Annotated in this window: 57 protein-coding genes and 1 pseudogene (1 of these 58 running past the window's edge); 17 read left to right on the top strand and 41 right to left on the bottom strand. The window is 70.2% G+C overall.

The features are described from left to right. Window positions 1-577, top strand: partial view of an MFS transporter gene (locus tag ACZ6SA_RS46230; protein ID WP_465835602.1) — the 3' portion only. The gene continues 932 nt to the left of window position 1, outside the view; the window shows 577 of its 1509 coding nt (coding positions 933-1509); its start codon lies off the left edge, out of view; it ends in the stop codon at window positions 575-577. A 22-nt stretch (window positions 578-599) separates the two neighbouring features. Here the strand turns inward: ACZ6SA_RS46230 and ACZ6SA_RS46225 are convergent, their stop codons facing one another. The 8 genes from ACZ6SA_RS46225 to ACZ6SA_RS46190 form a co-directional block, all read right to left on the bottom strand. Next, window positions 600-1523: a serine hydrolase gene (locus ACZ6SA_RS46225; RefSeq protein ID WP_347649905.1), complete on the bottom strand. Its 924-nt coding sequence runs from the start codon at window positions 1521-1523 to the stop codon at window positions 600-602. Between the two features lie 114 nt (window positions 1524-1637). Next, window positions 1638-2510, bottom strand: a complete 873-nt coding sequence (locus tag ACZ6SA_RS46220) for an alpha/beta hydrolase (protein ID WP_465835600.1) — start codon at window positions 2508-2510, stop codon at window positions 1638-1640. Between the two features lie 14 nt (window positions 2511-2524). Continuing rightward, window positions 2525-3919, bottom strand: coding sequence for an NAD(P)/FAD-dependent oxidoreductase (locus tag ACZ6SA_RS46215; protein WP_347649907.1), 1395 nt, complete (start codon window positions 3917-3919; stop codon window positions 2525-2527). 39 nt (window positions 3920-3958) lie between these two features. Continuing rightward, window positions 3959-4753, bottom strand: a complete 795-nt coding sequence (locus tag ACZ6SA_RS46210) for an ABC transporter permease (protein WP_465835598.1) — start codon at window positions 4751-4753, stop codon at window positions 3959-3961. Next, entirely contained in the window at window positions 4750-5601 is an 852-nt protein-coding gene (locus tag ACZ6SA_RS46205) for an ABC transporter permease (RefSeq protein ID WP_347649970.1), read from the bottom strand. Before ACZ6SA_RS46205 ends, ACZ6SA_RS46210 begins: the two co-directional genes overlap by 4 nt. Before the next feature lie 52 nt (window positions 5602-5653). Beyond that, the gene (locus ACZ6SA_RS46200) at window positions 5654-6859 is read right to left on the bottom strand and encodes a polyamine ABC transporter substrate-binding protein (protein WP_465835596.1); all 1206 of its coding nucleotides are present in this window, start codon (window positions 6857-6859) and stop codon (window positions 5654-5656) included. Between the two features lie 9 nt (window positions 6860-6868). Continuing rightward, window positions 6869-7936, bottom strand: coding sequence for an ABC transporter ATP-binding protein (locus ACZ6SA_RS46195; RefSeq protein ID WP_465835594.1), 1068 nt, complete (start codon window positions 7934-7936; stop codon window positions 6869-6871). A 21-nt stretch (window positions 7937-7957) separates the two neighbouring features. Next, the gene (locus tag ACZ6SA_RS46190; RefSeq protein ID WP_443155478.1) at window positions 7958-9391 is read right to left on the bottom strand and encodes a gamma-aminobutyraldehyde dehydrogenase; all 1434 of its coding nucleotides are present in this window, start codon (window positions 9389-9391) and stop codon (window positions 7958-7960) included. Between the two features lie 270 nt (window positions 9392-9661). On the opposite strand from ACZ6SA_RS46190, the gene ACZ6SA_RS46185 reads away from it, so the two are divergent. Beyond that, window positions 9662-10153 (top strand): Lrp/AsnC family transcriptional regulator, encoded by a 492-nt coding sequence (locus ACZ6SA_RS46185; protein ID WP_347649912.1) that lies wholly within the window; start codon window positions 9662-9664, stop codon window positions 10151-10153. Window positions 10154-10181: 28 nt separating this feature from the next. Here ACZ6SA_RS46185 and ACZ6SA_RS46180 read toward each other — a convergent pair whose 3' ends face one another. The 9 genes from ACZ6SA_RS46180 to ACZ6SA_RS46140 are packed head-to-tail and all read right to left on the bottom strand — an operon-like array spanning window position 10182 to window position 21216. Beyond that, a complete protein-coding gene (locus ACZ6SA_RS46180) occupies window positions 10182-11066 on the bottom strand; it encodes a hypothetical protein (RefSeq protein ID WP_465835592.1) in 885 nt (294 codons plus the stop codon). A gap of 25 nt (window positions 11067-11091) precedes the next feature. After that, window positions 11092-13833: a glycoside hydrolase family 38 N-terminal domain-containing protein gene (locus ACZ6SA_RS46175; protein ID WP_465835590.1), complete on the bottom strand. Its 2742-nt coding sequence runs from the start codon at window positions 13831-13833 to the stop codon at window positions 11092-11094. Then, complete coding sequence (locus tag ACZ6SA_RS46170) at window positions 13830-14927, bottom strand: Gfo/Idh/MocA family protein (protein WP_347649915.1); 1098 nt, start codon at window positions 14925-14927, stop codon at window positions 13830-13832. Before ACZ6SA_RS46170 ends, ACZ6SA_RS46175 begins: the two co-directional genes overlap by 4 nt. Before the next feature lie 5 nt (window positions 14928-14932). Further along, window positions 14933-15832 carry a TIM barrel protein gene (locus ACZ6SA_RS46165; RefSeq protein ID WP_347649916.1) on the bottom strand — a complete coding sequence of 300 codons (900 nt, stop codon included), beginning with the start codon at window positions 15830-15832 and terminating at the stop codon, window positions 14933-14935. Window positions 15833-15857: 25 nt separating this feature from the next. Next, window positions 15858-17042: a CehA/McbA family metallohydrolase gene (locus ACZ6SA_RS46160; protein ID WP_465835587.1), complete on the bottom strand. Its 1185-nt coding sequence runs from the start codon at window positions 17040-17042 to the stop codon at window positions 15858-15860. Then, on the bottom strand, window positions 17039-18103 hold the full coding sequence (locus ACZ6SA_RS46155; protein ID WP_347649918.1) for an ABC transporter ATP-binding protein: 1065 nt from the start codon (window positions 18101-18103) through the stop codon (window positions 17039-17041). Before ACZ6SA_RS46155 ends, ACZ6SA_RS46160 begins: the two co-directional genes overlap by 4 nt. Beyond that, window positions 18103-18921 (bottom strand): carbohydrate ABC transporter permease, encoded by an 819-nt coding sequence (locus ACZ6SA_RS46150; RefSeq protein ID WP_347649919.1) that lies wholly within the window; start codon window positions 18919-18921, stop codon window positions 18103-18105. The genes ACZ6SA_RS46155 and ACZ6SA_RS46150 overlap by 1 nt, the downstream gene beginning before the upstream one ends. Further along, on the bottom strand, window positions 18918-19850 hold the full coding sequence (locus tag ACZ6SA_RS46145) for a carbohydrate ABC transporter permease (RefSeq protein WP_347649920.1): 933 nt from the start codon (window positions 19848-19850) through the stop codon (window positions 18918-18920). The genes ACZ6SA_RS46150 and ACZ6SA_RS46145 overlap by 4 nt, the downstream gene beginning before the upstream one ends. After that, window positions 19825-21216 (bottom strand): extracellular solute-binding protein, encoded by a 1392-nt coding sequence (locus ACZ6SA_RS46140; RefSeq protein ID WP_347649921.1) that lies wholly within the window; start codon window positions 21214-21216, stop codon window positions 19825-19827. The genes ACZ6SA_RS46145 and ACZ6SA_RS46140 overlap by 26 nt, the downstream gene beginning before the upstream one ends. Window positions 21217-21459: 243 nt before the next feature. Here ACZ6SA_RS46140 and iolC point away from each other — a divergent pair, with 243 nt between their 5' ends. The 5 genes from iolC (at window position 21460) to ACZ6SA_RS46115 (ending at window position 27204) form a co-directional block, all read left to right on the top strand. Then, on the top strand, window positions 21460-22455 hold the full coding sequence (gene iolC, locus ACZ6SA_RS46135; protein ID WP_465835583.1) for a 5-dehydro-2-deoxygluconokinase: 996 nt from the start codon (window positions 21460-21462) through the stop codon (window positions 22453-22455). Then, window positions 22452-23357 (top strand): Cgl0159 family (beta/alpha)8-fold protein, encoded by a 906-nt coding sequence (locus ACZ6SA_RS46130; RefSeq protein ID WP_465835581.1) that lies wholly within the window; start codon window positions 22452-22454, stop codon window positions 23355-23357. The genes iolC and ACZ6SA_RS46130 overlap by 4 nt, the downstream gene beginning before the upstream one ends. Further along, on the top strand, window positions 23354-24235 hold the full coding sequence (iolB, locus tag ACZ6SA_RS46125; RefSeq protein WP_347649922.1) for a 5-deoxy-glucuronate isomerase: 882 nt from the start codon (window positions 23354-23356) through the stop codon (window positions 24233-24235). The genes ACZ6SA_RS46130 and iolB overlap by 4 nt, the downstream gene beginning before the upstream one ends. A gap of 39 nt (window positions 24236-24274) precedes the next feature. Further along, window positions 24275-26125 carry a 3D-(3,5/4)-trihydroxycyclohexane-1,2-dione acylhydrolase (decyclizing) gene (gene iolD, locus ACZ6SA_RS46120; RefSeq protein WP_347649923.1) on the top strand — a complete coding sequence of 617 codons (1851 nt, stop codon included), beginning with the start codon at window positions 24275-24277 and terminating at the stop codon, window positions 26123-26125. 62 nt (window positions 26126-26187) lie between these two features. Then, entirely contained in the window at window positions 26188-27204 is a 1017-nt protein-coding gene (locus ACZ6SA_RS46115) for an AI-2E family transporter (protein WP_347649924.1), read from the top strand. On the opposite strand, the gene ACZ6SA_RS46110 is transcribed toward ACZ6SA_RS46115, so the two are convergent. Together ACZ6SA_RS46110 and ACZ6SA_RS46105 are read right to left on the bottom strand one after the other, a co-directional pair. After that, window positions 27170-27652: a GNAT family N-acetyltransferase gene (locus ACZ6SA_RS46110; RefSeq protein WP_465835578.1), complete on the bottom strand. Its 483-nt coding sequence runs from the start codon at window positions 27650-27652 to the stop codon at window positions 27170-27172. The two genes, ACZ6SA_RS46115 and ACZ6SA_RS46110, sit on opposite strands and share 35 nt — an antisense overlap. A 41-nt stretch (window positions 27653-27693) precedes the next feature. Then, window positions 27694-28242 (bottom strand): DivIVA domain-containing protein, encoded by a 549-nt coding sequence (locus ACZ6SA_RS46105; protein ID WP_347649926.1) that lies wholly within the window; start codon window positions 28240-28242, stop codon window positions 27694-27696. 112 nt (window positions 28243-28354) lie between these two features. On the opposite strand from ACZ6SA_RS46105, the gene ACZ6SA_RS46100 reads away from it, so the two are divergent. Together ACZ6SA_RS46100 and ACZ6SA_RS46095 are read left to right on the top strand one after the other, a co-directional pair. Continuing rightward, a complete protein-coding gene (locus tag ACZ6SA_RS46100; RefSeq protein WP_465835575.1) occupies window positions 28355-29176 on the top strand; it encodes an ABC transporter ATP-binding protein in 822 nt (273 codons plus the stop codon). Then, window positions 29173-29844: a hypothetical protein gene (locus ACZ6SA_RS46095; protein WP_465835573.1), complete on the top strand. Its 672-nt coding sequence runs from the start codon at window positions 29173-29175 to the stop codon at window positions 29842-29844. Before ACZ6SA_RS46100 ends, ACZ6SA_RS46095 begins: the two co-directional genes overlap by 4 nt. A 45-nt stretch (window positions 29845-29889) precedes the next feature. On the opposite strand, the gene rlmN is transcribed toward ACZ6SA_RS46095, so the two are convergent. After that, entirely contained in the window at window positions 29890-30990 is a 1101-nt protein-coding gene (gene rlmN / locus ACZ6SA_RS46090) for a dual-specificity RNA methyltransferase RlmN (RefSeq protein WP_347621931.1), read from the bottom strand. Between the two features lie 119 nt (window positions 30991-31109). Here rlmN and ACZ6SA_RS46085 point away from each other — a divergent pair, with 119 nt between their 5' ends. Beyond that, on the top strand, window positions 31110-32129 hold the full coding sequence (locus tag ACZ6SA_RS46085) for a suppressor of fused domain protein (protein ID WP_347649929.1): 1020 nt from the start codon (window positions 31110-31112) through the stop codon (window positions 32127-32129). Here ACZ6SA_RS46085 and ACZ6SA_RS46080 read toward each other — a convergent pair. The 7 genes from ACZ6SA_RS46080 to ACZ6SA_RS46050 form a co-directional block, all read right to left on the bottom strand. Then, window positions 32126-32965, bottom strand: a complete 840-nt coding sequence (locus ACZ6SA_RS46080; RefSeq protein ID WP_347649930.1) for a phosphatidate cytidylyltransferase — start codon at window positions 32963-32965, stop codon at window positions 32126-32128. The genes ACZ6SA_RS46085 and ACZ6SA_RS46080 overlap by 4 nt on opposite strands. Window positions 32966-33082: 117 nt before the next feature. Then, the gene (gene frr / locus ACZ6SA_RS46075) at window positions 33083-33640 is read right to left on the bottom strand and encodes a ribosome recycling factor (RefSeq protein ID WP_347649931.1); all 558 of its coding nucleotides are present in this window, start codon (window positions 33638-33640) and stop codon (window positions 33083-33085) included. 43 nt (window positions 33641-33683) lie between these two features. Further along, window positions 33684-34382 (bottom strand): UMP kinase, encoded by a 699-nt coding sequence (gene pyrH, locus ACZ6SA_RS46070; protein ID WP_347649932.1) that lies wholly within the window; start codon window positions 34380-34382, stop codon window positions 33684-33686. A 145-nt stretch (window positions 34383-34527) separates the two neighbouring features. Further along, complete coding sequence (tsf, locus tag ACZ6SA_RS46065) at window positions 34528-35361, bottom strand: translation elongation factor Ts (RefSeq protein WP_347649933.1); 834 nt, start codon at window positions 35359-35361, stop codon at window positions 34528-34530. A gap of 255 nt (window positions 35362-35616) precedes the next feature. Then, entirely contained in the window at window positions 35617-36543 is a 927-nt protein-coding gene (gene rpsB, locus ACZ6SA_RS46060; RefSeq protein ID WP_465835569.1) for a 30S ribosomal protein S2, read from the bottom strand. Window positions 36544-36774: 231 nt separating this feature from the next. Beyond that, a complete protein-coding gene (locus ACZ6SA_RS46055) occupies window positions 36775-37428 on the bottom strand; it encodes a response regulator transcription factor (RefSeq protein WP_347649935.1) in 654 nt (217 codons plus the stop codon). Next, window positions 37392-38540 carry a sensor histidine kinase gene (locus ACZ6SA_RS46050; RefSeq protein WP_347649973.1) on the bottom strand — a complete coding sequence of 383 codons (1149 nt, stop codon included), beginning with the start codon at window positions 38538-38540 and terminating at the stop codon, window positions 37392-37394. The genes ACZ6SA_RS46055 and ACZ6SA_RS46050 overlap by 37 nt, the downstream gene beginning before the upstream one ends. A gap of 128 nt (window positions 38541-38668) precedes the next feature. Here ACZ6SA_RS46050 and ACZ6SA_RS46045 point away from each other — a divergent pair, with 128 nt between their 5' ends. Next, window positions 38669-38809, top strand: coding sequence for a hypothetical protein (locus ACZ6SA_RS46045; protein WP_347649936.1), 141 nt, complete (start codon window positions 38669-38671; stop codon window positions 38807-38809). 60 nt (window positions 38810-38869) lie between these two features. Here the strand turns inward: ACZ6SA_RS46045 and ACZ6SA_RS46040 are convergent, their stop codons facing one another. Then, complete coding sequence (locus ACZ6SA_RS46040) at window positions 38870-39484, bottom strand: ArsR/SmtB family transcription factor (protein WP_443155496.1); 615 nt, start codon at window positions 39482-39484, stop codon at window positions 38870-38872. A gap of 73 nt (window positions 39485-39557) precedes the next feature. On the opposite strand from ACZ6SA_RS46040, the gene ACZ6SA_RS46035 reads away from it, so the two are divergent. Continuing rightward, window positions 39558-40973: an MFS transporter gene (locus ACZ6SA_RS46035; RefSeq protein WP_347649938.1), complete on the top strand. Its 1416-nt coding sequence runs from the start codon at window positions 39558-39560 to the stop codon at window positions 40971-40973. A gap of 82 nt (window positions 40974-41055) precedes the next feature. Here the strand turns inward: ACZ6SA_RS46035 and ACZ6SA_RS46030 are convergent, their stop codons facing one another. Continuing rightward, window positions 41056-41295, bottom strand: coding sequence for a hypothetical protein (locus ACZ6SA_RS46030; RefSeq protein ID WP_465835627.1), 240 nt, complete (start codon window positions 41293-41295; stop codon window positions 41056-41058). Here ACZ6SA_RS46030 and ACZ6SA_RS46025 point away from each other — a divergent pair. After that, window positions 41240-41686: pseudogene (locus ACZ6SA_RS46025) on the top strand (murein hydrolase activator EnvC family protein); the annotation flags it as partial. The gene ACZ6SA_RS46030 and the pseudogene ACZ6SA_RS46025 overlap by 56 nt on opposite strands. 154 nt (window positions 41687-41840) lie before the next feature. Here ACZ6SA_RS46025 and ACZ6SA_RS46020 read toward each other — a convergent pair. Further along, window positions 41841-42017 carry a hypothetical protein gene (locus ACZ6SA_RS46020; protein WP_347649939.1) on the bottom strand — a complete coding sequence of 59 codons (177 nt, stop codon included), beginning with the start codon at window positions 42015-42017 and terminating at the stop codon, window positions 41841-41843. A gap of 329 nt (window positions 42018-42346) precedes the next feature. On the opposite strand from ACZ6SA_RS46020, the gene ACZ6SA_RS46015 reads away from it, so the two are divergent. The 4 genes from ACZ6SA_RS46015 to ACZ6SA_RS46000 all read left to right on the top strand — a co-directional run bounded on the left by ACZ6SA_RS46015 (window position 42347) and on the right by ACZ6SA_RS46000 (window position 47502). Continuing rightward, window positions 42347-42706 carry a YraN family protein gene (locus ACZ6SA_RS46015; RefSeq protein ID WP_465835624.1) on the top strand — a complete coding sequence of 120 codons (360 nt, stop codon included), beginning with the start codon at window positions 42347-42349 and terminating at the stop codon, window positions 42704-42706. Beyond that, entirely contained in the window at window positions 42706-44241 is a 1536-nt protein-coding gene (locus tag ACZ6SA_RS46010) for a YifB family Mg chelatase-like AAA ATPase (protein WP_465835566.1), read from the top strand. The genes ACZ6SA_RS46015 and ACZ6SA_RS46010 overlap by 1 nt, the downstream gene beginning before the upstream one ends. Before the next feature lie 586 nt (window positions 44242-44827). Next, entirely contained in the window at window positions 44828-46063 is a 1236-nt protein-coding gene (gene dprA / locus ACZ6SA_RS46005) for a DNA-processing protein DprA (protein WP_465835564.1), read from the top strand. 530 nt (window positions 46064-46593) lie between these two features. Next, window positions 46594-47502 carry a tyrosine recombinase XerC gene (locus ACZ6SA_RS46000; RefSeq protein WP_465835622.1) on the top strand — a complete coding sequence of 303 codons (909 nt, stop codon included), beginning with the start codon at window positions 46594-46596 and terminating at the stop codon, window positions 47500-47502. A gap of 230 nt (window positions 47503-47732) precedes the next feature. Here ACZ6SA_RS46000 and ACZ6SA_RS45995 read toward each other — a convergent pair whose 3' ends face one another. The 11 genes from ACZ6SA_RS45995 to ACZ6SA_RS45945 form a co-directional block, all read right to left on the bottom strand. Continuing rightward, the gene (locus tag ACZ6SA_RS45995; RefSeq protein ID WP_026215037.1) at window positions 47733-48056 is read right to left on the bottom strand and encodes a DUF2469 domain-containing protein; all 324 of its coding nucleotides are present in this window, start codon (window positions 48054-48056) and stop codon (window positions 47733-47735) included. Between the two features lie 39 nt (window positions 48057-48095). Beyond that, the gene (locus tag ACZ6SA_RS45990; protein ID WP_347649943.1) at window positions 48096-48764 is read right to left on the bottom strand and encodes a ribonuclease HII; all 669 of its coding nucleotides are present in this window, start codon (window positions 48762-48764) and stop codon (window positions 48096-48098) included. 51 nt (window positions 48765-48815) lie between these two features. Beyond that, entirely contained in the window at window positions 48816-49409 is a 594-nt protein-coding gene (gene lepB, locus ACZ6SA_RS45985) for a signal peptidase I (protein ID WP_465835561.1), read from the bottom strand. After that, window positions 49409-50266, bottom strand: a complete 858-nt coding sequence (lepB, locus tag ACZ6SA_RS45980; RefSeq protein WP_465835559.1) for a signal peptidase I — start codon at window positions 50264-50266, stop codon at window positions 49409-49411. Before lepB (ACZ6SA_RS45980) ends, lepB (ACZ6SA_RS45985) begins: the two co-directional genes overlap by 1 nt. A 141-nt stretch (window positions 50267-50407) precedes the next feature. Continuing rightward, window positions 50408-50770 carry a 50S ribosomal protein L19 gene (rplS, locus tag ACZ6SA_RS45975; protein WP_132601383.1) on the bottom strand — a complete coding sequence of 121 codons (363 nt, stop codon included), beginning with the start codon at window positions 50768-50770 and terminating at the stop codon, window positions 50408-50410. A gap of 137 nt (window positions 50771-50907) precedes the next feature. After that, complete coding sequence (gene trmD, locus ACZ6SA_RS45970) at window positions 50908-51687, bottom strand: tRNA (guanosine(37)-N1)-methyltransferase TrmD (protein ID WP_347649946.1); 780 nt, start codon at window positions 51685-51687, stop codon at window positions 50908-50910. Then, on the bottom strand, window positions 51687-52187 hold the full coding sequence (gene rimM, locus ACZ6SA_RS45965; protein ID WP_347649947.1) for a ribosome maturation factor RimM: 501 nt from the start codon (window positions 52185-52187) through the stop codon (window positions 51687-51689). The genes trmD and rimM overlap by 1 nt, the downstream gene beginning before the upstream one ends. 67 nt (window positions 52188-52254) lie before the next feature. Further along, on the bottom strand, window positions 52255-52500 hold the full coding sequence (locus ACZ6SA_RS45960) for an RNA-binding protein (RefSeq protein WP_132335352.1): 246 nt from the start codon (window positions 52498-52500) through the stop codon (window positions 52255-52257). Between the two features lies 1 nt (window position 52501). Then, a complete protein-coding gene (rpsP, locus tag ACZ6SA_RS45955) occupies window positions 52502-52945 on the bottom strand; it encodes a 30S ribosomal protein S16 (protein ID WP_132601374.1) in 444 nt (147 codons plus the stop codon). Window positions 52946-53529: 584 nt separating this feature from the next. Continuing rightward, window positions 53530-55080 carry a signal recognition particle protein gene (gene ffh, locus ACZ6SA_RS45950; RefSeq protein ID WP_347649948.1) on the bottom strand — a complete coding sequence of 517 codons (1551 nt, stop codon included), beginning with the start codon at window positions 55078-55080 and terminating at the stop codon, window positions 53530-53532. 57 nt (window positions 55081-55137) lie between these two features. Then, the coding region (locus ACZ6SA_RS45945; RefSeq protein ID WP_465835555.1) for an ATP/GTP-binding protein at window positions 55138-55427 on the bottom strand (290 nt) is incomplete at its 5' end.

Genomic DNA, 55427 nt, shown 5'->3' with positions numbered 1-55427 from the left:
CGGGGTGCTGGCCGCCAAGCTGATCAACCTCATCGGCCGCAACGGCGTGGTCGCGCTCGGCCTGGCCATGAACGCGGGCTCGTTCCTCTACTACGCCACCCTCGGCACCGAGCTGAACTACCTCGCCCTGCTGCCCGTCATGGTGATCGGCGGCATGGGCGTCGGGTTCGCGTTCACGGTGAACAACGACAACGTGCTGGCCACCGCGCCCAGGGAACGGGCGGGGGCGGCGTCGGCGGTGTCGGAGACGGCGTTCGAGCTGGGCGGGGCGCTCGGCATCGCGATCCTCGGCACGGTGCTGACCAGCGCTTACCGGGCGAACCTGGAACTGCCCGCCGGGGTGGACGGCGCGGCCGCGAGGGAGTCGATCGCCGGGGCGCTGCAGACGGCCACCGGCCTGCCGCCCGGCCAGGCGGGCCAGCTCGTCCGGGCCGCGCAGGAGGCGTTCCTCGCGGGTGTGCATGTGACGTCGTTGGTCACGGCGGCGCTGCTGGCCGTGGTCGCGGGGCTGGCGCTGGCAGGGCTGCGCGGGGTGCCCAAAGAGATCCCTGAGGAGGCCCTGGCCCACCGGGCGTAGGCACCGAGGGGTGCCGCAAGGTTCAGGGGATGGGGTTGGTGGGGCAGGGGCGGGTGTAGGTCGGGGAGAGGCCGTCGAGGCGGGCGCCGATCGTACGGGCCACCCGCTCGATGGTCTGGACGCCCGCGCCGTGGCCGGGTTGCTGGTCGGTCTGGACCGACAGCAGCAGGTCGCGGCCGGGGCCCTGGATGCGGCCGTAGCTGGTGACGGCCCACGTGTTGTGGATGAACGGGCGCGGGGTCCAGCCGTTCTTCAGGGCCACCCGGTCGCCGGGCCGGGCCGCGGCGCTGACGCCCCACGCCTGCTCCTTGCGTACCCGGCCCATCAGCCCCAGCAGCAGCCGGCGATCGGCGGCGCGCAGCCCTTCGCCGCCGCCGATCAGGACGTCCAGCAGGCGGATGCGGTCGGCGGGGCTGGTGGTGGTGCCGCCCCAGTAGATGCCGGGCCCCGGTGTGGTCTCTCTCATCCCCATCCGCCGGTAGAAGGTGCTCATGGCGCCGCCCCCGCCCACCCGCGACCAGAGCGCGTCCGCCGCCTTGTTGTCGCTCTCCGTGATCATGCGTTCCGCCAGGTCGCGGTCTCCTTCGCTGAGGCCGCTCGCGTGGCGGCGCTGGAGCAGCGCGGCTACGATGTCCACCTTGGCGCCGCTGGCGGTGATGAGGTCGTGCCGGTGCTCGCCCTGGCCCAGGGTGATCCCGCTGACCAGGTCGTGGGCGCCGTACACGATGCGGCCTGGGCGGGTGCGCAGGTAGCGGGAGAGGTCGTGCTCGAGGCGCTGGCGGGCCACGCGCGCGGCCCGTTTATCAGGAAATTTCATGACGCATCGCGCCACCTTGACCGGCGCCTTGGCGGAGGCCCGCACCGCGACGGGCACGGTCGGCGCCCGCTCGGCGCCGCAGGCCGCCACGAGCGCCAGGCCCACCCAGGCCGCCCACTTTGTACGCATGCGCAACCCCCGTCGAGTCTGCAGGGGTTACGGGATTAATGCCCGATTCGGCGGCTTCATCCCTCACATGCGGTACTTTCCTGGACAGGCCTTCAGCACCTCCTCGCCGAGCGGTCAGAGATGCCTCTCCAGGAAGGCGGCCGTCGCGTCCACGGCCCTGGTGACGTACGGCTCCTGGTCATAGAGGTCGGTGTGCTGCTTGGCGTCCACCCAGACGAGCTCCTTCGGCTCGTCGAGCCGTTTGTACGCCTCCTCGGCGCCCTCCGGCGAGCAGAACCGGTCGACGACCCCGTGCACGATGAGCGCCGGTTTCGGGGACAGGAAGTCGGCCCCCATCATGTTGTCCATCGTGATCAGCTCGCGCACGCTCGCCCTGGTCACCTCGTTCGCCCAGTGGGGCGAGGCGCCGCGCTCGGAGCCGTAGTAGGCGTACGGCTCGTCGCCCGGCGTCGCGGCCTCGGCTCTCTCGGCGACGACGGGCACGTACGCGACGGGCCCGCCCTGGTCCTGCCGCTCCAGCACCTCCGTGAGCGAGCCGAGCACGGCCGGGTAGTCCATGTCCGTCCGCAGGGCGTAGGGGTTGCTGTACGCCCCGGCGATGCCGACAAAAGTCCGCACCCGGGGATCGAAAGCAGCAAATTTCAGGGCATATCCGCCGCCCAGGCAGATCCCCACCACCCCGACCCGCTCCGGATCCACCTCCGGCCGCGACCGCAGCATCGACACCGCCGCCCGCAGGTCGTGCAGCTTGCCCTGCGGATCCTCGTGCCGGCGCGGCTCCCCGCCGGACTCGCCCCAGTTGCGGTGGTCGAAGGACAGCGTCACGTAGCCCCGCTCCGCCAGCCGGGCCGCGTACAGGCCGGTGACCTGGTCGCGCACCCCGGTGAACGGACCCGTGAACACCAGCCCGGGACGCGGCCCCCCGCCCTCCGGCACCCGCAGGTCACCGACCAGGGTGAGGCCGCCCACGACGAATTCTGCTCTCATACGCCAAGTCTGCGCTATGAGTCGAACCCCAGCCCCATCCGGTCGAGCGCCCGCAACCACAGGTTGCGCCTGCCCTCGTGCTGGTCGGCCCGCGCGATCGACCACCGGGTGAACTGGATCACCCCCGACCGCACCGGCTCGGGCGGGAACGGGATCGGCTTCTCCTTCACCATCCGCAGCTCGGTGCGCTCGGTGCGCTCGCCCGACAGCAGGTCGAGCATGACGTTCGCGCCGAACCTGGTGGCGCCGACCCCCATGCCGGTGAAACCGGCCGCGTAGACCAGCCGGCCTCCGTGGGCCTGCCCGTAGAAGGCGCTGAACCGGCTGCACGTGTCGATCACGCCGCCCCACCGGTGGCTGAACCGCACGTTCGCGAGCTGCGGGAACGTGGCGTAGAAGTGTTCGGCGAGCTTGACGAACGTCGCGTCGCGCTGGTCGTACTCGTGCTTGACCAGGCCGCCGTTGTAGTAGACGGCGTCATAGCCGCCCCACAGGACGCGGTTGTCGTCGGTCAGCCGGTAGTAGTGGAACTGGTTACCCGAGTCGCCGACGCCCTGCCGGTTGCTCCAGCCCACCTCGGCCAGTTGCGCCGCCGTCAGCGGCTCGGTCATCAGCACGTAGTCGTAGACCGGCACCACGAAGTGCCGCAACCGCCGCAGCAGCGGCGGGAACACGCCGGTGCCCAGGGCCACGTGGCGCGCGGCGGCCGTGCCGTACGGCGTGCGCAGGGTGATCGTGGTGCCGTCGTCGTGCAGCGAGCGCACCGGGCTGCGCTCGTGGACGCGTACGCCGAGCCGCAGGCACGCGTCACGCAGCCCCCACGCCAGCCGCGCGGGGTCGACCATGGCGCAGCCGCTGCGCTCCCACAGCCCGCCCAGGTAGGTCGGCGAGTCGAGCTCGGCCCGCACCTGATCCCGGCCGAGCGGCACGTAGTCGAGGCCCAGCTCGTCGATCAGGTCGAGGTGCTCGTTCAGCCCGTCGAGCTGCCACGGCTCGGTGGCCACGTGCAACTCGCCGGTGCGCTCGAACGAGCAGTCGATGCGGTAGCGCCACAGCGTGCGCTCGATCTCGTCGAGGTTGGCCACGCCCATGCGCTCCAGGCGGTCGATCTCCTCCGGCCACCGTTCGAGCCCGTTGGCCAGGCCGTGGGTGAGCGTGGCCATGCAGAACCCGCCGTTGCGGCCGGTGGCCGCCCAGCCGATCCTGCGCCCTTCGAGCAGGACGACGTCCAGCGACGGGTTGCGCTCTTTGGCCATCAGGGCCGTCCACAGGCCGGAGAAGCCGCCGCCGACGACGACCAGGTCGGCGCTGGTGCGGCCGGAAAGCCGCGGGGCCGGCTCTGGCCGGGCCGGGCTGTCCAGCCAGTACGGCGCGCGCTCCGCGTCAGCCAGCGCCTTCAGCGGATCCACACTCCCACATCCCTACGATCGAGCCGTGTGGTCGAAGGCTCAGGCGCGCCGCCTGGCCACCACGGCGTTGGCGACGGCGATCAGCACCCCGACACCGAAGATCAGCGTACCCATGACGTTGACCTGTGGCGGGATGCCGGTCTTCACCGCGCCGACGATCCACAGCGGGAAGGTGACGGTCGAGCCGTTGACGAAGCTGGTCACCACGTAGTCGTCGATCGACAGCGCGAACGACAACATCGCGCCCGCCGTCACCGCGGGCATGATCGACGGCAGCGTCACCTGCCGGAACGTCCCCCAGGCCGTGGCGCCGAGGTCTCTGGCGGCCTCCTCCAGCGACGGGTCGAGCGTGACGATCCGCGCCCGCACGGTCACCACCACGAAGGACAGCGAGAACAGCACGTGCGAGACGATGATCGTGTTCGCGTCGCGCGGCACGTTGCCCGAGACGAACAACGACAGCAGCGACGCCCCCATGACCAGCTCGGGCGTGGAGATGGCGGCGAAGACGAGGAAGTTCGTGACGCCCTTGCCGCGGAAGCGGTGGCGGCCGAGCGCGAGCCCGAGCATGGTGCCGAGCACGACGGTGATGACGGTGCTGACCAGGGCGATGACCAGCGAGTTGCGCAGCGCCACGGTCAGGTCGGAGATCTCGAACAGTTCGGCGTACCACCTGAGGGTGAAGCCCTGCCAGCTGGTGTTGGACTTGCTCTGCTTGTCGTTGAACCCGAACAGGATCATCACGGCGATCGGCGCCGACAGCCACACGATGACGAGCCACGTGTACGTGTGCAGCAGCCGGTCCCCCAGCCTGCCCCGCTCGCCGGTCCTCATCGGGCCGCCGCCTCGAGCACGTTCTCCGTGCCGAGCGCCCTGGCGTAGGCGAAGATCCCCACCAGCAGGACCGCCATCAGCGTGAACGACAGCGCGGCGGCCGTCGGGTAGTCGAGGTTCACCAGATATTCGGTCTGGATGTTGTTGCCGATCATGGTGTTGCCCGTGCCGCCCAGGATCTGCGCGTTGATCGGGTCGGCCGTGGCCGGCACGAACGTCATGAGCACCCCGGCGAACACCCCGGGCAGGGACAGCGGCAGCACGACCCGGCGGAAGGCCCCCGCCCGCGTCGCGTACAGGTCCTGGGCCGCCTCCACCACCCGCGGGTCCACCCGCTCCAGCGCCACGTAGATGGGCAGGATCATGAACGGCAGGAAGTTGTACGTCAGCCCGCCCACCACGGCCAGCGTCGTCGCGAGCACGTGGAAGCTCTCGGGCAGCAGCCCCCAGCCCTTCAGCGTACCGAAGAGGATGCCGTTGTCGGCCAGCAGGAAGTTCCACGAGATCGTCCGCAGGACGAACGACACGAAGAACGGTAGCAGCAGCAGGAAGAGGTACACGGACTTGCGGTTGCCGCCCCTGAAGGCGATCCAGTAGGCCACCGGGTAGCCGATCAGCAGCATGGCCACGGTCGCGAGCCCGCCGTACACCAGCGAGCGGAGCAGCTGGGTGCTGTACCTGCCGAGCGCCTCCCCGTAGGTGGAGACGTTGAAGGTCATGGCGTAGCCGTCGTAGGCGTTGCCGGTCTGCAGCGAGACCGACGCCATCGCGACCATGGGCACGACCAGGAAGATGGCCAGCCACATCCAGCTCGGCAGCGCGAGGAGGTAGGGGGTGAGCCGCCGCATCGTCACGCTCTCCCGGGTCCGGCGGCTTGCGGCAGGTGACGGGTCATCGTGCCTACGCCTGGGTGATCGACTGGAAGATCGGGTTGAACACCTGCTCCTGCTGGGTGGTCAGCGTGGTGTACGTGCGCAGCTTGGCGTAGTCGGCTTCGCTCGGGAACATGAGCGGGCTGTCGACCATGTCGTCGAGCGCCTTCTTGTCCTTGCCCTCGGCCGTCCTGGCCCGCTCTCTGAGCAGGTCCTGGACGGCCGGGACGGGCGTGACGAACTGGATGAACTCATCGAGCTCGGCGGCCACGGCGGGCTGGTAGAGGTAGTCCATCAGCATGAGCGCGTCGAGGGGGTTGGCCGCGCCCTTGGGGATGAGCATGTTGTCGGTCCAGATCGTGCCGCCCTCCTCGGGCACCACGAAGGCGACGGGCTCGCCGGCGAGCTGGCGCTGGAAGACGTCGCCCGACCAGGCCATGGTCACCCAGACATCGCCCTTCGCCACGGCATCGATATACCCTTGATCATAATATTTCCGCACAAGTCCGGCATCGCGCTGTGCCCTGAGCTTCTCCCCGGCCTTCTTCCAGTCCGCCTCCGTCGACTTCTCCGGGTCGACGCCAACCGCGAACATGCCGAAGTTGCCGATCTCCTGGGCGTCGTTCATCATCCCGACCCGCCCCTTGTACCGGGGATCGAACAACGCCTCGATGCTGGTGATCTCCTCTTTGACATGGTCGGTGTTGTACGCGATCCCGGTCACGCCCGACGCGTACGGGATCGTGAACTTGTTGCCCGGGTCGTAGGAGCGCTCCTTGAACTTCTGGCCCGCGTTCGCCTGGAAGTTCGGCAACCGCGCGTGGTCGAGCGGAACCGCGTAGCCGAGCTGGAGCATGTGCTGGAGCTGGATGCCGTTGGTCATGACGACGATGTCGTAGCCCAGCGACTGGCCGGCGCGGAGCACGGGGTCCGCCTTGCCGAAGAAGTCGGCGTTCTCCTGGATGACCTCCTTGTACTCGTACGCGATGCCGGTGTCCTTCTTGAACCGCTCGAGCGGACCCTTGTCCCCCGGCATGTACTCCGGCCAGTTGGCGAAGACCACCTTGCCGTTCTTGGTCTGTTTCGCCCAGAAATCCTGGACGGCGTCCGCCTTGGGCGGCGCGACCTTCTGCCCCTGCACGCCGCAGGCGGCGAGGGCGAGCCCGGCGGCCGAATAACCGGCGAGCCGGAAGACGTCACGTCTGGTGCGGGATGAGCGCAGTGGGGGGTGCATGAGACGCTGTCAACTTCCAATCACGTACGAGTGCTGCGCCCGCCACGACAGCCAGACGGAGTCTCCCCGCTCCGCCGTCGCCACCGCGTCATGCGCGTTCTGCTGGAAGACGGTGATGTCGGTCCCGTCCGCGAGGCTCACGGAATAGCTGGTGTAGGTGCCCAGGTAGACGACCTCGGCGACGGTCCCGCGCACCCCGCTCACCTCCGGCCCCGGGTCCTCCGCCACGATGGTGATCTTCTCGGGGCGTACGGTCACCGTCACCTCGCCGTCGTGACCGGGCACCAGCACCCGGCCGCCGCCGACCTTCACCTCGCCGCCGGTCGCGGTGCCCGCGAGCAGGTTGGAGGTGCCGATGAAGCCCGCGACGAACGCGGTCGCGGGTCGCTCGTAGATCTCGGGCGGCCTGGCGAGCTGCTCGACCAGGCCGTCGTTCATGACGGCGATGCGGTCGCTCATGGTCAGCGCCTCGTTCTGGTCGTGCGTCACGTACACGAACGTGATGCCGACCTCGCGCTGGATGCGCTTGAGCTCGATCTGCATGGCCTGGCGTAATTTGAGGTCGAGCGCGCCGAGCGGCTCGTCGAGCAGCAGCGCCCGTGGCCGGTTGACCAGGGCCCTGGCCAGCGCCACGCGCTGCTGCTGGCCACCGGACATCTCGCGCGGCCGGCGTTTCTCCCTGCCGGCCAGGTCGACGATCTCCAGCATCTCGCCGACCCGCCGCCTGATCTCCTCCTGCGGCGTCCGGCGCTGTTTCAGGCCGAACGCCACGTTGTCCCAGACGTTCATGTGCGGGAAGAGCGCGTAGGACTGGAAGACCATGTTGACGTCGCGCTTGTTCGGCGGGACGTCCGTGACGTCCTTGCCGTGCAGCTTCACCAGGCCTTTCGTGGGCGCCTCGAACCCGGCGACCATCCTCATGGTCGTGGTCTTGCCGCAGCCGGACGGGCCGAGGAGGGAGAAGAACTCCCCCTCGGCGACGTCCAGCGTCACGCCTTTGACCGCCTGGACGACCTCGCCATGCGAGAGGTACTCCTTGACGACGTCCTCCAGCTCGATTGCCGATAGCCCGGTCATGTCCAGGTTTCGCCCCTGCCGCTATTCGCCGATGTAGTGCATGACGTGCTTGACCCTGGTGTAGTCGTGCAGGCCGAACACCGACAGATCCTTGCCGTATCCGGAATGCTTGAAGCCGCCGTGCGGCATCTCCGAGATGAACGGGATGTGCGTGTTCACCCAGACCGTGCCGAAGTCCAGCCGGTTGGACATCCGCATGGCACGGCCGTGATCGGAGGTCCAGACCGAGCCGCTCAGGCCATATCTGACGTCGTTGGCCTTGGCCAGCGCGTCGGCCTCGTCCGTGAACGTCTGCACGGTGATCACCGGGCCGAAGACCTCGTTCTGCACGATCTCGTCGTCCTGCCTGAGCCCGTCGACGACCGTGGGGGCGAAGAAGTAGCCCTTGTCGCCGACACGCTTGCCGCCGGTGAGGATCGTGGCGTGCGCGGGGAGCCTGTCGATGAAGCCCTGCACCCTGGCCAGCTGGTTCTCGTTGTTGAGCGGCCCGTACAGCGCGTCCTCGGTGTCCAGGCCGCCGGTCACGGTGCCGGCGGCGGCCTCGCTCAGCGCGGCCACGAACGCGTCGTGCACGCTCTCCTGCACCAGCACCCGGCAGGCGGCGGTGCAGTCCTGGCCGGCGTTGTAGAGGCCGGCCTCGGCGATGCCGGCGGCGGCCGCACGCAGGTCCTTCACGTCCTCGAAGACCACGACGGGCGCCTTGCCGCCGAGCTCCAGGTGCACCCGCTTGAGGTCGTCGGCGGCGCTCCTGGCCACCGACATGCCCGCGCCGACCGAGCCGGTGATGGCCACCATCGAGGCGGCCGGATGGCTCACCACGAGGGCGCCCGTCTCGCGGTCGCCGGTGACGACGTTGAAGACGCCGGCGGGCAGCACCGAGCCGAGGATCTCGGCGAGCTTGAGCGTGGCGACCGGGGTGGTGTCGGACGGCTTGAGCACGACCGTGTTGCCGGCCGCGAGCGCGGGGGCGATCTTCCAGACCGCCATCATCACCGGATAGTTCCACGGCGTGACCTGCCCGACCACGCCGATCGGCTCGTGCCTGATGACGCTGGTGTGCTCGGCGAGGAACTCACCGGCCGTCGGACCCTCCAGCGTGCGGGCCGCGCCCGCGAAGAACCGGAAGTGGTCGGCGGCGACCGGGGTCTCGTCCTCGGCCATGCGGGCACGTGGCTTGCCGGTGTCGCGGCACTCGGCCTCGTTGATCTCGTCGGCCCGCGCCTCGATCGCGTCGGCCACCTTCAGCAGCAGGTTGGCCCGGTCACCCGGGGTGGTCCTGCCCCACGACTCGAACGCGGCGGCCGCGGCGGCGAACGCCGCGTCGACGTCGTCCTGCCCGGAGACCGGGGCCTGAACGTAGGCCTCGCCCGTGCACGGGTCGATGATGTCGGAGAACCGGCCGCTCTTGGCGTCCACGAGCTCGCCGTTGACATAGTTCTGCAGACGGGTCGTCATGCGCCCTCCTTCGTCGGTCGCCAGACCCAGGTGCTCTGTCTATGGGTGACCTCGGCAAGCTCGGTCATGAATGACCTCCTCGTGAGGCGGCTGAGATGCCCGCGACTCTTACAGAGCGGTCGCAGCGAAACAAGGGATTTCGTGGTGAATATATCAAATTGCTACGAATTCGCTTGACAGTCACCCGGGAACTGACACCATGTCGCACCAGGACGGCATCCCAGCGGGAACGCCCCCGCCATGCCGGACCGCTAGGAGGAACCACATCCGATGACCACGCCGCCGCGCGTACGCCGCTCCACTCCCCGCTCGGGGCCCGTGGTGCTCGACGACCTGTCCAAGCAGATCATCGAGCAGCTGCAGGCCGACGGGCGCATGCCGTACGCGGCGATCGGGAAGGCGGTCGGGCTCTCCGAGGCGGCGGTGCGCCAGCGCGTCCAGCGGCTGCAGGACGCCGGCGTCATGCAGATCGTCGCCGTCACCGACCCTCTCACCCTGGGCTTCCCGCGCCAGGCCATGATCGGCGTCACCTGCGAGGGCGACCTCGAGTCGGTGGCCGACGAGCTGGCGGCGATCGAGGAGATCGACTACGTGGTGCTCACGGCCGGTTCGTTCGACGTGATCGTGGAGGTGGTGTGCGAGGGGGACGGGCACCTGCTGGAGATCCTCAGCAAGATCCGCGCCATCCCCGCCGTCCGCGCCACCGAGTCGTTCGTCTACCTGAAACTCCGCAAGCAGACCTACTCCTGGGGCACCCGCTGACCGACCTGGCGGCGGGCTCCCGCGGGGCTCACCCGAAGACCTGCTCCGCACAGTCGGCCGTGAGCGCCCGCTGGAACCACTCCTCCAGCACCGCCGTGTCCATGCACGACGTGATCCGCGCCCGCACCTCCTCAGACACCTCGATGCCCCGCGCCTCCAGCAGCATCTGCAGCATCTTCGCCCCCTCTTCCGCCTTGCCTTTGGCCTCACCTTTGGCCTCGCCCTCGGCGAGGAGGCTCTCGGCGAAATCCCCCTGGTACGAATGTGTCTGCATAGCCATTAGGTTCCCCCATTCCTTCTGGGCGACGCCAGTCAGAGAGACGTAGATGTACTGACCGTATCGCCCGGCCAGCTTCTGATCGATTTTGCCGAGGGCCGCGTCCAACGTGCTCAGGACTTCTTTGATCAACGGGTCCTGGGACTTGGTGACGGCGGAGATGACGGCCAGACCGATGTTGCCCACCGCCTCGGCCACGTCGGTGATGAGCGGGGTGTTGTCGGGCCCGATCACCAGTGGATTGAGCACGAGTCCCGGATGGCCGGTCTCTATGGGCTTGGCCGCCCAGCGTGCTATCCGGCGGTCGGGGCAGATGACGGTCAGGACGACCTGGCACTTCTCGCGCGCCCGGAAGTTGGCGATGTATTCCAGCCACGAATAGTGCTTGTCGTCGTCCTGGCCGCGCTGCGTCTCGATGATGACGCCGAGCTTGTCGCCATCCTCGCCGTAGAGGAGGGCGCCGTCGGCGCGGCAGACCGCAGGAACGGCTTCGGACAGGTCGGGCGAGGCCAGCCTGGCCTCGCCCGTATCGGGTATCCGCAGATCGAACAGCGCGCGCAGCCCTTGCGCGGTGTGCCCGAGATCGAGGGTGGCGAGCTTGGTCAGCCCTTCGTGTTGGGAAGTGATCACGGGCATGACATTACTATATGCGTTCCAATAATTACCCAGAGTTGGCGAGTTGGATCGTGGCGATCTCCCAGGCTTTCAGCGAAAGGCGGAGGGTGCCGTCCGTGACCGGCAGGTCCTCGCCGGGGCGACCGCGCAGATCCGCGTGCCTGGCCCGGGTGAACGAGCCCTCGACGACCGCCTCCGTGTCGCCGGGGGTGAGGGCGACCACCCGGAGTTCGTGCCAGCCGTCGCGGTCGCGCAGCGAGGTCATGGTCACGCCGTTCCCGGTCACCGACAGGCCCGCCGCCGGAGCGGGCAGGGAGAGGTGCTGCGCGCCCTGCCCGGGCACCACCAGCAGGTCGTGGCGGAAGGCCTCCGCGTGGGGCACGACCTCTTCCCACGACTCGCGGTACGGCATCAGCGCAAGGCTCACCCTGCGCACCCCGCGCGACTGCGCGGCCGGGGTCGGAAGCTGAGGGCCCGCCGGTTCGGGGCGCAGCGGGTTGCGGTTGCGGGACAGGTAGCCGACCGAGCGAAGCAGCGTGAGGGCCAGCTCGGCGCCGTCCACCACTTCGTACTCCGTCACGTGCTCCAGCAGCGCCGCCACGCCCCCTGCCGCCACCCAGGAGGAGGCGGGGAACGTGGGCAGCGGGGTCTCGCCGCAGCCCCCTTCCGGGGTCAGCCCGCGGGTGGTCACCGCGAACTGCCCCTCGGCGTACGACTGCGTGGCCCGGTCGGGCAGCGGCACGTGCAGGCGCACCCGGTGGTCGGCGCAGCGGTTGTCGAACTCGACGTCGAGCCGGACGAAGGGCTCGCCCGCGCGCAGTTCGACGCGGGTGGTGACGACGACGTCCTCGGCAGCGGGCGTCCGCGCGATGGCGGGGAGCTCCGGGGCGCCGTCGATGGCGCCGCCGGCGGCCGGCCACCGGTACGTGCGGCGCACGTCCACCATGGCCACCAGCGGGCCTGAGGCGATCAGCTCGCTCTCGACCGACACCGGCTCGTCCACGATCAGGTCGGCCGGCGGGGGCGCGTAGTTGTAGGTGTCGCCGACGTCCCCGCCGTCCACGATGCGGCCGGCGCCCGTGACCGTCGTGCCGTCCTGGCCCACAAGCGTGAGCGTGCCGTCGCGGGCGATCGTGACGCGCAGCAGGCCGTTGTCCAGCACCTCCTCGTCGCCGCGCACCGGCAGGGTGGCCGAGTCGGAGCTGAGCCAGCAGGACGGGTCGTGCTCGGTGGGCAGGCCGCTCGCCCCCGCGGGCGGGCCGAACACCTGCTCGTGCGGCGCGGGCCGGACGCTCGTGTGGCCCAGCGGCGGGACCTCGACCAGGGCGGCGACTGTGCGCCGGGGCTCGGCGACGATGCGGACGCGTGTCACGCCGTCGAGCTCGCCGCGCAGGTCGTCGACGTCGAAGACCGCCTGCGTCTCGCGGGCCACCGTGAACGTCAGCGTGCCGTCCTCGACGGACCAGGACGTGATGTGCTGGCCGTACAGCTCGGTGCCGTGGACGAAGCTCAGCGCGGTGGCCGGGTCCATCTCGTCGTCCAGCAGCAGCGTGGCCGCGTGTTCCAGCGGCTGGACGGGCACGGCCGCGCCCGAGGGGTCCACCAGCGGGTGGTGGCCGGCCACGTCCACGAGGACCACGCCGCGCCTGGGGGCGGGCGTCGGGTTGGCGACGAGCACGCCGTCGGACGGCACCGCGCCGGCCAGCCGGGCGGTCACCATGTCGCGCACGGCCTGCCCTAGGTGCTCGGCCTCGGCGATGCGGGCGGCGACCTGCTGGGCGGTGTCGTCGACGCCGCATCCGGTCACGGAGTCGTGGCCGCTGGCGTCCACCAGCCGCCACCAGGCCATGTCGAGGAAACGCCCGGGCCACTCCTCGCCCCAGAGCGTGGCCAGCGGCTCGGCGTAGCGCTCGACCATCCGCTCGGCGCGGCTCATGGCCTGCTTGACGTGGGCGCGGACGGAGATGACGCCGGGCAGGATGTTGGCGCGCGCGTGCGAGCGAAGCTCGCCGCGCACCTCGGGCAGGCCGTCCACCTCACCCGAACAGTCCCCGATGTATCCGGACAGGGTGTCCATGCGGGCGCCGATCGCCGCCACCATCTCCGGCAACCCTCGGACGGGCGCGGAGTGGTCGGTGCCGTACATCGCCAGCAGCGAGCCCTCGGGCCCGTGCCACTCGCGCATCGTCCTGGTGAACGCGTCCGCTCGTTCCTTCAGTCCCGCCGGGTCGTGGAACAGATGGGCCCCGTTGCCGTAGCCGCCGGCGGGCAGGTACTGCGTGCGCAGCGCCGTGCCGTCGGGCGCGACCCAGGCGAAGGCGTCGGTGGTCACCGAGGACGGCACCCCCCGGTAGACGCAGGCGTGCAGCAGCCCCGCCCGGCGCAGGATCTGCGGCATCTGCGCCGCGTGCCCGAACATGTCGGGCAGGTAGCCGACCGGCATGGCCCCGCCGAGCTTGTCGGCCCTGGCCATGCCGAGTTCGAGGTTGCGGACGATGTTCTCGCCCGAGCACAGGAACTCGTCGAGCAGGATCTGCCACGGCCCGACCGCCAGGCGCCCCGACTCGACCAGCGCGGCCACCCGGTCGCGGTTCTCCGGGCGGACCTCCAGGTAGTCGTCCACGCAGGCGAGCTGCCCGTCGAGGGTGAAGTGGTAGGCGGGCTGGCGCTCCATCGTGTCGAGCACCTCGTCGAGCAGCGCCACGAGGCGCAGCCTGAAGCGCTGGAACGGTTCGTACCACTCCCGGTCCCAGTGCGTGTGCGGTACGACCACGATCTCCGTGCTCACGCTGCCTCCCCTTCCATGGGCAGTCCATGTTGTACGGCGTAGCGGGCGGCGATCCGCTGGGCCGTCACGATGTCCTCGAGCGCGCCGCCCGCGTCGGTGAGCGGCGGCTCGCCATCGTTCACGAAAGCATGGAAGGCGGCCAGCTGTACTTCGAACGCCTCGGTCACCTCGCGCCGATGGGTGCGGCTCTCGCCGCCCTCGCCGCTCCCGTCGCCGGAGACGACGGTGAGCGTGGTGGGGGCGTTCATCAGGTAGGGCGCGGGGAAGACCAGCTCCAGCGAGCCCTTGTCGTGGTGGATGGCCACGGTCTCGCGGTAGGCGGGGTAGTCCTCCAGGTAGTGCCAGCGGATCTGGAACCGGCCGCGGACGGGCAGCGGGCCGGAGATCTCGATGGATCCGGGCGCGGGTCCCCACGTCTCGACGTGCGAGATTTCGGTGGGCGAACCGGTGAAGCGCCTCAAGAGCGACAAGTCGTGGCATATGGAGCCGAGCGCGACTCCGTACAGGTTCCGCACCGGCTCCGGCGCCGACTCCCCCAGCGCCCGCGAGACGAGATCGCTCTCGGCCGCCCGCAGCGAGGCGAGCAGCCCGGGGTCCACGTCACGGGCCTGCGTCAGGTTGGCGAAGGCGAGCTGCGACTCCCCGCTCGGGTGCAGCACGACCACCTCGACCGACCTGATCGCCTCCGGCCCGCCCAGCTCCGCCAGCAGCTTCTCGGCCCTGCGCACCGCCGGGTCGTACTGCTTCATGTAGCCGACCATCAGCCGCCCCTCGGGCAGCGCCGCCACCTCGGCCCTGGTCAGGGCGAGCGGCTTCTCGCACAGCACGGCGTAACCGGCACTCAGCGCCTGCCGCACGGCCTCGCCGTGCGAGCCGGACGCCAGCATGACGACGGCGTCGAAGCCGCCGTCGGCCAGCATCTCTTTCAGCTCGGTGTACCGCCTGGCGGCACCCAGCCGGTCACCGACCGCGTCGGCCAGCGTCCGCGACAGGTCGCAGACGGCGCTCACCTCGAACAGGTCACGCCGCCTCGACAACAACGGCACGTAGACCGCCTGGGTGACGGCTCCGCAGCCCACCAGGGCGATTCTCACCTGTGTCAAAGTCCCAGTTCCCTCAGTCGCTCGCGGTTGGCGGCCTGGTCGGCGATGTTCTGGGCGACCGTGCGGCGGCCCGGCAGGGTGTCCTGCTCGACGATGACCCAGCCCTCATAGTCGATCTCGTCGAGCGCCGCGATCACGCCGGCCAGGTCCAGCTCGCCCTCGCCGAGAGAGGAGAACCCGCCGCGGCCCATGAGCTCGCGCAGGTCGACGCCGTCGTCCAGGGCCTGGGCCAGGATCTTGGTGTCGCCGTCCTTGATGTGCACGTGGCCGACCCGCCCGGCCCACTCGCGCAGCTTCGTCACCGGGTCTCCCCCGCCCAGCAGCAGGTGGCCGGTGTCGAGGCAGAGCTCGACGTCTGTCAGCTCCAGCAGCCGCTCGACGTCGTCGGGGGTCTCGACGTACGTGCCGAGGTGAGGATGGAAGGCGGGCTCGAACCCGCGCTCGCGGCACCGGCCGACCGCCTCCTGGACGCGGGCGGCGTACCCGGGCCACTCGGAGGACGGCAGCCCTGGAACGCTCCCACCAGGGCGGGCGAACCTCTCGGGCGAGCCGGAGCAACCCAGCGTGGGCCGCGGCGCCAGCTGCTCGGGGGCGGGCGGCGCGGCGGCGAACACGTCGAGCGTCCTCTCCAGCGCGGTCAGGCCCTTGCGGAACTCCTCGGCGTCGTTGTAGCGCAGGTCGGCCCAGCCGCCGGCGAGCAGCATGCCGTCGAGCCGTTCCGCCAGGTCGTGGCTGGTGCCCAGGTAACCCACCGGGCCCAGATCGATGCCCTCGTAACCGGCCTCGGACAACGCGCCGACCATCTCGCCGGCGTTCAGCGGCGGGGGCGCGTCGCTCAGCTCGAACACGCCGAAACTCACCGGCGCGTTGGCGACCTTCCGCACTCGCGTGCTCATGACCTCACTCCGTTCGTCGGCACGTTCACTCGCATAGCGCCATCACCTCGTTCTCGTACGTTTCCAGCCGGTGGCGGCCGCCGGACGCGGGCAGGAGCGTACGGTCCCCGCGGACGACCCGCCGCCGCCCGTCGGGGGCCACCAGCACCAGGCCGTCGGCGTCCAGCGCGAGCAACTCGTCGCCCAGCCTGAGCAGCAGCGGCCCGTCGGGACCGGCGGAGACGGCGGTGCGCCCCGCACGCACGCCGTCGAGCACCGTGGTCGTGTCCTCGGCCAGCACCCACGTCGTCGGGGCGCCGGGCAGGCCGTCGGAACCGTGGCGGTGGAAGTCGCTGCCGCCGATCACGGTCAGGTCGTGGCGCCAGGCGTCGGCCCACGCCAGCGGCGCGCCCCAGCGGCGGTCCCACCAGCCGGAGTGCCACACTTCTGCGATGGCGGGCCGGCGCTCGATCGGCAGCAGCCAGGCGCAGTCGCCGCCGAGCGGATGGTTGACGGACATCAGCCCGCCCGCGCGCTCGGCGTGCTCGGCCCAGGAGTCCGCCGGCCGCCGGAAGTCCACCCAGCCGACGTCGCCGAACACGTTCGCGTGGCCCCGGTCCGTGGTGACCTCCTGGCCGGGAATGAGCGTGATCTCGCGGTCGATCTTGGCCAGCCAGGGGTGGTGGCTGACGGTGTTGTGGTCGGTGACGGCCAGGAAGTCGAGCCCTCTGCCGTGGGCGAGCTCGGCCAGCTCATGGATGCTGAGCCCGCCGTCGCTGTGCAGGGTGTGGGCGTGGAAGTCGCCCGCGAACCACCGCAGCCCGCCGGTGTCGGGGATGTCGCGCCGCGCCGGGCGCTCGCCGTGCGGCGGCTCCGCCACGACCGGCTCCGGTGGCGCGACGGTCGTGGTGGTGATCTCCAGCGTGTAGTCGAGGCCCTGCGGCGGGATGCGGTGCAGCCGCAGCCACACGTGCCACGTGCCCGGCTCGGGCTCGCCCGGCAGGTAGCCGGGGGTCGCCCAGTCCTCGCCGATCGTGTACGTGTCACGCGCGCCACCCGACCAGCCGCGGAACCCGGCGGGCGAGGCGCACCCGAGGTCGATGACGCCCTGCGACCTGTCGTACGCCAGCCGCACGGTCACGGCGGCCGCGCCCGCGCCCACCTCGAAGGGCACCTCGCGCAGGATCTGCTCCAGCCTGTCGTCCAGGCTCCAGCGGCCTTCGATGATCACACCAGCTCACCGTCCCGGTAGACGAGGGCCCGGTCGCGGCGGGGCAGCGCGTGGCCGTCGTCGCCGACGGCGGGCTCGCTGCCCTCGGGCACGACGGCCTGCACCAGGACGTCGTTGACGTCCAGGGTCACCAGGTGGGACGCGCCCAGGTTCTCCACGATGACCACCTTCCCGCTCAGCGCGCCCTCGGCGGGCCCGGCCGAGTAGGTCATGTACTCCGGCCGCACGCCGTAGACGATCTTCTCCCCGTCGGTCAGCCGCCCCTCGGCGGCGGCCGGGACCGCCACCTTGCAGCCCGCGACCTCCAGCGTGTCACCTCGTACGGCGCCATCCAGCAGGTTCATCGGCGTCGAGCCGATGAACCCCGCCACGAACGTGTTGGCCGGCCGCTGGAACACCTCGGCCGGAGTGCCGATCTGCCGGATGTGCCCGTTCTCCATGACGGCCATCCGGTCGGCCATGGCCAGCGCCTCGGCCTGGTCGTGGGTGACGAAGACGGTGGTGACGCCCAGCTCGCGCTGGAGCTTCTTGAGGAACGTCCGGGCTTCGAGCCGCAGGCGGGCGTCGAGGTTGGACAGCGGCTCGTCGAACAGGAACGCCTGCGCCTGCGTGGCCATCACCCTGGCCAGCGCGACCCGCTGCTGCTGGCCGCCCGACAGCTGCCCGGGGCGGCGGTCCATGAGGTGGTCGAGGCCGAGCCGCGCGCCGACCTCCTCCGCCTTCTGGCGGCGCGCGCCCTTGGCGACCTTCTTGATCCGCAGCGGGTAGGCGATGTTGTCCGTGACGTCCATGTGCGGGAACAGCGCGTAGTCCTGGAAGACCATCGCGACGTCGCGGCCGCCCGGCTGAACCCCGGTCACGTCGCGGTCGCCGATGACCACGGCGCCGCCGGTGGCCGTCTCCAGCCCGGCGATCGTGCGCAGCAGGGTCGTCTTGCCACAACCGGAGGGGCCGAGCAGGGCGAAGAACTCGCCGTCGGGGATGCCGAGGTCGAGCGAGTCGAGCGCTTTCACCCCGCCGGGATAGACCTTGGTCAGCCCGCGTAGTTCGATGGCGGCCATTAACGCTTGATCCCTCCGTGGAAGCGGAAGCCGTACTTCTTGCTGACGAACAGGTACATGAGCACCACGGGAATCGAGTAGAGCAGGCCGAACGTGGACAACATGCTGAGGTTGGCCTGGCCGCCCTCGGTGTACAGCGTGTACGTGATCACCGCGGCCGGCTGCTTCTCGACGTCGCTCAGCAGCAGGTACGGCATGAGGAAGTTTCCCCACACGTTGGCCAGGGCCCACACCCCGATCGTGGCCAGCCCGGGCCGCACCAGCGGGACGACGACGTGCCGGACGATCTGCAGCGGCGAGGCCCCGAAGACCCGCGCCGACTCCTCGTAGGACTTCGGCGTGGAGTCCATGAAGTCCTTCAGCATGAAGATCGCCGCGGGCAGCAGCCCGCCGGTCAGGATGAGGATCAGCCCGAACTGCGAGTCGATCAGGTTCAGCTCGACCGCGAGCTGGAACAGCGGCACCATGGCCGCCGTGCCCGTGATGATCGACGACAGCAGCAGCAGCGCGTAGAGCAGGGCGTCCCGGCCGGGCAGGCGCACCCGGCTCAGCGCGTACGCGGCCAGCGCCGCGAACAGCACGACCAGCACGGCGGTGCCGACCGACAACACGAGCGAGTTGTAGAGCGACGGCAGCGCGTACGGGTGCTCCACGACCGCCTGGAAGTTGTCCCAGGTGAAGTCGGGCACCTTGACCTCGTATGAGGGGTCGGAGGTGAACGGCGCGGTCACCAGCCACAACAGCGGGATCGTGAAGAAGGCCAGCAGCACCGCGATGAGCGTGCAGAAGCCGATCCGGCCCAGGACGAAGCGCGTCATTTCTTGCTCCGGAGCAGCCGCAGGTAGAAGACCGCGACGACCAGGTTGATCAGCAGGATGATCGTGGACACGGCGGCGCCGTAGCCCAGCTCGCCGCTCTGCAGCGCGACCTTGTACACGTGCACCGCCAGCACCTCGGACCTGCCGTCGGGGCCGCCCGCGGTGATGAGGAACGGGGAGAAGTCGTTGAACGTCCACAGGCTGATGAGCAGCAGGTTGGTCAGGATGTGGCCCCGGATGTGCGGGAAGACGACGTCCCTGAGCTGCTGCCAGCCGGTGGCTCCGGCCAGGCGGGCGCTCTCCAGGTGGGAGGGCGGCACGTTGCCGAGCGCGGCGCCGTACAACATCATCGAGAACGCGGTGCCGCGCCAGGTGTTGAAGACGATGATCGACAACATCGGGTGGTCGAGCAGCCACGCGAAGCCGGGGATGCCGAGCAGCGCGTTGAGCGTGCCGCCGTCGCGGTCGAGCAGCGCCACCCACAGGAACGACACGATGGCGCTCGGCAGGATCCAGGCCAGGATGACCAGGCCCTCGACCAGCCGCTTGAGCGGTCCGACGCGGTCGCGCAGCAGCCAGGCGATCGTGAAGCCGAGCACGACCTGGCCGATGACGGCCGAGCCGAGCACGAACTGCACGGTCAGCCAGGTCGAGTTCCAGAACGTGGGGTTGGAGACCGCGTCGAGGAGGTTGTCGAGCCCGACGAACTCCGGCTCGGCCGCGGCGGCGCCGGTCAGGCGGTAGTTGGTGAGCCCCAGGTAGAGCACCCAGAGCGCGGGGAACACGAGGAAGGCGGCGATGAGCAGCAGGGCGGGGGCGACGAACGCCCCTGCCCGCAGGCTGCCCAGGCCCGCCGCGTCAGAGCTGTAGCCGCGGCGGGTCCGCTCGTCTTCCTCGACGGCCTCAGGAGGCGATGTTGCCTGCGCCACCGACGATTCCTTCAAGCTTCTTCTGGTAGTCGGCCGCCGCCTGGTCGGGCGGCGTGCCGCCGGCGACGGCCGCGGTCGCCTCCTGCAGCGCCACCGACACCTGCGGATAGACGGCGACGGGCGGCCGGTAGGCGGTCACGGGCAGCACCTTCTCCGAGATGAAGGTGAGCAGCGGCTCGCCGGCGAGGATCTCCTTGTTGACGTCGGTACGCGGGGTGACGCGTACGTTGCCGTCCTTGGTCTCCTCCTTCAGCGCCTCGGGCGAGAGGGTGAAGGTCAGCAGCTCGAAGGCCTCCTTCGGGTGCTCGCTGTTGGGGTTGACCGTGCGCAGGGCGCCGCCTGACATGCTGACGAAGTCCTGGCCGCGCAGGCCCTTGCCGGGCTCCATCGCGGGGATCATGGCGTAGCCGACGACCTGGTCGCGGTCGGCCATCTTCGCCACGCCGTCCTTGGGGTTGACGACGCCGCGCCAGAAGTAGTCGCCCTCCATCAGGATGCCGACCTCGCCCTCGGCGAACTGCTGGAACGACTTGTCGCGGCCCTTGGCCTCCTGCTGGAGCTTGGGGTCACCGAGGCCGCCGCCGTAGATCTTCTGGTAGAGGCCGAGCGCGTCCTTCAGCGCCTGGGAGGCGCCCGTCCACTTGCCGTCCTGCTGCACCTCGCCGCCCGCACCGGCGAGCAGCGGCAGCACGCCCTGCATCGAGGTGGCCTCGCCCATGGCGGTGCCGGCGTTGATCTGGATCGGCACGGGCACGCCGGCGGACTTCAGCTTCGTGCCCGCGTCGATGATCTCCTGCCAGCTCTTCGGCTGCCAGTCGGCGGGGAGCCCGGCCTTCTGGAAGAGCGTCTTGTTGAAGTAGAGCACCCGGCCGTCGGTGCCGACCGGCAGGGCGTACTTCTTGCCGTTGAACTCGGCCATGCCCTGGACGGCCTCGGGGATCTGCGACCAGCCGTCCCAGCTGTCGGCCTCCGGCCCGACCAGCTCCGGCAGCGGTTTGATGTAGCCCGCCTCGGCGAACTCGCCGGCCCAGATGCCGTCGATGTCCATGACGTCCGCGCCCTTGCCTGACTTGAGGTCGAGGGAGAGCTTGGTCTTGTACTGTTCGTCGTCGACTCCGCTGGGGACGAACTTGACCGTGACGTCCTTTCCCTTCGCCTTCTGGGCGGCCTCGAACTTGGGGATCACCCAGTCCTCGATGAAGGTCGCTCCGGCGGCGTTCTTGCCGCCCTTGATGGCGTTCTGGGTGATCGTCAGCTCGATGGCCTCACCCTCGCCTCCGCCGGACGACTGGCCGCACGCGGCGAGCCCCAGCCCGGCCGCGGCGAGGACCGCGACCACTCCCAGCGACCGTTTCCGCTCTGCCATGCAAACCCTCCGACATGTCCTTAGGGGGAGGAAGCCATGGGCCAATATGTCATGACATGCATATGACGTAAAGGCCCGCCCAATTCGCCGGGCCACGCTTCCGGAGGCGCCCGTACGCTGTGCGTTTGCCCGAAGGAGAGGGTCAGCCGCGAGGATGGGCACATCAGGCAACATAGCGGACATCCGAATGTCATGACAATATGCCATAGTGTCGAGAGAAGCCTCACCCTGGAGGTGCGTCAGGTGCAGACCCCGCTCCCCGCGACAGGCCGCCCGCCCGGGCCCGCCGTGCACGACCTGATCACGATCGGCCGCTGCGGCGTCGACGTCTACCCGCTGCAGACCGGCGTCGGGCTGGCCGACGTCGAGACCTTCGGCAAGTTCCTCGGCGGCAGCCCGACGAACGTCGCCGTGGCCGCGGCGCGCCACGGGCTGCGCTCAGCCGTGATCACCGCCGTGGGAGCCGATCCCTTCGGGGACTTCGTCCGGCGGGCGATCCGCGACTTCGGCGTCGACGACGCCTACGTGAGCACCATCGAAGGCCCGCCCACACCCGTCACGTTCTGCGAGATCTTCCCTCCCGACCACTTCCCGATCTACTTCTACCGCGGCGAGCATCCGCCCGACCTGCGCATCTCCCCCGACCTCCTCGACCTCGACGCCATCGCGGCCACCAGCCTGTTCTGGTTCTCGCTGACCGGCCTGAGCAAGGAGCCCAGCGCCGCGGCCCACGCCGCCGCCCTGTCGGCGCGCACCACCGGCTGGACGGTGTTCGACCTCGACTACCGGCCCAGCCTGTGGCCGTCGCGGGAGGCGGCGCACAAGGCGGCGAGCCGGGCGCTGCCGCACACGAACGTCGCGGTCGGCAACCTCGACGAGGTGGAGACCGCGGTCGGCGTGCGCGACCCGGAGGCCGCGGCGCAGGCACTGCTGGACGCCGGGGTGAAGGTCGCCATCGTGAAGATGGGCCCTGAAGGGGTTTTCGCCCGCACCGCCGAGGAGAGCGTCTTGGTGGAGCCCGTGGAGGTGAAGGTGGTCAACGGCATCGGAGCCGGCGACGCGTTCGGCGGCGCCCTCTGCCTCGGCCTGCTGCGCGGCTGGCCGCTGGAGCACACGATCCGCTTCGCCAACGCCGCAGGCGCCTTCGTGGCCGCCCGCCTGGCCTGCGCCGACGCCATGCCGGCGACGGCGGACGTGGAGGACCTGCTGAACGGCACCGAGAACGGGGATCGCTCTTGAGCGACATCACGCTGCCCAGGGCCGCCGGATACGCGCGGCTCACCCACATCCGCGCCACCAAGCCGGAGGAGATCGCCGAGGCGGCGGCCCGGCGGCAGCGACGCGGCATGCCCCGCGAGGGCGAGCGGCTGCTCATCATCGCCGCCGACCACCCCGCCAGGGGGGCGCTGGCCGTACGCGACCGCCCGCTGGCCATGGCCAGCCGCGCCGACCTGCTCGGCCGCCTCCAGACCGCGCTGGCCAGGCCGGGTGTCGACGGCATCCTGGCCGCCCCCGACGTGCTGGAGGACCTGCTCCTGCTGGGGGCGCTGGAGGGCAAGCTGGCCTTCGGCTCCATGAACAGGGGCGGCCTGCAGGGCTCGGTGTTCGAGCTGGACGACCGCTTCACCGGCTTCGACGCCGCGTCGATCGACACGATGCGCCTCGACGGCGGCAAGATGCTCTGCCGCATCGACCCAGGCGACCACGCGACCGTGACGACGCTGGAGTCGTGCTCCCGCGCGGTCAGCGACCTGGCCCGCAGGCGCCTGGTCGCCATGGTGGAGCCGTTCTGGTCGCTGCGCGCGGAGACGGGCGCGGTCCGCAACGACCTGTCGCCCGACGCCGTGATCCGCGCGATCAGCGTCGCCCAGGCGCTCGGCGTGACCTCGGCCTACACCTGGCTCAAGATCCCCGCGGTGGCGGAGATGGAGCGGGTGATGGCGGCCACCACGCTGCCCGCCCTGCTGCTCGGCGGCGACCCACCGGACATCGACGCCGCCTACGCCGACTGGGACCGCGCGCTCGGCCTGCCGGGCGTCCGGGGACTCGTCGTCGGGCGCGCTCTGCTCTACCCTCCGGACGACGACGTAGCAACAGCCGTGGACGGCGCCGCCGCCCTGGTTCGAGAGGCCCGCGCATGACATACCTTCCGTACGGCAAGTCCGCCAACGGCCCCTGGGCGGTGGAGATAACCCCGTCCCTGGCCGGATGGACCTATTCGGGCCTGCGCGTCGCGAACCTGGCCGACGCCACGGTCTCGTTCGACACGGGCGAGGAGGAGATGCTCGTGCTCCCCCTGTCGGGCTCGTGCACGGTCGCCCTCACCCCATCCGCCTCCCCGCCGCCCGGCACGCACGGGCCCGATGCGGTGACGTACGAGCTGGCCGGGCGCTCCTCCGTGTTCGACGGACCGTCCGACTTCGTCTACCTTCCGATCGGCGCCCACGTGACGCTCAGGGGTGACGGGCGCATCGCGCTGCCCTCGGCCCGCGCCACCCGCGCGCTGGAGCCCCGCCACGTGCCCGCCGCCGACGTCTCCGTGGAGATCAGGGGCGCGGGCCAGGCCAGCCGCCAGGTGAACAACTTCTGCTCCCCCGACGCCTTCGACTGCGACAAGCTCGTGGCGGTCGAAGTGCTCACCCCCGGCGGGAACTGGTCGTCCTACCCGCCGCACAAGCACGACACCCCCAACCCGGGCGAGGCCGTGCTGGAGGAGATCTACTACTTCGAGGTCGCCGGCCGGGGTCTGGGCTACCAGCGCGTCTACTCCTCAGAACGCGGCCAGATCGACACCCTGGCCGAGGTCTCGTCCGGCGACGTCGTGCTGGTCCCGTACGGCTACCACGGGCCCTCCATGGCCGCGCCCGGCTACGACCTCTACTATCTGAACGTCCTGGCAGGCCCGGCGGAGCAGCGCTCGATGGCGTTCTGCGACGACCCCGGCCACGCCTGGATCCGCGCGTCGTGGGACTCCCAGCCCATCGACCCGAGACTCCCGTTCGGGAGGGCACATGACTGAGCTTGTCGAGGTCTCCTTGAGACCGGCGGAGGAGGTCCCATGACGACCCGGCTGACCGTGGCGCAGGCCGTGGTGCGGTTCCTGGCGCAGCAGTGGAGCGAGCGCGACGGCGTGGAGCGGCGGTTCTTCGGCGGCTGCGCCGGCATCTTCGGCCACGGCAACGTCGCCGGCCTCGGCCAGGCGCTGGCCACCTCCGCCGGCGACCTGCCCTACCACCTGACCCGCAACGAGCAGGCGATGGTGCACACCGCCGCCGCCTACGCCCGCGCCGGCAACCGGCTGACGACCCTGGCCTGCACCACCTCCATCGGCCCCGGCGCGACCAACATGGTCACCGGCGCGGCCGGCGCGACGATCAACCGGCTGCCCGTGCTGCTGCTGCCCGGCGACATCTTCTCCACCCGCGTGGCGAGCCCCGTGCTGCAGGAGCTGGAGGACACCCGCTCCTACGACATCTCGGTCAACGACTGCTTCAAGCCGGTCTCCCGCTTCTGGGACCGGATCAACCGCCCCGAGCAGCTCCCGTCCGCGCTGCTGGCCGCCATGCGGGTGCTCACCGACCCCGCCGAGACCGGCGCGGTGACGCTGGCGTTGCCGCAGGACGTTCAGGCGGAGGCGTTCGACTGGCCGGACGAGCTGTTCGCCCGCCGCGTGTGGCACATTCCCCGGCCGCGCCCTGAGCGCGCCGCCCTGGCCAGGGCCGCCGAGCTGATCACCTCGGCCGAGCGCCCGCTGATCGTCGCGGGCGGCGGCGCGATCTACAGCGAGGCCACGGACGAGCTGCGCGCCTTCGCCGAAGCGCACGGCATCCCGGTCGCCGAGACCCAGGCGGGCAAGGGCGCGCTCCCCCACGGCCATCCCCTCGCGATGGGCGCCGTCGGCGCCACGGGCACCACGGCCGCCAACGCGCTGGCCCGCGAGGCCGACGTGATCATCGGCGTGGGCACCCGCTACAGCGACTTCACCACCGCCTCCCGGACGATCTTCGCCCCCGGCGCGCGGTTCGTGAACGTCAACATCACCGGCTTCGACGCCGCCAAGCTGTCCGGCCTGCAACTGGTCGCCGACGCCCGCGAGGGGCTGGCCGACCTGGGCCAGGCGTGCGCGGGATGGAGCACACCACCCGCCTACCGCGCCCGGGCCGCCGAGCTCACCCGTGCCTGGGACGCCGCCGTCGACGAGGCGTACGCGCTGGAGGGCTCGCCGCTGCCGCAGTCGGCGGTCATCGGCGCGGTCAACGCCGCGGCCGGCGACGACGGCGTGGTCGTGTGCGCGGCCGGATCCATGCCCGGCGACCTGCACAAACTCTGGCGGCCCAGCGGCCCGGGCAGCTACCACGTCGAGTACGGCTACTCCTGCATGGGCTACGAGATCGCGGGCGGCCTGGGCGTCAAGATGGCGGCGCCGGAGCGCGAGGTGTTCGTGCTGGTGGGCGACGGCTCCTACCTCATGATGGCCCAGGAGCTCGTCACGGCCGTCTCCGAGGGCATCAAGCTGATCGTCGTCCTGGTCGACAACTCCGGTTTCGCCTCCATCGGCCGCCTGTCCGAGAGCGTCGGCGCCGAGCGGCTCGGCACCTCCTACGCCCGTCGCGACGGCGACCCGCTCCCCGTCGACCTGGCCGCCAACGCGGCCAGCCTCGGCGCCTCGGTGCTGCGCCCCGAATCGGTCGCCGACCTGCGCAAGGCGCTCGACGCGGCCCGGTCGGCGACGGAGACCACCGTGATCCACGTACGCACCGACCGGCTGGCGGACGACGCACCATCGTCGGAAGCCTGGTGGGACGTGCCCGTGGCGCAGGTGGCGACGACGAGCGCCACCTACGCAGCGCGCGAGGCGTACGAGTCCGGCAAGCGCTCCCAGCGCCCGCACCTCGCCCCGCCGGCCTGACCTGGGTTGCCCCCGATCTTCCGAGGGAAGGCCTCTGACCAGGCACGATCGGGGGGTGGGGCATGGGACCGTGGCGGTTGCTCGGGTGGCTCGCGGTCACGGCGGTGGCCCTGTTCTGCCTGTACCACGTGCGTACGGTGGCCATCTCCATCGTCATCGGCGTGTTCCTGACCGCGTTGCTGCTGCCGCCGGCCCGCTGGCTCAGGTCACGAGGGCTCAACAGGGCGGCGGCCACCGCGGTCACGTTCGTCGGCGGGCTGGTGCTGGCGGGTGCGCTGATCGCGCTGCTGGTGCCGCCCACCGTCGCCAGCGTGTCGGAGCTGCGCACCAGCGTCGACCAGGTGCTGCGCGACGTGCACCGCCTGGTCGCCGCCGTCGGGCTCGACGACCAGCGGCTCCTCACCCAGGCCAGGGACTACCTGTCGGGACAGGGCGGGCAGATCACCACGGGGGCGCTGGCCGGGGTCAGGACGGTCGGCGAGGTCGTCGTCGGAACCGTGCTGGCCGCCATCCTGTCGGTCTACTTCGTGCACGGCGGCGACCGGCTCTTCCGCTGGCTCGTGGACCTCGCACCCGCCTCCGCCAGGACCCGCCTGACCAGGACCGGCGACCTGATCTTCGCCGTGATCGGCCGCTACATCCGCGGGGTGGCGATCGTGGGCGCGTTCGACGGGTTCTTCATCGGGCTCGCGCTGTGGATCCTCGGGGTGCCGCTCGCGCTGCCGCTGGCGGTGCTGACGTTCGTGGGGGCGTTCCTCCCGGTGGTGGGGGCGTTCATGGCGGGGCTGCTGGCCGCGGTGGTGGCGCTCGTGGCCAAGGGCTGGCTGGTGGCGCTGATCGTGGTCGCGGTGACCGTGGCCGTGCAACAGTTGGAGGGGCACGTGCTCGCGCCGCAGATCTACGGCAAGGCCCTCGACCTGCCCGGCGCGGTCATCCTGGTCGCCATCACGGTGGGCAGCGTGATCGCGGGCATCACCGGCGCGTTCCTGGCCGCTCCCGTGACCTCCGTGATCGTCGCCCTGGTGCAGAGCAGGAGGAAGGCGGTCAGAGAGCCAGCTCCAGCTCCAGGTAGTGCCTGATCGGGATGCCGTCGGACTCCGCGGGGATGGCGGGTTTGAGCTCGCGCGCCTCGTCCGCCGCGTTACGGTGCAGGGCGACGAGGTCGAAGCCGTAACGCTGGTAGAAACGCAGGGCACGCGTGTTGTCGTTCGTGGTGATCAGCGTGAGCCGCTCCATCCCGCGTGCGGACGCGAGGGCGCGTACGGCGTCGAGCAGGGCCCGGCCGGCCCCCTGCCCGGGCAGCACGGCGTCGACCGTGACGATCTCGACGAACCCGTCACGATCGAGGTAGGTGAGCACGCCCGCCACCTCGCCGCCGCTCTCCGCGACGAAGCCGGGCAGCTCGACCGCGTCCACCAGGTCTCCGCGACCCAGCGCGATCACGGTGGTGCCGCCCCAGCTCTCGCTGAGCACGCGGGCCACTGCCTCGGTGTCGTCAGGGCCGACGGGCCGCACCGATACCGCCATGGACCTCATTATGAGTCATGAGGCACCTGCCTGGAGAGCGCCTAGTTACGCTGGTCGAGGACTTCGGCGATGTCGGCCAGGAAGGAGTCGACGTCCGCGATCAGATAGCCGGACCGGAACATCACGGTGGAGAACGTGGCCTCCCGCACCTCCTTCGCCGTGAGCGGATAGTCGGTGGTGCCGCGCAGAGTGGCCACGATCCGGTCGAGGAAGGCGTCGATCTCGTCCTCGTTGTAGCCGGCGCCCATGCGTCCGGGACGGAAGGCCACCCGCTCGACGCGTGCGGCCTGGGTCTCGAACCATTCCTCCCGCACCATCTCGCCGGTGGGCTCGGCCATGGCCAGGCGTACCGGCCGCTTGGCCTGCGTCTCCAGGGCCACCACGAACGCTTCGAGCGCGAAGTCGACGGCGGTCTCCTGGTAGCCGCCGCGTTTGGTGCGGAACGTCGCACCGCGCACCTCGTCGGCGGTGACGGGCTCCATGGTGTGCGAGCCCCTGCCGAGGGTCGACTCGATCCGCCCGATCAGGGCGTCGACTTCGGCGGGGTCATAGCCTGAACGCATGCCCATGACCCGCGGAAAGCGGTTCAAGCCTTACTCCTCTTGAGATGGCGCCGGGACCTCTATTTTGACATTTCCAGCGTGTTCACTGATGCGGTCTTTTATCACGACGATGCGCCCCCGCCTATACCGTTACAGCACCATGCGTCTCTCCCACGTGTCCTTCCGCTACCGGCGGCGCGATCCGCTGATCATCGAAGACGCCGGCGCCGAGCTCTCCCCCGGCGACGTGATCGAGCTGACCGGGGTGAACGGAGCCGGCAAGTCGACCCTGCTCCGCCTCCTCGCGGGCCTGGCCAGGCCGAGCGCGGGCACGATCACCGGCCGCCCGGCGGTCGTCGGCTTCGCCCCCGACCGTTTCCCCGCGGGCCAGCCTTTCACGGTGACGCACTACCTGCGGCACATGTCACGGATGCGCGGCGGCGCCCGCTGGGAGCCGTGGGCGGAGCGCCTTGCCATGGGCCACCTGCTCGGTCTCCCGCTGGGCGAGCTGTCGAAGGGCAGCGCGCACAAGGTGGGGCTGGTCCAGGCGCTGATGGCCGAGCCGGGGCTGCTGCTCCTCGACGAGCCGTTCGCCGGGCTCGACGCCGGCACGCGCGCGGCGCTGCCCGCGATCGCGGCCGAGGTGGCCGCCGGGGGCGGCATCGTCGTCGCCAGCGACCACCAGGGCGGCCTGCGAGCCCTGCCCGGTGTCCGCCACTGGTCGATGGTCGCCGGCCGGCTGAAGGAAGGCACGCCGGACACCCCCGCGCCGGAAGCCGAGCCCGCCGCAACCGGGGTCGCCACCACCGCGCGGGATTCCCCGCCCGCCGCGGCCGCGCTGCGCTCGCGCCCCCCGGGCGGGCCGTCCGAGCGCCGGCACGCGACCGTGGCCGTGACGCTGCCGGCCGCCGACGTCCAGCGGTTCGTGGCCAGGATGCGCGGCGAGGGTTACCAGGCCCGCGAGATCGAGGAGAGCCGATGATCGCCCTGGCCGCCTTCCGCCTGGCCGCCTACGTCCGGTCCCACCGCGTCTACCAGGCGCTCCTGCCCGCCCTGGCCCTGCTGGCGATCCTCTACGGCAGCCGCGCCCCGAAGGGCGAGGAGACGTCCGTGCTCACCGACGGCGCCGTGCTGATCGTCGCGGTGCTGGCGTGGGCGGCGAGGAGCCTGCTCGACACCGAGCCTGACCGGCAGCGCGAGATGTCGGCCATCCAGGCGGGCGGCCGGGGCAGGGAGGTGGCCGCGGGACTCATCGCGGCCTTCGCGGCATGTGCCGGGCTCGCCGCGATCGCCTTGGCCTGGGCCCTGCTGCTCGGCGTGAGCGCCACCCCGCCGCCCGCCGTGCTGGCCGCCGTGATCGCGCTGTATGCCCTGGCCGCGCTGGCCGGAACGGCGCTGGGTGCGCTCACCAGCCGGGCGATCGTGCGCTCTCCCGCCGTCTCGATCACGGGGCTGCTGCTCGGCTTCCTGGCGACGCTGCTGGTCAGCACCTCGCCCCTCTACTGGCTGACCGTGCCGCTGATCCCCTGGATGCGGGCCGCGAACGCCGGCGACCTGCTCGGCCGCTTCCCCGAGCTGGCCGCCCTCTCCCTGGCCTGGTGCCTGATCGCCCTGGCCGGCTACGCCTGGCGCCGCCTCAGGACGAGCTAGGCACCGCCGGCGTGTTCCTGCCGGCGCCCCTGGACGTGCCCGCACTCACTCGGCGGCGGCGAGCTGCCCGCACGCGCCGTCGATCTCGCGCCCGCGGGTGTCGCGGACCGTCACGGGCACGCCGTGGAACTGCAGCCGTCGTACGAAGGCCCGCTCGTCCTCAGGCCGCGACGCCGTCCACTTGGAGCCCGGCGTGGGGTTGAGCGGGATCAGGTTGACGTGCACCAGTTTGTTCTTCACCAGCTTGCCGAGCAGGTCGGCCCGCCACTCCTGGTCGTTGATGTCCTTGATCAGGGCGTATTCGATCGAGACCCGCCGCTTGGTCCTCGCCGCGTACGCCCACGCCGCGTCGAGGACCTCGGCCACCTTCCACCGCGTGTTGATCGGCACGAGGGTGTCGCGCAGCTCGTCGTCGGGCGCGTGCAGCGACAACGCCAGCGTGACCGGCAGCCCCTCGTCGGCGAGCTTGCCGATGGCGGGCACCAGCCCCACCGTGGAGACGGTGACGCCGCGCGCGGAGATGCCGAGGCCGTGCGGCGCGGGCTCCACCAGCCGCCGCACCGCGCCGATCACCTGCTTGTAGTTGGCCAGCGGCTCGCCCATGCCCATGAACACGACGTTGCTCACCCGGCCGGGGCCGCCCGGCACCTCGCCGGCGGCCAGCGCCCGAGCGCCGGAGACCACCTGCTCGACGATCTCGGCGGTGGACATGTTGCGGGTCAGGCCCGCCTGGCCGGTGGCGCAGAACGGGCAGTTCATGCCGCAGCCGGCCTGCGACGACACGCACATCGTCACCCGGTCGGGATAGCGCATCAGCACCGACTCGACCAGCGCGCCGTCGAACAGCCGCCACAACGTCTTACGGGTCGTGCCGCCGTCGGTGGCCATCTCCCTGACCGGCGTGAGCAGCTCGGGCAGCAGCGCGGACAGCTTCTCGCGGGACGCGGCCGGCAGATCGGTCATCGAGCCGACGTCGGTGGTCAGGCGCTCGAAGTAGTGGCGCGAGAGCTGGTCGGCACGGAACGCCTTCTCGCCCAGCTCGGTGACCGCGGCCCGCCGATCGGCCATCGACAGGTCGGCCAGGTGCCGTGCGGGCTTGGCTCGCCGGGGCGCGACGAAGGTGAGCTGGCCTGGGGGCTGGGACACGTTGCCGCCTTTGCTTGAGGGGTTGTCGGCCAGGGTAATGAACGTTGGGATAGGAGGTGGCATTCCTGGTGTCGGTTGGGCTCGCGTCGCGGTTGCCGCCCGATCTACAGTCATCTCGTATGGCGATTTTCCGGGCGGCAGCTGGCGAGAGCGGCGCCGAGGTCGTCCTCGCCGCGGGCAATCCGTACGGCAGCCGGACGCTCGTGGTCGAGCGTGATGAGGACTCCTCGGTAGCTTACCTGTGCTCACCCGACGGCACGGTCCACGGCGCCGTGTGGCTGGCCAACCACCGCCCCGCCCCGCCCGTGGTCGACCTGGCCAGGATCAACGCCGGCCTGCCGCCGCTGATGCCGAGGGCCGGCACGCTGCACCCCGAGGGCCGCCGTCCGCTCGGGCAGCTCAGCGCGCTGTGGTTCGAGGAGGGCGACGGCGTGGCCCTCTACGAGGACGACGACCTGCTGGCGGTCATCCCCGGCTGGGCCGACATGAACCGGGGCATGCCCGGCTACGCGCGCGACGCGGTGGGCGAGTCGCCGTTCGCGTGGGCGCTGTCGGAGGCGCTCGAAGGTTTGCGCCCGCGCATCTCCAACGCCGAGTCCTACTGGCGCTGGCGGCACGGCGAGGGTTCGTGGCCGTCGTTCCAGCAGTTCGTGATGGGCCATCTGGACCGCGCGCTCGGCCCGGCGGGCCGGTACTGGGACGCCGGCGGCGAGCGGCTGCCGACCGTGGGCATCACCGAGCGGCCACCGCACCGCGATCGCGACTACACCGTGTTGTCGACGGTCGGGATGAGCTGCCAGCGCATGCCCACGGTGGAGCAGTGGATCGACGAGCCGGGCGCGTACGCCAGGATCGAGCTGGCCGTGGCCACCCGGGAGGACCCGAAGGACGCGGCGCTGCTGCTGGTGTGGTTGTCGCAATATCCGTGGCATTCGGTCACGTGGCTCGGCCACGGGCACACGGCGAAGTGGTATCACGAGCCTGCGACGTTCCCGCTGGGGCCGCAGTATTCGGGGGTGCTGATGATGCACAGCCCACCCCACATGCCTGACATGTCGGGGTTCGCGTTCGGGGGCGAGGCCGTACGGTGGCTCTGGCTGACCCCCGTCACGGCGCAGGCGCTGGAGACACACCGCTAGAAGAACAGCGTCATCAGCAGCCAGGCCGGCACCAGCACCGTCACCAGCGAGTCGAGCCGGTCCATCAGACCGCCGTGGCCGGGCAGGATCGTGCCCAGGTCCTTGATGCCGAGATCCCGCTTGATCATCGACTCGATCAGATCGCCCGCGGTCGCCAGCACCGCCGCGAGCCCGCCGATCAGCGCCCCCTGCCAGAGCTCGCCGCCGAGCAGCCACGTCACCAGCCAGCCACCGACCGCCACGCACGCGACGAGCGACCCGGCGAAGCCCTCCCAGGTCTTCTTCGGGCTGATGACCGTCATCTGGTGACGGCCGAACAACACCCCGGCGACGTAGCCGCCGATGTCGCTGGCGATGGTCACCGCGATGAAGATCAGCACGCGGTGGTCGCCGTCGTCCGGCTTGAGCAGCAGCGGCACGAACGCGGCAAGCAGGCAGGGGTAGAAGAGCGTGAACACCGACGCGGACGCGTCGCGTACGTAGCCGTCGGTGCCGTCACCGAACATCCGCCAGATCAGCAGGACGAGCGCGAACCCGGCGAACGCGGCCAGTAACCAGACCGAACCGCCCCAGTAGGCCGCCACCTGCATGGCCACCAGCCCGGCGAGCACGGGCGCGACCGGCACCTTGATGTCACGGGTGGCGAACGCCCTGATCAGCTCCACCGTGCCGACGCCGACGGCGCCCGCGACCACCACGAGGAACAGCTCTTTGACCGTGTAGAGGGTGCCGAGGACCAGCGCGCCCAGCACGACGCCCACCGCGATCGCGGCAGGCAGGTTTCTGCCGGTACGGCTGCCGCCGCTCGAGCTGGTGCCAGCCGTACTTTTTTCCACAGTGTTCTCCAAAGCCGCGGCCCCCGCCGTCCGGGCGAGGGCCGCAGAGTGCATGCCCGCTGCCTTCGCCCCATGGGCAGGGGCCCACCGGAGGCGGCCCGCCGCCGGGCGCCCCGCTCAGACTTCGAGCAGTTCGGCTTCCTTGACCTTGAGCAGCTCGTCGATCTTCGCGACGTGCTTCTGGGTGATGTCGTCGAGCTCCTTCTCGGCCCGCCTGACCTCGTCCTCGCCCGCCTCGCCATCCTTCATCATCTTGTCGAGGACCTCCTTGGCGGACCGGCGGATGTTGCGCACCGACACCTTGGCGTGCTCGCCCTTGTTCCTGGCGACCTTGATGTATTCCTTGCGGCGCTCCTCGGACAGCTCCGGGAAGGTCACGCGGATCACCTGGCCGTCGTCGGTCGGGTTGACGCCGAGGTCGGAGTCGCGGATGGCCCTCTCGATCGCGGACATGGAGCTCTTGTCGTAGGGCTGGATGAGCACCATGCGCGCCTCGGGCACGTGGAACGACGCCAGCTGCTGGATCGGCGTCGGCGTGCCGTAATATTCGGCGTTGATCTTGTTGAACATCGAAGGGGTGACCCGGCCCGTACGGATGCTCGCGAAGTCCTCCTTCGCGACAGACACGGCCTTGTCCATTTTGTCCTCGGCTTCGAGGAGGGTTTCGTCGATCACAGCGGCTCCCTGTCTTCTAGCTGGCGGTGTCGGGCTCGCTCGCTCATTTGCCTGCGGGACTGACCAGCGTGCCGATCTTCTCACCGCGGACGGCGCGCAGGATGTTGCCCTCGCCCATGAGGTCGAAGACCACGATCGGCAGATCGTTGTCCTTGCACAGGCTGATCGCGGTGGCGTCCATGACCGCGAGGTCGCGGAGCAGCACCTCGCCGTAGTCAAGGTGGTCGAATCTGACCGCATCCGGATTCTTGCGGGGGTCGGAATCGTAGATCCCGTCCACCTGTGTGCCCTTCAGCAGCGCCTCGGCGCCGATCTCGAGCGCCCGCTGGGACGCCGCGGTGTCGGTGGAGAAGAAGGGCGACCCGAGCCCGGCGCCGAAGATGACCACGCGGCCCTTCTCGAGATGCCTGATCGCGCGGCGTGGCAGGAACGGCTCGGCCACCTGCTGCATGGTGATGGCCGTCTGCACGCGTGTCTCCACGCCCCGCCGTTCGAGGAAGTCCTGCAGGGCCAGGCAGTTGATGACCGTGCCGAGCATGCCCATGTAGTCGGCTCTGGCCCGGTCGATGCCTCCTTGCGAGAGGGTGGCGCCGCGGAACATGTTGCCGCCGCCGACCACGACCGCGACCTGCACACCCTCCTGGACCGCCTCGGTGATCGAGTCGGCCAGGTGGTCGACGATCACCGGGTCGATGCCCAGCGGCTCGCTGCCGGCGAACGCCTCGCCCGACAGTTTCAGCATCACCCGTTTCCACCGCAGCGGGTTCGGCGGGTGTGGAGACGAGGAAGCCGCCGTCCGTGGGGATTCGTGGGCTGGCTCCCGGTGTTCCTGCACGGCGGCGGCCTCCTTCGTTCGGCGGTTCGTTGAGCTGGCGGCTTGCCTAAGCCTAAGCCTGACCGACCTTGAAACGGACAAAGCCGAGGACCTCGACGCCGTTCTCCTCGGCGTACTTGCCCACGCTCTTCTTGCCGTCCTTGACGAAGGTCTGCTGGAGGAGGGTGAAGTCTTTGTACCAGCCGTTGACGCGGCCCTCGACGATCTTGCCGATCGCGGCCTCGGGCTTGCCCTCCTCGCGGGTCATCTCCTCGAAGAGCTTGCGCTCCTTCTCGACGACCTCGGCGGGTACGGAGGCCGCCTTGAGGTATTGCGGGGCCATCGCCGCGGCGTGCTGCGCGACGTCCTTGGCGACCTCGGCGTTGGGCTTGTCGAGCTGGACCAGCACGCCGACCGCGGGCGGCAGCGCCGGGTCGGTGCGGTGCATGTAGGCGCCGACGTAGCCGCCCTCCAGCACCGCGAACCGGCGGATCTCGATCTTCTCGCCGAGCGCGGCGTTGGCGGTGTCGAGGTGGTCCTTGACGGTCTTGCCGTCGAACGAGGACTCCAGCAGCGCCGGCACGTCGGCGGGCCTGTTCTCGAGGATGTGCGCCACGACCTGGGCGGCCAGCTCCTGGAAGCGCTCGCCCTTCGCCACGAAGTCGGTCTCGCAGTTGAGCTCCAGGAGCGCGGCGGCGGAGTCGCCGTCCTGCTTGAGCGCGACGAGGCCGTTGGAGGCGGTGCGCGCCTCGCGCTTGCCCACGTCCTTGGCGCCCTTCAGGCGCAGCAGCTCGATGGCGCGGTCGAAGTCGCCACCGGACTCCTCGAGCGCCTTCTTGCAGTCCATCATGCCGGCAGCGGTGATCTCGCGAAGCCGCTTGACGTCGGCCATGTTCACGGAAGCCATTGCTCTTATTCCTTGTGAAATTTCGTCGTCGTGGATCGGGCGGGCGCCGTGATCGGCGGCCCACCCCGGGGTCGGCACGGCGGGCGCGTGCCGTACAGGAACTCTGCCTCGGTCGGGGGCGCGCACCGGCCCGGCCCTACTGCTGCCTCGCCCGGTATGCTGCCCAGCCTCGCCGCGGCCTATCACCTGTGCGGGCCCGGCTTCGCCAGGCCGGGACGCGCCCCCGTCGGCGGGGACGCGTCCCTCGATCAGCCGTCAGGCCTGCTGCTCGGGCTTGTCCTCGGCGGGGGCCTCGGCCGCGGGAGCGGTCTCGGCGGGAGCCTCGGCCGCGGCGGCCGGCTCGGCGGGAGCGGCCTCGGCCGGGGCCTCCGGAGCGGCGGAGTCGGCCTCGTCCGCCGGACGCTCGCCGGTGCCCTGCTCGATGAGCTCGCGCTCCCACTCGGCCAGCGGCTCGGCGGCGGCCGGCTTCTCGTCACCGCGGGCGGCGCCGGAGCGGGCCATCAGACCGGCGGCGACACCGTCGGCGACGACCCTGGTCAGCAGCCCGACGGCGCGGATGGCGTCGTCGTTGCCCGGGATCGGGTAGTCGACCTCGTCGGGGTCGCAGTTGGTGTCGAGGATCGCGACGACAGGGATGCCGAGCTTCTTGGCCTCGCTGATCGCGATGTGCTCCTTCTTGGTGTCGACGACCCACACCGCGCTGGGCACGCGGCCCATGTCACGGATGCCGCCGAGCGTGCGCTCGAGCTTGTCCTTCTCGCGCCGGCGCATGAGGAGCTCCTTCTTGGTGAGCCCCGAGGCGGCGACGTTGTCGAAGTCGAGCTCCTCGAGCTCCTTCAGGCGCTGCAGCCTCTTGTGCACGGTGGAGAAGTTGGTGAGCATGCCGCCCAGCCAGCGCTGGTTGACGTAGGGCATGCCGACCCGGGCCGCCTGCTCGGAGATGGCCTCCTGAGCCTGCTTCTTCGTGCCGATGAACAGGATGGTGCCGCCGTGGGCGACGGTCTCCTTCACGAAGTCGTAGGCGCGGTCGATGTAGGACAGCGACTTCTGCAGGTCGATGATGTAGATGCCGTTGCGCTCGGTGAAGATGAAGCGCTTCATCTTCGGGTTCCAGCGCCGGGTCTGGTGACCGAAGTGAACGCCGCTCTCGAGCAGCTGTCGCATGGTGACGACGGGGGCCATGTGCTGGTCCTCCAGGTCTGGGCGCCCTGCGGATGGGCGCGATTCTCGGTTGTGACGCGACAGCGCGTGTCTGCCGCCCTGATGCCCCGAAACCGCTCCAGCCGGGCGCCTGGCCCGGACCGACGGCGCGGTCCGCAATGAGGCATGCGAAGTCGGCCTGTGCCACAGGCCACCGGAAAGTCTACCTCCCACGCCGCCTCAGGCCGACCGCATGTGGTCAAACGACGCGGGTCAGCCCGGTTCCGCCCTCAGGTAGGCCAGTACCGCCATGACCCGGCGGTTGTGATCGTCGCTCGGCGGCAGGCCGAGCTTGGCGAAGATGTTGTTGGTGTGCTTGGCGATGGCCTTGTCCGTGACGAGCAGGCGGGCGGCGATCGCGGCGTTCGACAGGCCCTCGGCCATGAGCGCGAGCACCTCGCGCTCCCTGGGGGTCAGGCGGCCCAGCGGCTCGTCGCGCTTCCTGCGGGCGAGCAGCTGGCCGATCACCTCGGAGTCCATCGCCGTGCCTCCGGCCGCCACGCTGCGCACCGCCTCGACGAACTGGTCGACGTCGCCGATCCGGTCCTTCAGCAGGTAGCCGACCGCACCCGCCTGGTCGGACAGCAGCTCACGGGCGTAGAGCTGCTCGACGTACTGCGACAGGATCAGCACCGGCAGCCCCGGCCGTCGCCTGCGGGCCTCCAGCGCGACGCGCAGCCCCTCGTCGGTCAGGGTCGGCGGCAGCCGTACGTCGACCACGGCGACGTCGGGCCGGTGGCGGGTCAGCGCGCTGAGCAGCATCGGCCCGTTGCCGACCGCCTCGACCACCTCGAACCCGGACGCCGACAGCAGGCGGACGAGCCCGTCCCTCAGGAGGGCGAGATCTTCTGCGATGACAACGCGCACGGTATCTCCACGATGAATTCGCTCGGCCCGCCGGCCGGGCTGCGGACGTCGAGCGTCCCGTCGAACGCCGACAACCGGCGCCTGATGCCGTCGATGCCGGTGCCGCCCGCGTCGGCGCCGCCCTTCCCGTCGTCGCCCACCACCAGCCGCAGGACGCCTTCCGAGTGGCACAGCCGCACCCACGCGCGGCGGGCGCCGCTGTGCTTGGCCGCGTTCGTCAGGGCCTCGGCGGCGGCGAAGTAGACCGCGGACTCGACGGGCGCCTCCGGCCGGGCGGGCAGGTCGATGTCGACGTCCACCGTGAGGGGGACGTGCAGCGCGGCGGCCTCAAGCGCCCCGGCCAGACCCCGGTCGGCCAGCACGGGAGGGTGGATGCCGTTGACCAGGTCGCGCAGGTCGGTCAGGGCCTGCCCGGCCGACTCCCACGCCTCCTCCACCAGCTCGCGAACCTGACCGGGATCGCTCGCCCGCCTGGCCAGGCCGAGGTTCATGCGCACCGAGACCAGCCTGGCCTGCGCGCCGTCGTGCAGGTCGCGTTCGATCCTGCGCAGCTCGGCCGCCTGCGCGCTCACCGCCGCGGCCCTCGACTCGGTCAGCTGCCTGATCCGGTCCGTGTCACCGGGGCGCAGCAGCAGCTCCGCCAGCCGCGCCTGCGCCTTGTGCAGGAGTGGTACGGCGGCCACCGCGACGGCGACGATGGCGACGAGCGCCAGAGACAGGGCGACCGTGAGCTGGCTGCTCGGCCGCACCGTCTGCAGCCTCCAGAGGACGGCGTCGGCCGACAGCACCCCGCCCACGAGGAGCACGCCGCCCGGGCCGGTCACGGCCTGCACCGTCAGCCAGGCCGTCTCGCGGGCGTGAGCGCCCTCCCGCGCGTGGGCGCTCTCCGGCGCCGCCGGCTCGTGGCCGAGCGCGCGGGCCGCCCAGGCCAGCTGGAACGTCGCCAGCCCGTGGACCATCGACCGCACCCGGGCCAGCGGGCGCACGCCGAGCCCGCCGATCGGGACCAGCGCCGCGCACCCGGCGAGCAGCAGGAGGAGCGCCCATGCCGCCACGCCGGCGGCGGCGTTCAGCAGCAGGCCGCCCACGGGCTCGGCCATGCGGCGCATCATGCTCACCCGAGCAGTCTGCCCGCTCCGCACGACCGGCGCGGTAGACCTGACCCCACCATCAGGGTGGCGAAATTCCACCGGCACAGGGGACGCACGGCGGTGGCCCCGTCACGCGGAGGCCGGGTTTCATGACTGCAGTGACCGGCCTGGCGATGTGGTATGGCGACGCGCTCGCGGTCGACCAGGCGATCCAGCTGAGGCACAGAGCCGAGTCCATCGAGCAGCGGTTCGCCCGGTTCGTCGAATGGTGCCGGTCGGCCACGTCGTGATCGCGCGGGGCGTGCCCGGTCGGGACGCGGTCGCCGCCCTCGGTGGGCCTGCGGAGGTTGTCAGGGCGCGTCGTGGTCCTCGGTGGGCAGGCCGGGGGCGACCCGCTTCGCGACCGGGAACAGGCTGATATGCGCCTCGGCGATCCTGGCCCCGCCCGGGGCTTCGTCCTGGCTGCGGAAGCGGGCGACGTACGGCTCGATCAGCTTCTTGATCTCCTCGTTGAGCCGGCCGAGTTCCTGGGCGTCGACCCTGATCCTGGTGCGGCTGAAACCGCTCGCGTAGCGCCACTCCTCCGTGTCGTTGTCGAGGTTGGCCCAGCTGCGTTCCGCCTCCTCGCGGGCCTCCTTGTTGAACAGCGCTATCAACGACTTCTTCGCCTCGCGCACCTCCGGCGGGTCGCCGGGACTCACACCCACGCCGATCGGGGTGTCCACGACCTTCCACAGTCGTTCCCTGCCGTCGCCGCGGGGCGGCGCGTCCTCGACGAAACCGTATTTGGCGAGCATGCGCAGGTGATAGCTGGCGGCGCTGGGTGTGATGCCCGCGTTCTCGGCCACCTCGGTGGCGGTGGCGCTGCCCTCGTCGGCCAGTTGGGTGAGGATCGTCAGCCGCGCCGAATGCGCCAGCGCCCGCATCGCCTTCGGATCGCTGAGCCAACCAGGTTCCCGCGTCATGTGCCCACGGTACCTCTGCCCGCGGATATCTGAAAGGTTGCCTTCACAACTCTGAAGGATTAGCTTCACATCTATGAAGGAAACCTTTCACACTCGGCGTGGGCGTGCCGTCGAGCACCCAGCCGGCGGACCGCCCGATGCGGGCAGCCCGACCATCGGGCCCGTCCCCCCGCTCGAAGCCGCCGCCGCTCCGCTGCGCAAGCAGCGCGACTACCGCCTGCTCTGGACGGCCAGGACGGTCTCGATCACCGGATCAGAGGTGTCCAAGCTGGCCATCCCCCTGACCGCGGTGACCCTGCTGACCGCATCGCCCTCACAGATGGGCCTGCTGACCGCGGCCGCCTCGGTGCCCGCCCTGCTGTTCGGGCTGCAGTCGGGGGCGATCGCCGACCGGCTCACGCGGCACCGTCCCCTGATGATCGCGTGTGAGCTCGTCTCCTGCGCGGCCGCCGCCACCGTGCCGGTCGCCTGGTTGCTGGGCGTGCTGAACGTCGCCTGGCTGATCATCGTGGCCCTCGTGATCGGCACGGCTGGAGTGCTGTTCAGAGCCGCGAACTTCCCCCATCTGGCGGCCGTCGTCCCCTCCGGGCAGCGCACCGAGGCGATGGCCGGCCTGCAGGCGTCCTACTCGGTGGCCTCCGTGAGCGGACCAGGGCTGGCCGGGCTCCTGGTGCAGGTGCTCACGGCACCGCTGGCCGTCCTGGCGGAGGCGCTGTCGTTCCTGGCCTCGGCCCTGCTGCTGCGCTCCATCCGCACCCCGGAACGGAACGAACCGGCCGCCTCCCGGGGGATGTGGCGCGACGTCAAGGAAGGACTGAAGGTCAGCGTCACCCATCCGGTCCTGCGCGCGCTGCTCGGCGCTGGCGTCACGATCAACTTCTTCGCGATGGCGTTCACGGCCGTCTACATGCTCTACATGGTGAACACCCTCGGCATCCCCAAGGGCGTGATCGGTGTCCTCATCGCGTTGAGCGGGGCGGGTGGCCTGCTGGGCGCCTGGCTCTCGGCCCGCCTGTCCAAACGCTACGGCGAGAACCGGGTCCTGCTCGCCGCCGTCCTCTTCTTCCCCTCGGAGATCCTCGCGGTGGGACTGCTGACCGGCCCGCTGTGGTGGAAACTGTCGGTCCTGGCCGTGACGGGCACGCTCACAGGCGGCATCGTGGTGGCCTTCGCCACCTGCATGGGCGCGATCACCCTGAGCGAGACCACCGCCGAACTGCGCGGCCGGGTCAACGCGACCATGACGTTCGCGGTGCAGGGCGTCCTCGCCCTCGGCGGTCTGCTCGGAGGCCTTCTCGCGGAGGCGATCGGGCTGCGTCCGGTCATCCTGGTCTGCGCCGCGGGCATCGCCCTGAGCACCCTGTGGATCTGGACGTCTCCACTGCGTCCGCGCCGTACCAGGTTCAGGGCCTCGGGCGAGCCAGGCGCCGACCCGGCACTCTCCTCTTCTCTTGACGACCTCCTCAACTCCAAGCCCCGGGTCTCCTGAACGACCCGCCGATCAGCGTGGTCTCGCACCCCAAATCAGCGCCCGGCCTGTGGACAACCCAGCGTCCTCCACAGAGCGGCGTTCACCGACCCGCCGCCAAGGCGCCGTAGCCGAAACTCGCGCCATGACCCGCCTGCCCACCGGCCCGCCACCACCCGCAGTCCCCCGGCACCGCCCCGACGACCCTCACCACCACCCGCACGGCGCTGACAACCGCCGCCTCCACCAGCACGGCCCAGACAGCCCTCACCACCACCCGCAGCGCCTTGACGGCCCTCACCACCACCCGCACCGCCTTGACGGCCGTCGTTCTCGCGGCCACCGTCCTCGCTGTCCCAGCACCCGCAGCGGCAAGGGCCTCACCGCCCGCATGGCGCTGGCCGCTGGACGGCCGCCCTCGCGTCATCCGTCGATTCGCTCCGCCCCCGGAGCCCTGGCTGGCAGGTCACCGCGGTGTCGACCTGGCCGCCCAGGAAGCCGCCCCGGTGCTGGCGGCAGGCGCGGGCACGGTCCGATTCGCCGGTCCGGTCGGCGGGCGGGGCGTGGTCACGGTCGAGCACGCAGGTGGCCTGCGCACGACGTACGTACCGGTCACGTCATCGGTGACACAGGGCCAGTCCGTCGAACAGGGAGCCAAGCTGGGCGTGCTCGAGTCCTCGACCGATCACTGTCAGGCGCCGTGCCTCCATTGGGGTCTCCTCCACGACACCCGCTACCTCGACCCTCTCCTCCTCCTGGGCCACGCCCCCATCCGCCTTCTCCCGTTCTGGCAGGCGGACTCCACGGCAGGCCCTGATCCTTCAGGCCACCACGGTTCCCCGTCACCGTCCGACCTTCCCACCACGCCACCAGCGCCGGCACGTTCGGTCACCGTCGCTCCACCGCAGGCGAGATCGGCCGCGATCCCCCTTCGACCAGCGCCCGCCGCGGCAGCAACCACCGCACCCGTTGCACGAGCGCCCGCAGCGAACCGGCCGACTGCCGGTCCACCAGCGACGTTCGCCACCGCTCCCGCCGCGCGACCGGTCCATAAGGCACTGCCATCCACCACGCCCTCGCCGTTTCTCGCGCGTTCGGCTTCGGCCACCCCGCTTGTAAGCGCGATCGCCCTGGCCGCGCTACTGGGCGGGTTCCTTCTCCTCAACCTCGCCACGACCGTATGCCGACGCCTGCGTTCCCGCCCCCTCTCTCGCCGACATGCCGCGCCACAGGGCCGCCACCGCAAGCAGCGTCGCGGGCGACTGATGACCGGCTCGGCCCTTATCCACAACCTCCCGGTAACCCACCCCGCCATCCCCAGAACCCCGTTCGGCCGACCTCGCTCCACCCCCATCCACGAGAGTCGGGGCCCGACAGCCAGACGGAGGTGGCACATGCCCGCAAACAAGAGACTCGACCTCGGCAGACAGGGCGAGCAGCTAGCCGTGACCTATCTGGAGGCACAAGGGATGAAAGTGATCGAGCGTAACTGGCGCTGCCGTCACGGCGAGATCGACGTCATCGCCGAAGAAGGCCCCCGCCTGATCGTGGTCGAGGTCAAGACACGATCGGGCACGTCCCACGGCACAGCCCTGGAGGGCGTGAGCCGGGCCAAGCTGGCCCGGCTTCACCTGCTGGCGGCGAAATGGCTGGCCACGCAGCAACGCACCTTCGACACCGTGCGCGTGGACGTGATCGCCATCGAGCGCTTCGCCGGCGACTTCGCGCTGCGCCACGTGCGAGGGGCGATCTGATGGCCGTGGCCCGCACCCGCAGCGTGGCCGTCGTCGGAGTCGCCGGGCGCACCGTCGAGGTCGAGGCCGACGTGGGCAACGGACTGGCCGGCATCCACCTCATCGGCCTTCCCGACACCGCGCTCAGCGAGGCTCGCGACCGAGTCAGGTCGGCGGTCGTCAACAGCGGTTATCCCTGGCCCGATGCCCGCATCATCGTCAGTCTCTTCCCCGCCAGCCTGCCCAAACGCGGATCCCAGTTCGATCTGGCCATAGCCGTCGCGATCCTCGGCGCGGCGGGAGTGATCCCTGCTGAGCGCATCGCGGAGCCGTTCTTCCTGGGTGAGCTCGGCCTCGACGGCCGCATCAGACCCGTGCGCGGCGTCCTCCCCTCGGTGCTCGGCGCCGCCGGGCACGGTGGCGCCACGGTCGTCGTGCCCGCCGCCAACTCGGCCGAGGCGGCCCTGGTGCCCGACGTCAAGGTCGTCCCCGTGTCCGGCCTGCGCCAGCTGGTCGAGTGGCTGCGCACCGGCGACGACCCGCCCGAGGCCCGGACCGGCGACATCGCGGAGCCTCAGAGCTCCGCCCCCGTCCCCGCAGCCGACCTGTCTGACGTCGTCGGCCAGCCGGTGGCCCGTCGAGCCCTCGAAGTGTGCGCGGCAGGCGGCCACAACCTGTGGATGCTCGGCCCGCCCGGCACCGGCAAAACCCTGCTGGCCGAACGCCTCCCCACCCTGCTGCCGGATCTGGAGCTCGATCATGCCCTGGAGGTCACCGCCATCCATTCCGTCGCGGGTGTGCTGCCGCCCGACTCACCCATGATGAGCAGGCCGCCGTTCGTCGCCCCGCACCACACGGCGACGTCCGCCGCGATCATCGGCGGCGGCAGCACGGTCGTGCGCCCGGGGGCGGTCTCCCTCGCTCACAGGGGCCTGTTGTTCATGGACGAGGCTCCCGAGTTTCCCCGCCATGTCCTCGACTCCCTGCGGCAACCGTTGGAGTCCGGCCGGGTGACGGTGTCCAGATCCGCGGGATCGGTCACGTTCCCGGCGCGGTTCATGCTGGTCCTGGCCGCGAACCCCTGCCCCTGCGCCCAGGCCGACGAAAAGAGCGAGACGTGCAGATGTTCCCCCACCACCAGACGTCGCTATCTCGGCAGACTCTCAGGCCCGCTCCTTGACCGCATCGACATGAAGGTCACGGTCGTCCGCTCGTCAAGGCGCGAGCTCCTGGCCGACCGCCAGTTCGTGGAGACCAGCAGGACGGTGGCCGAACGCGTGCTGGTGGCCCGCGACCGAGCCGCCAAGCGCCTGGCCGGCACCCCCTGGCGCACCAACGCCGAGATCCCCTCCTCCATGCTGCATGCCGACTACCGCCCAGGGGAGGCGGCCATGCGGCCCATGACGTCCTGCCTCGACTCCGGCATCCTCACCGCACGCGGCCTCGACCGGGTGGTCCGGGTCGCCTGGACCCTCGCCGATCTGGCAGGCAAGGACCGCCCGGAGGAGGACGAAACCACCGGCGCCCTCAGTTTCTGGCTGGGAGTCACGTCGTGACACCGCCGGATCCTTCCGCCGGCGCCCCGATCGCCGCCGCGCCCCTTCCAGCTCGGACTTCCAGGTTCTCGAGAGGCCCTCCCCCTGGGCTCCAAGACCTCCGCACGCGCCCGCCGCGTCCGCGCCCTGCGCCGGCTCTGCCCCGTCTCCGAACGCCCCGTTGGCCCTCCCATCGTCCATCCCACTCCACGAAGGCACCGTCAGCCCCATGCCATCCACTCCCGCCGCCCCAGCGACCACGACGCCTCGGCCCTCTGCCTCCAATCCAGCCGTCCCGCCCGCCCAGCAGTTCCACATCCAGGTCACGAGTGCCCAGACCTCACCCGTCCAGGACACGAGCGGCCAGACCTCACCCGTCCAGGACGTGAGCGGCCAGACCTCACCCGTCCAGGACGTGAGTACACAAACCTCTCCCAGCCAGGAGACCCCCGCTGCGCCGGCTCCTCGCACGCCGGACGCCGGATCCTCACAAGCACCTCGACCCCCCGCGGACGGTGAGCGGGCTACGGTCGCCGTGACCCGGCGATCAGGGCGACCGGAGACAGACGAGCTGGTGGCCAGGGCTGCTCTCATGCGCGCCGCTGACGTGGGCGACCCGGTCATGGGCCGCCTCGTCGCCCAGTACGGCGCGTCGGAGGCGGCGGCGGCGATCCGTGCACGCGCCTTGCCATCCGACTTCGCCGCCCAAGAGGCCCGGCACGAGCGCCCGCCCGACCTGACCCGCCGCCTGAACGCCTGGTACGCCCGCCTGGCGACCGCCAAGCCCGCAGCCGACCTGGAATCAGGCGAGAAGGCCGGAGCCAGGTTGATCATTCCCGGCAGCCAGGAATGGCCTACCCAGCTGGACCAGCTGGGGCCGAGCCGCCCCCTCGGGCTGTGGTTGCACGGCACGGCCGACCTCCGCTTCGCGTGCCTCAAGTCCGTCGCCGTGGTCGGCGCCCGCGCCGCCACGTCATACGGTTCGCACATCGCGGCCCAGTTCGGTGTCGGTCTCAGCGAATCAGGCTGGACGGTCGTGTCAGGTGGCGCCTACGGCGTGGACGGGGCGGCCCACAAGGGAGCTCTGGCATCGGATGCACCGACGGTGGCCGTTCTGGCCTGCGGCGTGGACGTCTGCTATCCGAGCAGCCATGACACCCTGTTCGCGGCCGTCAGGGAGCGGGGGGTCGTGATCAGCGAGTGCCCACCGGGCGTCCATCCCACCCGGGCACGTTTCCTCATCAGAAACCGCCTGATCGCCGCCCTGTCGAGAGGCACCGTGGTGGTGGAGGCGGCGTTGCGCAGCGGCGCGCTCAACACGGCCGCCCATGCCCTCTCCCTCAACAGGCACTTGGGGGCGGTGCCTGGCCCGATCACTTCGAGCATGTCGGCGGGCTGTCACCGGCTCCTTCGGGAGCGCAAAGCGGTATGTGTGACGACCCCGGAGGAGATGATCGACCTCGTCGGCGTGATAGGCGACGATCTTGCTCCGCAGAGCCGGGTGGCCGCTGTCTCCAGGGACAAACTCAACGACTCCACCAAGAGGGTGCTGGACGCGGTCCCTGCCCGAGGCGGCGCCGGTCCAGCCTCCATAGCGGTTGCCGCGGGAGTCAGCCTGGATGTGACCTTGAGCGCGCTGGGCGGCCTGGCAGCCGCAGGCTACATAGAACGCGCCGCCAACGGCTGGCGCCTGCGCAAGCCGGCAACGAGCTATCGCAAGGCTCCCGAGTCAACCGCCCTACAACCCCCACCCACCGCGGAAGCCGCCGGACAGGCGGACGATCCTCCGTTTCCGGACGACCTGCCCGTGCCCTACCAGGCGGCGGGGAGGATGGACGCCTGACGGACGTGTCACGGTCCCTGACCCGCACCGCGTCACCGGGCGGGGGCGGACATGGTGACGGCCATCGCGTGATCCTTGGAGGGCCTGCATCAAGACCGTGGGAGAGCACCGCGATGGCCGCACACAACAGTCTGGCGTGTGTCCACCGGAAGGCGAAGAGGACCACGCACCAGTGACTCCTACTTTTTGCTGACATAGTTGTGGATCATGACAATCGGTTGTTGAGGTTGCTCTCGGCGCATGAGGCGATGATGCGGGCAGTACGGAGCTCGTACCGGCGACGGCGAAGGGAGCCGTCGCCATCGCCCGGACACGGCCGGCGACGGCGAGAGGGGAACCGTCACCGCTACACGGACTCGGCCGGCGGGACGAAAGAGACGACGGGAGCACGACATCACGACCGGCGCAACCGAAGGGGCGCGGCACCTCAGCCAGCGCAAAGCAAGGGAAACGCGGCATCATGACAGCGCAACGACGGCGCTCGGCACCGCGACATGACCGACACGAAAGATGATGGTGACGTGGAAGACATGGCCCGGACGGACGGTGGTACGTCGGCGAGCAGGGACGAAGTTCTGGCCGACTTCGGCCGATATCTGCGGCTGGAGCGTGACCTCTCACCACACACGGTCCGGGCTTACCTGACCGACATCGCCTCTCTGCTCGATCACATGGACGGGCACCTCGTCGGCCTGGACATCGGGGCTCTGAGGGGGTGGCTGGCCGGCCAGCACGAAGCGGGAAAGTCCAGAGCCACGCTGGCACGCCGAACCGCCTGTGCCCGCACCTTCACCGCCTACTGTCATCGGCGCGGCTGGCTGTCCACGGACCCCGGATTGTTGCTGGGCACCGCCAGGACACCCCGGTCACTGCCGTCCGTGCTCGACCAGGAGCAGGCGCAGGCCGTGATGGACGTCCCCGCCACCGCGGAGCCGAAAGAACTCCGCGATCAGGCGTTGCTGGAGTTGTTGTACGCCACAGGTGTGCGGGTGAGCGAGCTGTGCGCACTGGACGTCGATGATGTCGACCGTGACCGGCACGTCATCAGGGTTCTGGGCAAGGGGCGTAAGGAGCGTTCGGTGCCGTTCGGGCTGCCCGCTCTCCGAGCGCTGGACAAATGGTGTATTCATGGACGGCCGCTGTGGGCCCGAGCCAGGTCGGGGCCCGCGCTCTTTCTCGGTTTGCGCGGGGGCCGCATCGATGCGGGAACCGTCCGGCGGGTGGTGCACGCGCGACTGGCCCAGGTCGATGGGGCGCCGGACATGGGGCCGCACGGTCTCCGGCACACCGCGGCGACGCACCTCCTGGAGGGTGGTGCGGACCTGCGTAGCGTTCAGGAGTTGCTCGGGCATGCGTCGCTGAACACCACGCAGATCTACACTCACGTCTCTATCGAGCGTCTGCGGGCGGCCTACCGGCAAGCGCATCCCAGGGCCTGAGCGAGCCCGCTGGCGTGACGAGCGCGGGCTGCTTCACCGCCGCGCCCGAGCAACACAACCACAGACCCCTGCTGCAGCCCTTCGGGTCGCTGCCGTCCGGACGGATGCCGGTCACGGCACGTCAGGACCACGCCGGCTCAGCCCGAGGATCGCCCCGTTCCCAGGGGGCGTTGAGGGGCCACGCTCCCGTGGCGCGAGAGGTTGCGGAGGCGTCGCCTCTCACCGCGCGGTTACCCGGAGAAGCCCTCCTTGGGCATCTCCAGGTCTGCTTTGGCCAGCTCTTCGACGTTGACGTCCTTGAACGTGACGACCCGTACGTTCTTCACGAATCGGGCGGGCCGGTACATGTCCCACACCCAAGCGTCCTGCATCTTCACGTCGAAGAAGACGTCGCCGTTCTCCGCAGTGCGGACATCGAGATCGACCGAGTTGGTCAGATAGAACCGCCGCTCAGTCTCCACCACGTATGTGAACAAACCGACGACATCGCGGTATTCGCGGTAAAGCTGCAGCTCCATCTCGGTTTCGTACTTTTCGAGATCCTCTGCGCTCATCGCGGTCCTCCTGTCGTACCGGTCCCCCGGTTCGCCTGGTCAGGCAACCCCGGCCCCCATTTCATTTTCACCCATCCCCCTCGCCACCGTGACGAAGGAGTAACGGTGATCAGGACACGGACCATGCGTTTCCAGCGCCAGCCGGTGTCCTGGTGTGACATACCCCTTGTGCTCGGCGAAGCCGTACTGCGGGAAGCGCTCGTCCAGCGCGACCATCAGGCGATCCCTCGTCACCTTGGCCACGATCGACGCAGCCGCCACGCACGCGGCCACCTGGTCCCCCTTCCAGACGGCGAGCGACGGCGCGGGCAACCCGGGCACCGGGAAGCCGTCCGTCAGGATGTACTCAGGGTTATCGGACAACTGTGCGACAGCACGCCGCATTCCCGAAACGTTGCATTTGTGGAGACCTTTGGCGTCGATCTCCCCAGGTGGGATGGTCACGATGCCTACATGGGCGACGCGCACGATCGCGTCGTAGAGCCGTTCGCGCACCGCCGGAGCGAGCAGTTTCGAGTCTCCCAGGCCGTCGACCGGCTTGCGCAGGATGACGGCCGCGACCACGAGCGGCCCGGCGCACGCGCCACGGCCGGCCTCGTCGACACCCGCGATGGGGGTGAGGCCGCGGCGGGCGAGCGCCCGTTCGTAGGCGTAGAGTCCGGAATCTCGCCGGACGACGCTGGGGCGAGGGCGGAACGCAACTGTCATGACAGAGGCAGCGTACGCCTCATTCGCCGCAAACCGCGACCGGAAGCGGATCTACTTGACCTTGTCGAAAGCCTCAGGCTGGGAGAAGAGATAACCCCGCGACAGCGGCCAATAGCGCACCACAGCCTTGCCGATCACCGCGTCTTCCGAGATGAAACCGCTACCCGGCTCCTCCATGTGCGCCCGGGAGTCGGCCGAGGCGCTGCGGTGGTCGCCCATCAGCCAGAGCTTGCCGGCCGGCACCTTGACGTCGAACTTATCGCCGGAAGCGTAATCGTCCGGGTAGAGGTAGGAGGACTCGTCAAGCGGCTTGCCGTTGATGGTGATGCGCTTGTCGGCGTCGCAGCACTTGACGTGGTCGCCGCCGACCCCGATGACGCGCTTGATGGTGTCTTCGCCGTTCCAGCCCTTGAACACCACGATGTCGCCGCGCTCAGGCTTGCCAGAAAGCTTGTTGACGAAGATCCGGTCGTTGAGCTGCAGGGTGTTCTCCATCGACACGGACGGGATGTAGAACGACCCGACCACGAAGGCCTGCAGCAGCAGCGCGATGCCGATCCCCAGAACGAGCAGCAGCACCGTCTCGCGGAAACTGCCCTTCTTCTTCTCTTTGCCCACGCCCTCCGCCTTCTTGGTGACGGCCATCAGCGTTTCCTCCGCAGCCTGCGCCGAACCAGGACCAAGGGTACGGCCAGCCCGAACCCGGCGACCAGCGGTACGGACCCGCCGAGCGCGTGGAGCGCGGGTTGGGCGAACGTCTCGGGGATGTCTATGGAGGAGGCGCGGTCGAACGGCCACACGATCACGAACGCCCGTCCGATGACCTGGCCCACCGGAATGGATCCGCCGCCCGGGTCGCCGGTGTGGGCGCGGGAGTCGAGTGACACCGAGCGGTGGTCGCCCATGACCCACAGCCGCCCGGACGGCACCGTGACGTCGAAGAACTTGTCAGAGGGCACGTTGCCTGGATAGAGGTAGCTCTCCTCGTTGATGGGCGTGCCGTTGACGGTGATGCGGCCTTTGGAGTCACAGCACTTGACGTGGTCGCCGCCGATGCCGATGACCCGCTTGATGTAGTCCTTCTCGCCGGGGATGACGCCGAACGCCGTGCCGACCCAGCGGAAGAACGCCGCGACCGGGTTGGACGGCTCCTCCATCTGGAACTCGCCGTCCCAGGAATCGACGCCCGAGAAGACCACCACGTCGCCGCGCTCGATGTCGCGCGTGTGGTAGACGAGCTTGTTGACGAGAACCCTGTCGTTGGTCAGCAGGGTGTTTTCCATCGACTCCGACGGAATATAGAAGGCCTGGACCACAAAGGTCTTGATGATCAGTGCCAGCACCAGAGCGACAACGACAAGAACAGGAAGCTCTTTCCAGAACGACCCCTTCTTCTCCTTTTTTCCGCCCTTAGCCGGCTTCTGAGTCTCTTCGGCGACCACGTCCACCTCGTCCTCGACAGGGCGGCGCGCCGCGCCGTGCTCCTGGCTCTCGCTAGTCATCGCTGACGAGCCTAGATGATGTCCTGGCTCGACAAGCCTGGACCGACGTTACACCCACGCACGAGTCGCTCCACATAAAGGAAACGGCCCCGTAAAGCCGAAAGGCCCGCGCCGTAGCGCGGACCTCGGAATGAGCAGGACCTACTTCGCGGGCGTCGTCTCGCGCTTCTCGCGGATACGGGCGGCCTTACCGCGCAGGTCACGCATGTAGTAGAGCTTCGCGCGGCGCACGTCGCCGCGGGAGACGAGCACGATCTTCTCGATGACGGGGCTGTGCACAGGGAAGGTGCGCTCGACGCCGACGCCATAGCTGACCTTGCGAACGGTGAAGGTCTCGCGGGCGCCGCTGCCCTGCCTGCGCAGCACGAAGCCCTTGAAGACCTGGATGCGGGAGCGGTTGCCTTCGACGACGCGTACGTGAACCTCGAGCGTGTCACCGGGGCGGAAATCCGGCACGTCGCTGCGCAGGGTCGCCTTCTCGAGCTCCTGGATCTTCGTGTGCATGAGAGCTGTCCTCAAGTCCTCGTGAGCACGCGGAGGTCCACCCGGCCATGGCTCGTGGCGGACACGCCTGCTGATGTGATGAAACCCAGGACCGTTTCCCGGGCATGACAGACCAACCACAACAGGTTGGCAGCGATTCAGTTTGCCATATCTTCGGGCTCGACGCGAAACGACAGCTCCTCGAGAAGTCTCCTGTCGTGCTTGTCGAGCGTCTCGGGGTCGAGCTCCGCCGCGAGTTCAGGCCGGTTTCGCACGGTACGGCGCAGCGCCTCATCTCGCCGCCATCTCGCGATTTTTCCGTGATGTCCGGACAGCAACACGTCGGGCACCTGGCGCCCCCGCCAGACGGGAGGCTTGGTGTAGACGGGCCCCTCGACGAGGTTGCGCATGGCCCCTGGGGCGAAGGAGTCGTCGACGGCCGACTGGGCGTTGCCGAGCACACCTGGCAGCAGCCTGCCGACGGCCTCCACCATGACCAGCACCGCCACCTCGCCGCCGGCCAGCACGTAGTCGCCGATGCCGACCTCGTCGACCCGCAGCCGCCCGGAGTATTCCTCCACGACGCGCGAGTCGATCCCCTCGTAACGCCCGCACGCGAACAGCAGCCACGGCTCGCCCGCCAGCTCCTGCGCGAGCTCCTGGGTGAACGGCCGCCCGCTCGGGGTCGGCACGATCATCCGCGGCGTGCCGTCACCGATCACGGAGTCGATGGCCTCGCCCCACACCTCGGGTTTCATGACCATGCCGGGGCCCCCGCCGTAAGGGGTGTCGTCCACGGACTTGTGCACGTCGTGGGCCCAGTCGCGGAGCTGGTGCACGCGTACGTCGAGCGTGCCGCGCTCGCGCGCCTTGCCGATCAGCGAGACGTCGAGCGGCCCGAAGTACTCGGGAAAGATCGAGACGATGTCGATCCGCATCACAACAGGCCCTCCGGCGGATCGACGACCAGCCGTCCGGCCTCCACGTCGACCACGGGTACGAGGGCCTTGACGAACGGGATCAGCGCGTCGTCGGCACCGCGCCGGCGCACGACCAGAAGGTCCTGGCCGTGATGGAGCACATCGGTGATCTCGCCTACGGGCTCGCCCGAAGCGGTCTCGACCGCCAGGCCGATGAGCTGGTGGTCGTGGAACTCGTCGGGATCGTCGGGCGGCGGCACCTCGCCGGAGTCGATGACCAGCATGGTGTTGCGCAGATCTTCGGCCGCGTCACGGCCGGCGACCCCGGCGAACGACACCAGCAGCAGCCCTTTGTGCCAGCGGCGGCTCTCGACGACGAGCGGCCCTCGGCCTGCGGGATCGGTGGCGATCGACGTGCCGGGGGCGAAACGCAGCTCGGGATCGTCGGTGCGCACCTCCACGGTCACCTCACCGCGTACGCCGTGCGGACGGCCTATCCGGCCGACGACCAACTGCACGTGAATTCGCCCTCCTCAACGCGAGCGCCCCCATCGGAAGGACCGATGAGGGCGCGCAAACCTGACGCTAACGGACTACTTCGTGCAGATCGAGCAGATCGACTCGCACGTACTTCCCGTCGGCCAGGGCGTTCACGACCGTGCGCAGCGCCTTGGCGGTGCGCCCGCCGCGTCCGATGACCTTCCCCAGGTCCTCGGGGTGCACCCGGACCTCCAGGACGCGCCCGCTGCGGATGCGGCGTGCGCGGACCCGGACATCGTCTGGATGTTCGACGATGCCCTTAACGAGGTGCTCGAGAGCCTCCTCGAGCACGTCAGGCCTCGCCCTCGGCCTGGGTCTCGGCGGGGGCCTCGGCCTCTTCCTTCTTCTTGGCCTTCTTCGGCGGCGTGGTGGCGGCCGTGCCGGTGTCGCCACCGGACAGCGCCTCCTTGGCCGCGGCCTCGTAAAGGGCGTGACGGTCAGGCGCGGGCTCAGCAACCTTGAGAGGCTCGGGGGCGGGCTCGCCCTTGAACTTCTGCCAGTCGCCGGTGAGCTTGAGGAGCTTGAGCACCGGCTCGGTCGGCTGCGCGCCGACGCCCAGCCAGTAGGCCGCACGCTCAGCGTTGATCACGATGCGCGAAGGGTTTTCCTTCGGGTGGTAAAGGCCGATCTCCTCGATCGCCCGGCCGTCACGCTTGGTGCGGCTGTCGGCGACGACGATGCGGTATTGAGCGTTGCGGATCATGCCGAGCCGCTTGAGCTTGATCTTGACTGCCACGGGTGTGGTCTCTCCTGCATTCGCATGTGGGTGAACGGCGCCTCGCCGAGTGGGGCACGACGGGACGACGCTCCAGGGACAGGCGTGTCCTGCGGGAGGTGAGAGGGCACCCGCCTGGTCACGGTGTTCCAACATGTCATTCTGCCAGATCGACGACACTGCCCACGACCGCCGGCGGCACGTCGCCGCAAAGGGTCGGCAAGCTCCCGGCCTCCCTTCCGCTACGGCCCCATCGGCCCTGGTATGCCCCCCACCCCGCGCCCTTCACCACACCCTCATTCCGAGCGACCGGTGGACGGGCCTCGGGCAACCGCGGACGGCCCGGGCAACGGGCGAAGCCCGGACCGCCGCCGATCGGTCGGCCGGCAGGAGGTGCGCCGGTCGACGCGGTGGGTGGGCGAGGCGGGCGGCCAGGCCCGGCAGTCGGGATGACCGGGCCGGCCGGAGGCGTGCCGGGCAACCCGGCCAGGGCGGCAACCCGGCCCAGGACGCGCCGGCCAGGCGCTCGAAGGTGTGGCGAGCGGGCCGGGCGGAGGCGCGGTGATGGGCCCGCCGGGCCCGGGTGCGCACCAGCGGGAGCGGGGTTATTTCTGGCCGGGGAGCCGGAGCTTGGAGGGGTCGAAGCCGGGTGGCAACTCCACCCCCGGGGGCAGCTTGCCACCGAGGTTGCCCAGCACGCCGCCCTGCTTGGGCTCGGCGGGCGTCTCGGCGGAGGGCTTGCCCATGGCGGCCTTGCGCGGGTCGCCGCTGACGCGCCGCCCCTTCTTGGCCTTCTTCTGGGACTTGCCGCCCTTGCCGCGGCCGCCCCCGCCCGGCATGCCGGGCATGCCCATGCCGCCGGCCATCCGCTTCATCATCTTCTGGGCCTCGAAGAAGCGGGTCACCAGGTTGTTGACGGCGCTGACGGTGACGCCGGAGCCGGTGGCGATGCGGGCGCGGCGGGAACCGTTGATGATCTTGGGGTCCTGGCGCTCGGCCGGGGTCATCGAGCGGATGATGGCCGCGATGCGGTCGAGGTCGCGGTCGTCGATGGAGTTGATCTGGTCGCGCATCTGCCCCATGCCGGGCATCATGCCGAGCAGGTTCTTGATCGGCCCCATCTTCTGGACCATCTGCATCTGCTCGAGGAAGTCTTCGAGCGTGAAGTTCTCGCCCGAGGTGAGCTTGCCCGCCATCTTGGCGGCCTGCTCCTCGTCGAACGTCTTCTGGGCCTGCTCGATCAGGGTGAGGATGTCACCCATGTCGAGGATGCGGGAGGCCATCCGGTCGGGGTGGAAGGCGTCGAAGTCTTCCAGCTTCTCGCCCGTCGAGGCGAACATGATGGGCCGGCCGGTGATGTGCCTGACCGAGAGCGCCGCGCCGCCGCGGGCGTCGCCGTCGAGCTTGGTCAGCACGACGCCGTCGAAGCCGACGCCCTCCATGAACGCCTGCGCCGTCGTGACGGCGTCCTGGCCGATCATGGCGTCGACCACGAACAGGACCTCGTCGGGCTGGACCGCGTCGCGGATGTCGGCGGCCTGGCGCATCATCTCCTGGTCGATGCCGAGCCGGCCCGCGGTGTCGATGATGACGATGTCGTGCTGCAGGCGCCTGGCCTCGTCGATGGAGGTGCGGGCGACGCCGATCGGGTCGCCGACGCCGTTGCCGGGCTCGGGCGCGTAGACGGCGACCTCGGCGCGCTCGCCCACCACCTGGAGCTGCTGGACGGCGTTGGGGCGCTGGAGGTCGGCGGCGACCAGCATGGGCGCGTGCCCCTGTTCGCGCAGCCATCGGGCCAGCTTGCCCGCCAGCGTGGTCTTGCCCGCGCCCTGGAGGCCGGCGAGCATGATGACGGTCGGGGGAGTCTTGGCGAGACGGAGCCTGCGGGTCTCACCGCCGAGGATCCCGATCAGCTCGTCATTGACGATCTTGACGACCTGCTGCGCCGGGTTCAGCGCCTGGGAGACCTCTGCGCCGCGGGCGCGCTCTTTGACCTGGGCGACGAACGCCTTGACCACAGGGAGGGCGACGTCGGCCTCGAGCAGCGCGATGCGGATCTCGCGGGTGGTGGCGTCGATGTCGGCATCGGACAGCCGCCCCTTGGATCGGAGGGAGGAGAAGACCGATGTCAACCGGTCGGATAGCGTCTCGAACACGTGGTTGGCCAGTCCTCGAAGCGAAGGTACGTCTAAGGCTCCAGCCTAGCCGCTCTGCTAGCCGCTCCAGCCGGGCACGGCCATCCGAACCGTGAGCGCGTGTTCGACCAGGTTGATCAGCGTGGCCTTCACGGAGTCCTTCGACCTGGCGTCCAGGCGCACCATCGGGATGTGCGGGGCCAGGGTCAGGGCGTCGCGGACCTCGGCGTCGCTGTGGGCGTACTGGCCGTCCCAGCCGTTCACTCCCACGATGAACGGCAGTTGCGCCTCCTCGAAGTAGTCGATGGCGGGGAAACTGTCGGCCAGGCGGCGCGTGTCGACCAGCACCACCGCACCGATCGCACCCC

It is taken from the genome of Nonomuraea sp. NPDC049378 (assembly GCF_055586745.1).
Note: the sequence above shows the minus strand (reverse complement) of the source record. Positions and strands in the feature narration are given on the sequence as shown.

Bases quoted from the DNA above. Each gene is read 5' to 3' on its own strand.
- ACZ6SA_RS46225 (WP_347649905.1), bottom strand. From the start codon at position 1,523: ATGCGTACAAAGTGGGCGGCCTGGGTGGGCCTGGCGCTCGTGGCGGCC.
- ACZ6SA_RS46220 (WP_465835600.1), bottom strand. From the start codon at position 2,510: ATGAGAGCAGAATTCGTCGTGGGCGGCCTCACCCTGGTCGGTGACCTG.
- ACZ6SA_RS46210 (WP_465835598.1), bottom strand. From the start codon at position 4,753: ATGAGGACCGGCGAGCGGGGCAGGCTGGGGGACCGGCTGCTGCACACG.
- ACZ6SA_RS46205 (WP_347649970.1), bottom strand. From the start codon at position 5,601: ATGCGGCGGCTCACCCCCTACCTCCTCGCGCTGCCGAGCTGGATGTGG.
- ACZ6SA_RS46200 (WP_465835596.1), bottom strand. From the start codon at position 6,859: ATGCACCCCCCACTGCGCTCATCCCGCACCAGACGTGACGTCTTCCGG.
- ACZ6SA_RS46195 (WP_465835594.1), bottom strand. From the start codon at position 7,936: ATGACCGGGCTATCGGCAATCGAGCTGGAGGACGTCGTCAAGGAGTAC.
- ACZ6SA_RS46190 (WP_443155478.1), bottom strand. From the start codon at position 9,391: ATGACGACCCGTCTGCAGAACTATGTCAACGGCGAGCTCGTGGACGCC.
- ACZ6SA_RS46185 (WP_347649912.1), top strand. From the start codon at position 9,662: ATGACCACGCCGCCGCGCGTACGCCGCTCCACTCCCCGCTCGGGGCCC.
- ACZ6SA_RS46180 (WP_465835592.1), bottom strand. From the start codon at position 11,066: ATGCCCGTGATCACTTCCCAACACGAAGGGCTGACCAAGCTCGCCACC.
- ACZ6SA_RS46165 (WP_347649916.1), bottom strand. From the start codon at position 15,832: ATGAGCACGCGAGTGCGGAAGGTCGCCAACGCGCCGGTGAGTTTCGGC.
- ACZ6SA_RS46155 (WP_347649918.1), bottom strand. From the start codon at position 18,103: ATGGCCGCCATCGAACTACGCGGGCTGACCAAGGTCTATCCCGGCGGG.
- ACZ6SA_RS46150 (WP_347649919.1), bottom strand. From the start codon at position 18,921: ATGACGCGCTTCGTCCTGGGCCGGATCGGCTTCTGCACGCTCATCGCG.
- ACZ6SA_RS46140 (WP_347649921.1), bottom strand. From the start codon at position 21,216: ATGGCAGAGCGGAAACGGTCGCTGGGAGTGGTCGCGGTCCTCGCCGCG.
- iolB (WP_347649922.1), top strand. From the start codon at position 23,354: ATGACATACCTTCCGTACGGCAAGTCCGCCAACGGCCCCTGGGCGGTG.
- iolD (WP_347649923.1), top strand. From the start codon at position 24,275: ATGACGACCCGGCTGACCGTGGCGCAGGCCGTGGTGCGGTTCCTGGCG.
- ACZ6SA_RS46115 (WP_347649924.1), top strand. From the start codon at position 26,188: ATGGGACCGTGGCGGTTGCTCGGGTGGCTCGCGGTCACGGCGGTGGCC.
- ACZ6SA_RS46110 (WP_465835578.1), bottom strand. From the start codon at position 27,652: ATGGCGGTATCGGTGCGGCCCGTCGGCCCTGACGACACCGAGGCAGTG.
- ACZ6SA_RS46100 (WP_465835575.1), top strand. From the start codon at position 28,355: ATGCGTCTCTCCCACGTGTCCTTCCGCTACCGGCGGCGCGATCCGCTG.
- ACZ6SA_RS46095 (WP_465835573.1), top strand. From the start codon at position 29,173: ATGATCGCCCTGGCCGCCTTCCGCCTGGCCGCCTACGTCCGGTCCCAC.
- ACZ6SA_RS46085 (WP_347649929.1), top strand. From the start codon at position 31,110: ATGGCGATTTTCCGGGCGGCAGCTGGCGAGAGCGGCGCCGAGGTCGTC.
- pyrH (WP_347649932.1), bottom strand. From the start codon at position 34,382: ATGCTGAAACTGTCGGGCGAGGCGTTCGCCGGCAGCGAGCCGCTGGGC.
- tsf (WP_347649933.1), bottom strand. From the start codon at position 35,361: ATGGCTTCCGTGAACATGGCCGACGTCAAGCGGCTTCGCGAGATCACC.
- rpsB (WP_465835569.1), bottom strand. From the start codon at position 36,543: ATGGCCCCCGTCGTCACCATGCGACAGCTGCTCGAGAGCGGCGTTCAC.
- ACZ6SA_RS46050 (WP_347649973.1), bottom strand. From the start codon at position 38,540: ATGATGCGCCGCATGGCCGAGCCCGTGGGCGGCCTGCTGCTGAACGCC.
- ACZ6SA_RS46045 (WP_347649936.1), top strand. From the start codon at position 38,669: ATGACTGCAGTGACCGGCCTGGCGATGTGGTATGGCGACGCGCTCGCG.
- ACZ6SA_RS46040 (WP_443155496.1), bottom strand. From the start codon at position 39,484: ATGACGCGGGAACCTGGTTGGCTCAGCGATCCGAAGGCGATGCGGGCG.
- ACZ6SA_RS46035 (WP_347649938.1), top strand. From the start codon at position 39,558: ATGAAGGAAACCTTTCACACTCGGCGTGGGCGTGCCGTCGAGCACCCA.
- ACZ6SA_RS46020 (WP_347649939.1), bottom strand. From the start codon at position 42,017: ATGGCAGTGCCTTATGGACCGGTCGCGCGGCGGGAGCGGTGGCGAACG.
- ACZ6SA_RS46015 (WP_465835624.1), top strand. From the start codon at position 42,347: ATGCCCGCAAACAAGAGACTCGACCTCGGCAGACAGGGCGAGCAGCTA.
- ACZ6SA_RS46010 (WP_465835566.1), top strand. From the start codon at position 42,706: ATGGCCGTGGCCCGCACCCGCAGCGTGGCCGTCGTCGGAGTCGCCGGG.
- ACZ6SA_RS46000 (WP_465835622.1), top strand. From the start codon at position 46,594: ATGGCCCGGACGGACGGTGGTACGTCGGCGAGCAGGGACGAAGTTCTG.
- ACZ6SA_RS45995 (WP_026215037.1), bottom strand. From the start codon at position 48,056: ATGAGCGCAGAGGATCTCGAAAAGTACGAAACCGAGATGGAGCTGCAG.
- ACZ6SA_RS45990 (WP_347649943.1), bottom strand. From the start codon at position 48,764: ATGACAGTTGCGTTCCGCCCTCGCCCCAGCGTCGTCCGGCGAGATTCC.
- lepB (WP_465835561.1), bottom strand. From the start codon at position 49,409: ATGGCCGTCACCAAGAAGGCGGAGGGCGTGGGCAAAGAGAAGAAGAAG.
- lepB (WP_465835559.1), bottom strand. From the start codon at position 50,266: ATGACTAGCGAGAGCCAGGAGCACGGCGCGGCGCGCCGCCCTGTCGAG.
- rplS (WP_132601383.1), bottom strand. From the start codon at position 50,770: ATGCACACGAAGATCCAGGAGCTCGAGAAGGCGACCCTGCGCAGCGAC.
- trmD (WP_347649946.1), bottom strand. From the start codon at position 51,687: ATGCGGATCGACATCGTCTCGATCTTTCCCGAGTACTTCGGGCCGCTC.